This window comes from Thioalkalivibrio sp. HL-Eb18 (assembly GCF_000364985.1).
Taxonomy (GTDB): Bacteria; Pseudomonadota; Gammaproteobacteria; order Ectothiorhodospirales; family Ectothiorhodospiraceae; genus Thioalkalivibrio.
Genome location: NZ_KB822966.1, coordinates 1 through 55,729, shown reverse-complemented (window position 1 = coordinate 55,729; position 55,729 = coordinate 1). Strand labels below are relative to the sequence as shown.

Annotated in this window: 58 protein-coding genes and 1 tRNA gene (1 of these 59 cut by a window edge); 17 read left to right on the top strand and 42 right to left on the bottom strand. The window is 65.9% G+C overall.

Annotated features, from left to right (window positions below; translation table 11 throughout):
* The 20 genes from F813_RS0106815 to aceE form a co-directional block, all read right to left on the bottom strand.
* On the bottom strand, positions 1–862 hold the 5' portion of the coding sequence (locus tag F813_RS0106815; RefSeq protein ID WP_017926013.1) for an RNA polymerase factor sigma-54. The gene continues 632 nt to the left of window position 1, outside the view; 862 of the gene's 1,494 nt are visible here — the first part of the coding sequence; its start codon is at positions 860–862; the stop codon falls past the left edge of the window.
* A 73-nt stretch (positions 863–935) separates the two neighbouring features.
* The gene (gene lptB, locus F813_RS0106810; protein ID WP_051048352.1) at positions 936–1,664 is read right to left on the bottom strand and encodes an LPS export ABC transporter ATP-binding protein; all 729 of its coding nucleotides are present in this window, start codon (positions 1,662–1,664) and stop codon (positions 936–938) included.
* 50 nt (positions 1,665–1,714) lie between these two features.
* On the bottom strand, positions 1,715–2,239 hold the full coding sequence (gene lptA, locus F813_RS0106805; protein ID WP_017926011.1) for a lipopolysaccharide transport periplasmic protein LptA: 525 nt from the start codon (positions 2,237–2,239) through the stop codon (positions 1,715–1,717).
* Positions 2,232–2,819 carry an LPS export ABC transporter periplasmic protein LptC gene (gene lptC / locus F813_RS0106800; RefSeq protein ID WP_017926010.1) on the bottom strand — a complete coding sequence of 196 codons (588 nt, stop codon included), beginning with the start codon at positions 2,817–2,819 and terminating at the stop codon, positions 2,232–2,234. Before lptC ends, lptA begins: the two co-directional genes overlap by 8 nt.
* On the bottom strand, positions 2,816–3,355 hold the full coding sequence (gene kdsC / locus F813_RS0106795) for a 3-deoxy-manno-octulosonate-8-phosphatase KdsC (protein ID WP_017926009.1): 540 nt from the start codon (positions 3,353–3,355) through the stop codon (positions 2,816–2,818). Before kdsC ends, lptC begins: the two co-directional genes overlap by 4 nt.
* Positions 3,355–4,332 (bottom strand): KpsF/GutQ family sugar-phosphate isomerase, encoded by a 978-nt coding sequence (locus tag F813_RS0106790; RefSeq protein WP_017926008.1) that lies wholly within the window; start codon positions 4,330–4,332, stop codon positions 3,355–3,357. Before F813_RS0106790 ends, kdsC begins: the two co-directional genes overlap by 1 nt.
* The gene (locus F813_RS0106785; RefSeq protein WP_017926007.1) at positions 4,329–5,306 is read right to left on the bottom strand and encodes a calcium/sodium antiporter; all 978 of its coding nucleotides are present in this window, start codon (positions 5,304–5,306) and stop codon (positions 4,329–4,331) included. Before F813_RS0106785 ends, F813_RS0106790 begins: the two co-directional genes overlap by 4 nt.
* A 92-nt stretch (positions 5,307–5,398) precedes the next feature.
* Positions 5,399–6,346 (bottom strand): AEC family transporter, encoded by a 948-nt coding sequence (locus tag F813_RS0106780; RefSeq protein WP_017926006.1) that lies wholly within the window; start codon positions 6,344–6,346, stop codon positions 5,399–5,401.
* A gap of 43 nt (positions 6,347–6,389) precedes the next feature.
* Positions 6,390–6,773: a thioredoxin gene (trxA, locus tag F813_RS0106775; protein ID WP_017926005.1), complete on the bottom strand. Its 384-nt coding sequence runs from the start codon at positions 6,771–6,773 to the stop codon at positions 6,390–6,392.
* Between the two features lie 57 nt (positions 6,774–6,830).
* A complete protein-coding gene (locus tag F813_RS0106770; protein ID WP_017926004.1) occupies positions 6,831–7,439 on the bottom strand; it encodes an LON peptidase substrate-binding domain-containing protein in 609 nt (202 codons plus the stop codon).
* On the bottom strand, positions 7,436–8,074 hold the full coding sequence (locus tag F813_RS0106765) for a flavin prenyltransferase UbiX (RefSeq protein WP_017926003.1): 639 nt from the start codon (positions 8,072–8,074) through the stop codon (positions 7,436–7,438). Before F813_RS0106765 ends, F813_RS0106770 begins: the two co-directional genes overlap by 4 nt.
* Positions 8,071–9,474: a UDP-N-acetylmuramate:L-alanyl-gamma-D-glutamyl-meso-diaminopimelate ligase gene (gene mpl / locus F813_RS0106760; RefSeq protein ID WP_017926002.1), complete on the bottom strand. Its 1,404-nt coding sequence runs from the start codon at positions 9,472–9,474 to the stop codon at positions 8,071–8,073. The genes F813_RS0106765 and mpl overlap by 4 nt, the downstream gene beginning before the upstream one ends.
* Positions 9,474–9,983: a hypothetical protein gene (locus F813_RS0106755; RefSeq protein WP_026148176.1), complete on the bottom strand. Its 510-nt coding sequence runs from the start codon at positions 9,981–9,983 to the stop codon at positions 9,474–9,476. Before F813_RS0106755 ends, mpl begins: the two co-directional genes overlap by 1 nt.
* On the bottom strand, positions 9,980–10,765 hold the full coding sequence (locus tag F813_RS0106750; protein WP_038060035.1) for a VacJ family lipoprotein: 786 nt from the start codon (positions 10,763–10,765) through the stop codon (positions 9,980–9,982). The genes F813_RS0106755 and F813_RS0106750 overlap by 4 nt, the downstream gene beginning before the upstream one ends.
* A gap of 34 nt (positions 10,766–10,799) precedes the next feature.
* A complete protein-coding gene (locus F813_RS0106745) occupies positions 10,800–12,803 on the bottom strand; it encodes a diguanylate cyclase (RefSeq protein ID WP_017925999.1) in 2,004 nt (667 codons plus the stop codon).
* A 1-nt stretch (position 12,804) separates the two neighbouring features.
* Positions 12,805–14,028: an argininosuccinate synthase gene (locus F813_RS0106740; protein WP_017925998.1), complete on the bottom strand. Its 1,224-nt coding sequence runs from the start codon at positions 14,026–14,028 to the stop codon at positions 12,805–12,807.
* Positions 14,029–14,086: 58 nt separating this feature from the next.
* Positions 14,087–15,046, bottom strand: coding sequence for an OmpA family protein (locus F813_RS0106735; protein ID WP_026148174.1), 960 nt, complete (start codon positions 15,044–15,046; stop codon positions 14,087–14,089).
* Positions 15,047–15,058: 12 nt separating this feature from the next.
* Complete coding sequence (gene lpdA / locus F813_RS0106730) at positions 15,059–16,840, bottom strand: dihydrolipoyl dehydrogenase (RefSeq protein ID WP_017925996.1); 1,782 nt, start codon at positions 16,838–16,840, stop codon at positions 15,059–15,061.
* Between the two features lie 19 nt (positions 16,841–16,859).
* Complete coding sequence (gene aceF, locus F813_RS0106725) at positions 16,860–18,224, bottom strand: dihydrolipoyllysine-residue acetyltransferase (RefSeq protein WP_231289540.1); 1,365 nt, start codon at positions 18,222–18,224, stop codon at positions 16,860–16,862.
* Positions 18,196–20,859 (bottom strand): pyruvate dehydrogenase (acetyl-transferring), homodimeric type, encoded by a 2,664-nt coding sequence (gene aceE / locus F813_RS0106720; RefSeq protein ID WP_017925994.1) that lies wholly within the window; start codon positions 20,857–20,859, stop codon positions 18,196–18,198. Before aceE ends, aceF begins: the two co-directional genes overlap by 29 nt.
* A 274-nt stretch (positions 20,860–21,133) precedes the next feature.
* Between aceE and rnt the strand changes: the two genes are divergently transcribed.
* Positions 21,134–21,820 (top strand): ribonuclease T, encoded by a 687-nt coding sequence (rnt, locus tag F813_RS0106715; protein WP_012981763.1) that lies wholly within the window; start codon positions 21,134–21,136, stop codon positions 21,818–21,820.
* A 235-nt stretch (positions 21,821–22,055) separates the two neighbouring features.
* On the opposite strand, the gene grxD is transcribed toward rnt, so the two are convergent.
* The 9 genes from grxD to F813_RS0106670 all read right to left on the bottom strand — a co-directional run bounded on the left by grxD (position 22,056) and on the right by F813_RS0106670 (position 29,643).
* A complete protein-coding gene (gene grxD / locus F813_RS0106710; RefSeq protein WP_012981762.1) occupies positions 22,056–22,385 on the bottom strand; it encodes a Grx4 family monothiol glutaredoxin in 330 nt (109 codons plus the stop codon).
* Between the two features lie 81 nt (positions 22,386–22,466).
* On the bottom strand, positions 22,467–23,561 hold the full coding sequence (ychF, locus tag F813_RS0106705) for a redox-regulated ATPase YchF (RefSeq protein ID WP_012981761.1): 1,095 nt from the start codon (positions 23,559–23,561) through the stop codon (positions 22,467–22,469).
* Positions 23,558–24,169: an aminoacyl-tRNA hydrolase gene (pth, locus tag F813_RS0106700; protein ID WP_012981760.1), complete on the bottom strand. Its 612-nt coding sequence runs from the start codon at positions 24,167–24,169 to the stop codon at positions 23,558–23,560. Before pth ends, ychF begins: the two co-directional genes overlap by 4 nt.
* A 32-nt stretch (positions 24,170–24,201) precedes the next feature.
* The gene (locus tag F813_RS0106695; RefSeq protein WP_017925992.1) at positions 24,202–24,903 is read right to left on the bottom strand and encodes a 50S ribosomal protein L25/general stress protein Ctc; all 702 of its coding nucleotides are present in this window, start codon (positions 24,901–24,903) and stop codon (positions 24,202–24,204) included.
* A 114-nt stretch (positions 24,904–25,017) separates the two neighbouring features.
* On the bottom strand, positions 25,018–25,974 hold the full coding sequence (locus F813_RS0106690) for a ribose-phosphate diphosphokinase (RefSeq protein ID WP_026148173.1): 957 nt from the start codon (positions 25,972–25,974) through the stop codon (positions 25,018–25,020).
* Positions 25,975–26,104: 130 nt separating this feature from the next.
* Positions 26,105–26,179: transfer RNA gene (locus F813_RS0106685), tRNA-Gln, on the bottom strand.
* Between the two features lie 220 nt (positions 26,180–26,399).
* Positions 26,400–27,278: a 4-(cytidine 5'-diphospho)-2-C-methyl-D-erythritol kinase gene (gene ispE / locus F813_RS0106680; protein WP_017925990.1), complete on the bottom strand. Its 879-nt coding sequence runs from the start codon at positions 27,276–27,278 to the stop codon at positions 26,400–26,402.
* Positions 27,275–27,880: a lipoprotein insertase outer membrane protein LolB gene (lolB, locus tag F813_RS0106675; RefSeq protein ID WP_017925989.1), complete on the bottom strand. Its 606-nt coding sequence runs from the start codon at positions 27,878–27,880 to the stop codon at positions 27,275–27,277. The genes ispE and lolB overlap by 4 nt, the downstream gene beginning before the upstream one ends.
* 44 nt (positions 27,881–27,924) lie before the next feature.
* Positions 27,925–29,643, bottom strand: coding sequence for a tetratricopeptide repeat protein (locus F813_RS0106670; protein ID WP_017925988.1), 1,719 nt, complete (start codon positions 29,641–29,643; stop codon positions 27,925–27,927).
* 256 nt (positions 29,644–29,899) lie between these two features.
* Here F813_RS0106670 and hemA point away from each other — a divergent pair, with 256 nt between their 5' ends.
* Genes hemA through prmC form a run of 3 tightly spaced genes read left to right on the top strand, consistent with a single transcriptional unit; the run spans position 29,900 to position 33,138 of the window.
* Positions 29,900–31,198 carry a glutamyl-tRNA reductase gene (gene hemA / locus F813_RS0106665; protein ID WP_026148171.1) on the top strand — a complete coding sequence of 433 codons (1,299 nt, stop codon included), beginning with the start codon at positions 29,900–29,902 and terminating at the stop codon, positions 31,196–31,198.
* Positions 31,195–32,280, top strand: a complete 1,086-nt coding sequence (gene prfA / locus F813_RS0106660) for a peptide chain release factor 1 (protein ID WP_017925986.1) — start codon at positions 31,195–31,197, stop codon at positions 32,278–32,280. The genes hemA and prfA overlap by 4 nt, the downstream gene beginning before the upstream one ends.
* Before the next feature lie 6 nt (positions 32,281–32,286).
* Positions 32,287–33,138, top strand: coding sequence for a peptide chain release factor N(5)-glutamine methyltransferase (prmC, locus tag F813_RS0106655; protein ID WP_017925985.1), 852 nt, complete (start codon positions 32,287–32,289; stop codon positions 33,136–33,138).
* A 49-nt stretch (positions 33,139–33,187) separates the two neighbouring features.
* On the opposite strand, the gene F813_RS0106650 is transcribed toward prmC, so the two are convergent.
* Positions 33,188–33,547, bottom strand: a complete 360-nt coding sequence (locus F813_RS0106650) for a hypothetical protein (protein WP_012981751.1) — start codon at positions 33,545–33,547, stop codon at positions 33,188–33,190.
* A 163-nt stretch (positions 33,548–33,710) separates the two neighbouring features.
* Here F813_RS0106650 and F813_RS0106645 point away from each other — a divergent pair, with 163 nt between their 5' ends.
* A complete protein-coding gene (locus F813_RS0106645) occupies positions 33,711–34,460 on the top strand; it encodes a molybdopterin-synthase adenylyltransferase MoeB (protein ID WP_017925984.1) in 750 nt (249 codons plus the stop codon).
* A 1-nt stretch (position 34,461) separates the two neighbouring features.
* On the opposite strand, the gene F813_RS0106640 is transcribed toward F813_RS0106645, so the two are convergent.
* The 5 genes from F813_RS0106640 to gatC all read right to left on the bottom strand — a co-directional run bounded on the left by F813_RS0106640 (position 34,462) and on the right by gatC (position 39,137).
* On the bottom strand, positions 34,462–34,878 hold the full coding sequence (locus F813_RS0106640) for a hypothetical protein (protein ID WP_017925983.1): 417 nt from the start codon (positions 34,876–34,878) through the stop codon (positions 34,462–34,464).
* 93 nt (positions 34,879–34,971) lie between these two features.
* Positions 34,972–35,868: an Hsp33 family molecular chaperone HslO gene (gene hslO, locus F813_RS0106635; protein ID WP_017925982.1), complete on the bottom strand. Its 897-nt coding sequence runs from the start codon at positions 35,866–35,868 to the stop codon at positions 34,972–34,974.
* Positions 35,869–35,886: 18 nt separating this feature from the next.
* Entirely contained in the window at positions 35,887–37,320 is a 1,434-nt protein-coding gene (gatB, locus tag F813_RS0106630) for an Asp-tRNA(Asn)/Glu-tRNA(Gln) amidotransferase subunit GatB (protein ID WP_012981747.1), read from the bottom strand.
* Positions 37,321–37,330: 10 nt separating this feature from the next.
* Positions 37,331–38,782 carry an Asp-tRNA(Asn)/Glu-tRNA(Gln) amidotransferase subunit GatA gene (gene gatA, locus F813_RS0106625; RefSeq protein WP_012981746.1) on the bottom strand — a complete coding sequence of 484 codons (1,452 nt, stop codon included), beginning with the start codon at positions 38,780–38,782 and terminating at the stop codon, positions 37,331–37,333.
* A 67-nt stretch (positions 38,783–38,849) separates the two neighbouring features.
* On the bottom strand, positions 38,850–39,137 hold the full coding sequence (gene gatC / locus F813_RS0106620) for an Asp-tRNA(Asn)/Glu-tRNA(Gln) amidotransferase subunit GatC (protein WP_012981745.1): 288 nt from the start codon (positions 39,135–39,137) through the stop codon (positions 38,850–38,852).
* 142 nt (positions 39,138–39,279) lie between these two features.
* Here gatC and F813_RS0106615 point away from each other — a divergent pair, with 142 nt between their 5' ends.
* The 5 genes from F813_RS0106615 to rnd all read left to right on the top strand — a co-directional run bounded on the left by F813_RS0106615 (position 39,280) and on the right by rnd (position 43,446).
* Complete coding sequence (locus F813_RS0106615; protein WP_012981744.1) at positions 39,280–40,326, top strand: rod shape-determining protein; 1,047 nt, start codon at positions 39,280–39,282, stop codon at positions 40,324–40,326.
* 128 nt (positions 40,327–40,454) lie between these two features.
* Positions 40,455–41,387: a rod shape-determining protein MreC gene (gene mreC, locus F813_RS0106610; protein ID WP_155995116.1), complete on the top strand. Its 933-nt coding sequence runs from the start codon at positions 40,455–40,457 to the stop codon at positions 41,385–41,387.
* The gene (gene mreD / locus F813_RS0106605; protein WP_017925980.1) at positions 41,384–41,875 is read left to right on the top strand and encodes a rod shape-determining protein MreD; all 492 of its coding nucleotides are present in this window, start codon (positions 41,384–41,386) and stop codon (positions 41,873–41,875) included. Before mreC ends, mreD begins: the two co-directional genes overlap by 4 nt.
* Before the next feature lie 97 nt (positions 41,876–41,972).
* Positions 41,973–42,275 (top strand): DUF1244 domain-containing protein, encoded by a 303-nt coding sequence (locus tag F813_RS0106600; RefSeq protein ID WP_012981741.1) that lies wholly within the window; start codon positions 41,973–41,975, stop codon positions 42,273–42,275.
* Positions 42,268–43,446, top strand: coding sequence for a ribonuclease D (rnd, locus tag F813_RS0106595; RefSeq protein WP_017925979.1), 1,179 nt, complete (start codon positions 42,268–42,270; stop codon positions 43,444–43,446). Before F813_RS0106600 ends, rnd begins: the two co-directional genes overlap by 8 nt.
* Positions 43,447–43,476: 30 nt before the next feature.
* Here the strand turns inward: rnd and F813_RS0106590 are convergent, their stop codons facing one another.
* Positions 43,477–43,914: a hypothetical protein gene (locus F813_RS0106590; RefSeq protein ID WP_012981739.1), complete on the bottom strand. Its 438-nt coding sequence runs from the start codon at positions 43,912–43,914 to the stop codon at positions 43,477–43,479.
* Positions 43,915–43,942: 28 nt separating this feature from the next.
* Here F813_RS0106590 and F813_RS14015 point away from each other — a divergent pair, with 28 nt between their 5' ends.
* Positions 43,943–44,533: a SprT-like domain-containing protein gene (locus tag F813_RS14015; protein ID WP_081601292.1), complete on the top strand. Its 591-nt coding sequence runs from the start codon at positions 43,943–43,945 to the stop codon at positions 44,531–44,533.
* 27 nt (positions 44,534–44,560) lie between these two features.
* On the opposite strand, the gene F813_RS0106585 is transcribed toward F813_RS14015, so the two are convergent.
* From F813_RS0106585 to F813_RS0106575, 3 genes are read right to left on the bottom strand one after another with little or no spacing between them, the layout of a single operon-like run.
* A complete protein-coding gene (locus F813_RS0106585; protein ID WP_017925978.1) occupies positions 44,561–45,826 on the bottom strand; it encodes a 3-deoxy-D-manno-octulosonic acid transferase in 1,266 nt (421 codons plus the stop codon).
* A 13-nt stretch (positions 45,827–45,839) separates the two neighbouring features.
* Positions 45,840–46,385 (bottom strand): D-glycero-beta-D-manno-heptose 1,7-bisphosphate 7-phosphatase, encoded by a 546-nt coding sequence (locus F813_RS0106580; protein WP_017925977.1) that lies wholly within the window; start codon positions 46,383–46,385, stop codon positions 45,840–45,842.
* On the bottom strand, positions 46,382–46,981 hold the full coding sequence (locus F813_RS0106575) for a D-sedoheptulose 7-phosphate isomerase (protein ID WP_017925976.1): 600 nt from the start codon (positions 46,979–46,981) through the stop codon (positions 46,382–46,384). Before F813_RS0106575 ends, F813_RS0106580 begins: the two co-directional genes overlap by 4 nt.
* Before the next feature lie 280 nt (positions 46,982–47,261).
* On the opposite strand from F813_RS0106575, the gene waaF reads away from it, so the two are divergent.
* From waaF to F813_RS0106545, 6 genes are read left to right on the top strand one after another with little or no spacing between them, the layout of a single operon-like run.
* Positions 47,262–48,305 (top strand): lipopolysaccharide heptosyltransferase II, encoded by a 1,044-nt coding sequence (gene waaF, locus F813_RS0106570; protein ID WP_026148170.1) that lies wholly within the window; start codon positions 47,262–47,264, stop codon positions 48,303–48,305.
* Positions 48,305–49,441 carry a glycosyltransferase family 4 protein gene (locus tag F813_RS0106565; protein WP_017925974.1) on the top strand — a complete coding sequence of 379 codons (1,137 nt, stop codon included), beginning with the start codon at positions 48,305–48,307 and terminating at the stop codon, positions 49,439–49,441. Before waaF ends, F813_RS0106565 begins: the two co-directional genes overlap by 1 nt.
* Positions 49,438–50,301, top strand: coding sequence for a lipopolysaccharide core heptose(I) kinase RfaP (rfaP, locus tag F813_RS0106560; RefSeq protein ID WP_017925973.1), 864 nt, complete (start codon positions 49,438–49,440; stop codon positions 50,299–50,301). The genes F813_RS0106565 and rfaP overlap by 4 nt, the downstream gene beginning before the upstream one ends.
* Positions 50,298–51,134, top strand: a complete 837-nt coding sequence (locus tag F813_RS13565; RefSeq protein ID WP_017925972.1) for a lipopolysaccharide kinase InaA family protein — start codon at positions 50,298–50,300, stop codon at positions 51,132–51,134. The genes rfaP and F813_RS13565 overlap by 4 nt, the downstream gene beginning before the upstream one ends.
* The gene (locus F813_RS0106550; protein ID WP_196793822.1) at positions 51,135–51,953 is read left to right on the top strand and encodes a lipopolysaccharide kinase InaA family protein; all 819 of its coding nucleotides are present in this window, start codon (positions 51,135–51,137) and stop codon (positions 51,951–51,953) included.
* The gene (locus F813_RS0106545; RefSeq protein WP_017925970.1) at positions 51,950–52,960 is read left to right on the top strand and encodes a glycosyltransferase family 9 protein; all 1,011 of its coding nucleotides are present in this window, start codon (positions 51,950–51,952) and stop codon (positions 52,958–52,960) included. Before F813_RS0106550 ends, F813_RS0106545 begins: the two co-directional genes overlap by 4 nt.
* On the opposite strand, the gene F813_RS14625 is transcribed toward F813_RS0106545, so the two are convergent.
* The 3 genes from F813_RS14625 to F813_RS14305 all read right to left on the bottom strand — a co-directional run.
* Complete coding sequence (locus F813_RS14625) at positions 52,949–53,875, bottom strand: hypothetical protein (RefSeq protein WP_369759328.1); 927 nt, start codon at positions 53,873–53,875, stop codon at positions 52,949–52,951. The two genes, F813_RS0106545 and F813_RS14625, sit on opposite strands and share 12 nt — an antisense overlap.
* Before the next feature lie 80 nt (positions 53,876–53,955).
* Entirely contained in the window at positions 53,956–55,215 is a 1,260-nt protein-coding gene (locus tag F813_RS13560; protein ID WP_155995114.1) for a glycosyltransferase family 4 protein, read from the bottom strand.
* Between the two features lie 361 nt (positions 55,216–55,576).
* A partial coding sequence (locus F813_RS14305; RefSeq protein WP_017925968.1) for a transposase occupies positions 55,577–55,729 on the bottom strand: 153 nt, incomplete at its 5' end.

Below are 55,729 nucleotides of genomic sequence, written 5' to 3'. Positions count from 1 at the left end.
GGACATAGACATCCGGCACGACGTATTCCGAAGTGGACTCGCTGATCTGGGCACCGGGCCGCGGGTTCAGGGTGCGGATCAAGTCCAGCGCCCGCGCCAGCTCGTCCGGGTCGCGTACCCCGGACTGGCGCTGCAGGGCCCGGTAGTCCCGCTTGGCCAGGCTCTCCATGCCGTTTTCCAGGATGGCTCGGGCCGCATCGCGTGCCGGGGCATCCGGCGCCAGATGGCGCAGCTGGATCTCCAGGCACTCGCGCAGGTCCCGCGCACCGACGCCCAGCGGGTCGCACTGCTGAATCCAGTGCAGCACCGCCTCGACCTCGTCGACCCCCACTGGTTCGTCCTCGCCCTGGCTGATCATCTCTGCCAGCGCCTCGAGGTCGCCGTCCAGATAGCCGTCCGGGCTGATCGCGTCGATCAGCGCCGCGCCGATGCGCTGGTCGCGTGGAGTCAGGTGGCTCAGATGCAGCTGCCAGAGCAGGTGATCCTGCAGCCCCTCGTCCTCGCCGTCGGAGGTATTCTCGAGCGGATCGCGATCATCCAGGCCGCGCGGGCTCGGGGCGGGCTCGTAGATGTCGTCCCAGCGGCTGTCGGTACTCAACTCCTCGGGGATCACGTCATCGCCGGCCGTGTCGGACTGCATGCGATCCCCGTCGACCCGTTCACCCCCTTCCTCCGGGCGCTCGGGCGGGGCCTCCTCGCCCTCGTCCTCCACCTGCTCGAGCATGGGGTTGCTTTCCAGCGCCTGCTGGATCTCCGCCTGCAACTCCAGCGTGGAAAGCTGCAGCAGGCGGATCGCCTGCTGCAGCTGCGGGGTCATCGTTAGCGTCTGCCCCAGCTGCAGATTGAGCCCGGGCTTCAGCATCGCGGTTTGAGGTCCATCGTGACCATTAAGATCATCTTAAAAGGACTCGTCGAGACATGCCCAAAGGAAGTACTCACAGCCGAAAGTTTTCGCCGAGATACACCCGGCGCACCTGGGGATCATCCAGCAGTTCCTGCGGGGTCCCCACGCTCAGGATGCGGCCCTCACTAAGAATATAGGCTCTGTCGCAGATTCCGAGGGTCTCGCGCACGTTGTGGTCGGAAATCAGCACGCCGATCCCGCGCTGGGCCAGATGCCCAATCACCGCCTGGATATCGCCCACGGAAATCGGGTCCACGCCGGCGAACGGCTCGTCCAGGCAGATAAAGCGCGGGTCACCGGCCAGTGCCCGCGCGATCTCGGCACGGCGGCGCTCGCCCCCGGACAGGGCAATCCCCGGGCTGTGGCGCACCGTCTCCAGCTGAAATTCCTCGATCAGGGCATCGCCGATGCGGCGACGTTCGTGGCGATCAAGCTCCGGCCGCAGCTCCAGCACCGCCTGCAGATTGTCCCACACGCTCAGCCGCCGGAAGATCGAGGCCTCCTGCGGCAGGTAGCCCAGCCCGGCCCGGGCCCGTGAATGGATCGGGGCCCGGGTGATGTCCCGGTCACCCAGCGTGATACGGCCGCGATTGGGCCGGATCAGGCCGACCAGGCTGTAGAAACAGGTGGTCTTGCCTGCGCCGTTCGGGCCCAGCAGGCCCACGACCTCCCCTGGTGCCAGATCAACGTCGACACGATCCAGCACCGTACGCTTGCCATAGCGCTTGGTCAGCTCGCGTCCGGTCAGATAGCCGGCCATCGGCGGGGGGTCGCCACCGGCCACTGCGGGCGCGCTGGTGTCGAGCTCGGTCATTCGTCGTCTTCGCGGGGCTGAATCGTGATGCGTACACGCTCGTCATCGGTCTCGCCACGCTCGGCCTCGATCACGTCCGTCTCCAGGTCGTAGACGATGCGCTTGCCGCGCGCCTCCTCGGCGGCCGTGACCACATGCGCCTGGTCGGTCAGGATCACCCGGTCCTCGTTCAGCAGGTAATCGATGCGCAGCGCGGTGGCGATGCGCATCTCGCCTGTTTCCGGGTCCGGGGATTCCAGCCGCGCGGGCTCGCCGTGGGCCTCCATCTCGTAGGGGCGCCGGTCACGACTGCGCACATAGACCTTGTCCGCCTCCAGCGTCATGTCCCCGCGGATCACCACCACATCGCCGGTATAGGTACCCAGGCCCCGGCGCTCGTCCATCTCCGCGTGATCCGCGGTAATCTCCACCGGCAGGGACTGTTGCTGGGCGATAACCGGCACGGCCAGCAACAGCAAGACACTGCTCATCAGCACGGGCCACCCGGCCCGGGCGAGCGACGACCCACCACGTTCAGTCATTAGCGGCTTCCTCCTCGCCCGACTCGCTGTAGAGCGTGTACACGTCATGGAACAGCTCTATGGTATCCCCTCGCGAGTCCACGCGCAGACCCGTACCCCGCTGAAAAAGACCGGGTTGATCAAGCGTCGAGAGCGAATCGGAGGTGGCAATCATGGTATCGGTCGCCACCGTCACATCGGAGGACTCGATGACCGTGCGCACGCGCTCGTCACGCTCGGGCTGCACCCCCCGCGTGGGGCCGATCAGGTCCAGGATCTCGTCCATAGGCCGGTGCAGCGCCTCTGGCGCGGTCCAGTGCCATTCGATGCCGCCAGCGTCAAAGATATCCAGATCGGGATTGTCAATCAGTTGCGGCCCGTCGCGACCAAACTCGCGCAACCGCGTCCCGCGCAAGCGGTGGCTCAGCTCGCCGTCCTCGCCGGTCGCGTGCAGTGTGAAGCCCTCGATCTCCAGCGTCACCTCGCCCTCGGGTTCATGCTCGCTGGCGCCAGCGCCGGCCACCAGCGCCGCCATCGGCACCAGGATCAGCGCCGCCATCGGCACCAGGATCAGCGCCGCCAGTCCGGCCACCCACTTCATCCGTCGATGTACTCCGCGAACAGGGCCTCCAGCCGCCCCTGGGCCGCCAGCAGGCCCTCGCAGACCTCGCGTACCGCGCCGCGCCCGCCGGGGGCCTGCGTGACCCAGTGGGCATGCTGCAATACCAGCGGGTGGGAATCCGCCACGGCGATGCCCAGCCCCACACGGCGCATCGCCGGCAGATCGACGATGTCGTCGCCCACGAAGGCGGCCTCGTCGGGCGCATGCCCGGTCTGCTCCAGCAACTCGTGCAGTGCGGCGCCCTTGTCGCGCCGCCCCTGCACCAGATGCTGCACGCCCAGATCCCGCATGCGGTGCTCGACCACGCCGGAGGTGCGCCCGGTCAGGATCGCGACCTCCAGCCCCCCGTCCAGTGCCAGGCGGATGCCGTGCCCGTCGCGCGAATGAAAGGCCTTGTATTGCTCACCGGCATCCCCCATGAACAGGCTGCCATCGGTCAGCACCCCATCGACATCCAGGATCAGCAGACGCACTGCCGCCTGGCGGCTGTGCAGGGGCTCGTCGTAACGGTCCATCAAACCACCCCCGCGCGCAGCAGGTCGTGCATGTTCAGCACCCCGACCAGCCGCTGGTCGTCATCGACCACCGGAAGGGCATTGATCCGCTTGCTCTCCATTGTCTCCAGCGCCTCGACGGCCAGCCACTGGGGACGGGCCGCATGTCCGCCTTGCGTCATCACCTGGCCGATGGTCAGCGCCTCCAGGCTTTCACCACGGTCCAGGGTGCGCCGGAGGTCGCCATCGGTAAACACACCAAGCAGGTGCGCATCGGGATCGGCGACGATCACCAGCCCCAGCCCCTTGCGCGTAATCTCGAACAGGGCGTCCTTCAGCGGGGCCTCCGGACCCACGCGCGGGATCGCATCATTGGTGTGCATGATGTCCGCGACATGAACCAGCAGCCGCCGCCCCAGCCGGCCACCGGGATGCGAACGAGCAAAATCGTCGGCGGTAAACCCGCGCGCATCCAGCACCGCGATCGCCAGGGCATCACTCATGGCCAGCGCGGCCGTGGTGCTGGAGGTCGGGGCCAGGCCCAGCGGGCAGGCTTCGCGTTCGACCGAGACATCCAGATGCACGGTCGCATCCTGTCCCAGGCGCGAGCCGGGGTTACCGGTCAGCGCGATCAGCGGCACGTCCAGCCGCCGGATCAGCGGCAGGATGGTCAGCAGTTCGTCGGTCTCGCCGGAGTTGGACAGGGCAATTACCACGTCATCGCGAGTGATCATGCCGAGGTCGCCGTGGCTGGCCTCGCCGGGGTGGACGAAAAACGCCGGGGTGCCGGTAGAGGCGAGCGTGGCGGCCAGTTTGGAGCCGATGTGACCGGACTTGCCCATACCGGTCACCACGACACGTCCCCGGCATTCAAGGATGTGACGGCAGGCCTCGAGGAAGGCCTCGTCCACGCGTTCGGTCAACCGGCGCACGGCGTCCGCCTCGTTGTTCAGGACCGCCAGGGCCAGGTTGCGGGTGGTTTCGGGATTGAAATTCATGCAGTCGCCGTGATTCCGAGATAGACAAGGTAGCCCGCGAACACCGCGAGCAGAAGCGCTCCCTGCCAGCGCCGCAGCTCGGCGCCACGCGCCAGGGCAAAAACGAACAGCGCGGCGGTCATGCCCAGCATGACCGGATAGTCGCGTAGCAACACCTCGCGTTCGATCGCCAGCGGCGCGATCAGCGCGGGAACCGCCAGCACGGCCAGCAGGTTGAACAGATTGGAACCGATCACGTTGCCGATCGCCAGTCCCGCCTCGCGGCGAAAGGCTGCGACCACTGAAGTCGCCAGTTCCGGCAGACTGGTCCCGATCGCCACGATGGTCAGGCCGATCACCAGATCACTGATACCCAGCTGCTCCGCGATCCCGACCGCACCCCAGACCACCAGCTGGCTGCTGGCGATCAGCAGCACCAGACCAAGACCCAGCCAAGCGAGGGCGTGACCGGCAGAAGTGACCGCCGGGATGGCTTCAACCATGCCACGCACCTCTTCAGGCGCCTCGGCCGGGTCCAGTGCCTGCGCGCGCCGTGCAATGTGAATCACCCAGGCGGTCACTAGTAGCAACCCCGCTATCAGGATCCCGCCTTCCAGGCGGCCCAACTCGCCGTCGAGCAGCAGAAACAGGACCGCGAGCGTCACCCCCATCAGGATCGGCAGCTCGCGGCGCACCAGCCCACGCCCGATCGCAAGCGGCGCCACCAGCGCCGCTGCCGCCAGCACCAGTCCGATGTTCGCGATATTCGAACCGATCGCGTTACCCACCGCGAGGCCCGGGTTGCCCTGCAGGCTCGCCAGGATGGAGACGACGACCTCCGGGGCCGAGGTCCCGAAGGCCACGATCGTCAGCCCGACCAGCAGGGCACTCACCCCCACGCTGCGCGCGAATGCCGAGGCACCAAACACGAAGCGGTCGGCACTCCAGGTCAGCAGGATCAGACCGCCGATCACGGCGATGACGGGGAGCACCATGAGTGTTTCCCTAGCGAATGCCGGAAGTGGATTGAGCCGGATGTCTCACTCGCGGATTGTAACCGATTGCCGGTGGCGGCCCGCGCCCCGGATCAGCCGCCCGGGACCACCTGCCCGGCAAGGGCAAACCACAATGGCAGCGTCAGCAACGACAACGCGGTTGTCAGGGTCACCGCCGCCGCGTACAGCCCCGTATCCAGCCGGAAGCGATCGCAGAACACGAGCCCCAGGACCATCGCCGGCATGGCGGCCTCGAGCACCGAGCCCACCCCGGGCACGCCCTCCAGGCCCGTCCACAGCACCAGGGTCAGCGCAAAGGCGGGGGCGAGCACGAGCTGGATCACCGTCACCATCACCAGGGGGCGGGCATCCCGCCCGCGAAAGCGGTTGAACACCAGCGCAAGCCCCAGCGAGAACAGCATCAGCGGGGCCACCGAATTAGAGAGGAAGCCCAGAAAGGCGTCCAGCCAGTCGATCAGCGGTACCCCGGCCAGGTTCAGCCCAACCCCGACCAGTGCCGCCCAGATGGAGGGAACCGCTACCAGCCCCCTTAGCGGACTGGCGCCCCCGTACATACGTACGGCCTCGGGGTCGCCATAGCGCCGAGCCAGCAGCACCCCCAGGGTCAGCACCAGCGGCAGACAGGCGAACAGATCGTACTGGATGGCTACCGCGCGCCCGGGTTCGCCGAACAGGCTGTCGAGAACGGGGAGGCCGAGATAGGTGGCATTGGGCCAGGCCGCCGCCAGCAACATGGCGCCGATGGCCGCACGCTCGGCCATGCAGACTCGACAGGCGAGCAGCGTTGCGCCAACCATCGCAAGGACCGTAAGGCCCGCGACGAAGGCAATGCGCAGCGAGTCGAGCCCCAGGGGAGCGGTCCACAGCACCTGCAAAACGAGTGCGGGCAGCAGCAGATAGTAGACCAGGGTGGTGAGCACCCGGCGGGCGGTGTCGGCGTCCAGCCCGCCGGGGCGCAGCAGGCGCCAGACGACGCCCGCAACGATGAGCGCCCCCATCTGGGTCATGACCGTCAGCATGGGGGCGCTCGTTTAGGGCGACAGGTTTCGCGTCAGAAGGTCATCAGGCCTGACCGGCCTGCTGCTCCTGCTGCTGGCGTTCGATGTCGGCGCGCACCTGGTCCATATCCAGCTCGCGCACCTTGCCCAGCACCTCGTCCAGCTGCCCGGCGGACAGCACGCCCGGCTGGGAGAAGACGATGATCTGCTCGCGGAAGATCATCAGCGTCGGGATGGAACGGATCTGGAACGCCCCGGCGATCCCCTGCTCCTCGTCGGTATTCACCTTGGCAAAGACCACATCGGAATGCTGCTCGGAGGCCGCCTCGAAGGTCGGGGCGAACTGCTGGCACGGGCCGCACCAGGGGGCCCAGAAGTCCAGAATGACGATGTTGTTGCCGGTGATCGTGGATTCGAACGTATCCTGCGTGAGTTCCTGAACGGCCATGATGGCGAGCTCCAGTCAAAGTGTGTACCGAAACCTTAACAGCCCCGCCGCAGGGTTTCAGGATTTCGATGCCGCGAGCATGGCCGCTCGCAGGCGCTCCAGGCGCTCGATCGGGTCATCCGCCTCCAGCAGCTGCTGCTTGACCTCGAGATCGATCGGTAGCAACTCCGTCAGCCTCCCGACCACCCAGGAGGAATCGTCGAACCGCCGCTCCAGGTGCGACCAGGGCGTGCCGAGCTGGTCCAGCAGCCGCTCGAGCAGATCCGCCAGCGATGCATAATCCACCGGCAGGCTGACATCGGGGCGCTCCTGCAACGGCTCGACCTCCGCCAGCCAGAGCCCGTCCTCGGCCCGACGCGGATTGTGCAACTGGTGGCGGCGCTCGCCCTTGACCAGGATCCCGAGCAGGCCGTCCGGCCGCTGGTCCCAGTCGACGATCGCGACCTCGGTCCCGACCGGGTGGAAGCCGACCGAAGGGTCTGTCTCGGCGTCCGGGCGGGGCGCCCCGGACTCGGTATCGGGTTCGATGGCGACGATCACGAAGCGACCATCCTCGCGCAGGCAGCGGCGCACCATGTCGAGGTAGCGCGTCTCGAAGATCCGCAGCGGCAGCAGCCCCTCCGGGAACAGCACGGTATTCAGCGGGAACAGTGGCAGGGTCGTCATGCCGGGTCCTCCGGCGGCAACGACGCCTCGCCCCAGCGGGGGCCCAGGGCATGCTCGATGTCCAGATGGTCCAGCACTCGCGCTACCATGAAATCAACCAGATCGTCGATGGATTGCGGCCGATGATAAAAGGCCGGGTTGGCCGGCATGACCACCGCACCCATGCGCGCCAGGCGCAGCATGTTCTCCAGGTGGATCTCGGAGAACGGCGTCTCGCGCACCACCAGCACCAGCCTGCGCCGTTCCTTGAGCACCACATCCGCCGCGCGTTCGATCAACCCGCGCGAGGCCCCGGTCGCGATGGCCGATACGGTCGCGGTAGTGCAGGGGCAGACCACCATCGCCTCGGGCACAGCCGAGCCGCTGGCCACCGGTGCGGTCCACTGCTCCGGCCCATAGCAGCGGATCTGTCCATCGGCGGCCCCGTGGCGCGCGGCGAAAAAGCGCGCAATGTCGGCCGGCCGCCCGGGCACGTCGAGATCGGTCTCCAGCCCCAGCACCACCTGTGCCGGTTTCGACAGCATCAGATGTACCTGCACCCCCGCCTGCACCAGGCACTCCAGCAGGCGCAGCCCGTAGGGCGCGCCGGAGGCACCGGTCAGGGCCAGGGCGATCGAGCGCGGCTTTCCACTCATGCGGGGGTCCCCGAGGATTCACGGCGCTGCAGCCCGGCGATCAGGCGCTGATGCAGGCCATCGAAACCACCATTGCTCATGATGACCAGCGTATCGCCAGGGCGTGCCGTGGCAAGAATCCCCTGCAACAGGGATTCGATATCACGCGCCACGGCCAGCTGTCCGCCGAGCTGTCTCTCCAGGTCGTCGGTGGACCAATCGATATCCGGGGCATGATAGAGGTGCGCCGCGTCCGCGCGCTCCAGGGCCGCCCCCAGGGCCTCGGCATGGATCCCCATGCGCATGGTATTGGAGCGCGGCTCCAGTACGGCAATCAGCCGTCCACCGGGCACGACCCGGCCCCGCAGGCCTTCCAGGGTCAAACGAATCGCGGTCGGGTGATGGGCGAAGTCGTCGATCACGCGGATCCCGTCGATCTCGGCGCGCAGCTCCTGACGCCGGCGCACACCGCGGAAGGCCGGCAGGGCCGCGATCCCCGCGGCCAGCGGTACCCCGGCATGGCGGGCCGCCCCGAGCGCGGCCAGGGCATTGGACAGGTTGTGCTGCCCCGTCATCTCCCAGGCCACCCGGCCCTGGACGACCCCGTTGACCAACACCTCGAACTCCGAGGCATCTTCATTCAGAGGCCGTGCCGCCAGGGCCACCGTATCCCCGGTGTCCGGGTCGGTCGTGATGCGCTCCACCGGCGTCCAGCAGCCCATCTCCAGCACGCGCTCCAGCGCGGCATCGCACGCGGGCAGCAGGATCAGGCCCTGCCCGGGGATGGTTCGGACCAGGTGATGGAACTGACGCTCGATCGCGGCCAGGTCCGGATAGATGTCCGCGTGATCGAACTCGAGATTGTTCAGCACCAGGGTGCGCGGTCGGTAGTGGACGAATTTGGCTCGCTTGTCGAAGAAGGCAGAGTCGTATTCGTCCGCCTCGATCACGAAGAAGGGGGCCTCGCCCATCCGCGCGCTGACACCAAAGTTGCCGGGCACGCCCCCGATCAGGAATCCCGGGCTCAGCCCGGCATGATCCAGGATCCAGGCCAGCAGGCTCGCGGTGGTGGTCTTGCCGTGGGTACCAGCCACCGCCAGCACCCAGCGGTCATGCAGCACATGCTCGGCCAGCCACTGCGGACCGGAGGTGTAGGACAGCCCGCGATCCAGCAGGGCCTCGATGACCGGCATGCCGCGGGTCATCACGTTGCCGACCACGACCGGTCCTTGCTCCGGCAGGGTCGCCGGGTCATGCCCCTCGTGATAGGGGATACCGGCCTGCTCCAGCTGCTCGCTCATCGGCGGGTACAGCTTCTGGTCGGAACCGGTGACCTCATAGCCGCGCGCCCGGGCGAGCTGGGCCAGCCCGCCCATGAAGGTCCCGCCGATCCCGAGGATGTGCAGATGACCCGCACGCATTAGAGGGCCCCCAGGGCCACTTGGGTGATTACACTGGAGACCACCACATAGCCCAGTGCGATCAGCATGCCGACGAAACGGCTGCCCAGTTCCAGGGCCTGCTGCAGGATGTGCCCGAAGACCAGCAGCAACCAGCCCACCAGTGTCAGTAGCGCCAGCAGGGCCCCGGTGGAGACCTCCTCCGGGTCGGTCGGGGCATCAATCAGCATCAACAGGGCCATCAGCAGGCCCAGCAAGGCCCCGGTGCCGGCCATCGCGGTAAAGGTTTGCAGCCAGCGGTCGGGAACACCCCCCATGCGCAGTACCACGACAATGAACAGGTAGAGCACGACGAGATCGAGCACATTCAGGACCAGGGCCTGACCCGTGCCGTACATCGGGATCCCGACCGCCATACCCGTGACCAGGGCAACCCCGAGCCAGAAGATCAGCGTAGCGTTATCGGGGGGCAGGTCCTGCGGGCCACTGCGCAGGCGCAGGATGTCCAGCATCGTCCAGAGGCTGTTCAATCCATGCCCTCCTCGGCTTCCATCGCCTCCAGGGCCTCGAGTTCGTCAAGCTCGTCCAGCATCTCGGTTGCGCGCTCGTCCGACGCCCCTCGCACCAGAAAGTCGCGGCGCTGCAAATAGGCCTCGCGCATGGCGATGTAACGATCATCGGAGATCTGCGCCAGCATGCGCTCGGTCGGGATCAGTCCGGCGCGCATATCGACCACGTCCAGCGCGATCAGGCCCAACCACCAGCCGGTGTGATCGGTGCGCAGGTTTGTGTGGTAGAGGGGACTGGTGTAGCCATCCACCAGACGCGCCGGGGCATCCCGCGCGGTACTGGGGCCGAGCAGCGGCAGCTGCAGGTACGGGCCGCGCGCCACGCCCCAGGTCCCCAGCGTCTGGCCGAAGTCCTCGTTGTTCTTGTCAAGGCCCATGGGCGTCGCGACATCAATCAGGCCGAGCAGGCCGAAGGTCGTGTTGAACATGATGCGCCCGGTATCCGAGGCAGCGTTGTCCAGATTGCCCTGCAACAGGTTGTTGAACAGGACCGTGAAATCATTGAGGTTGGAGAAGAAATTGCCCACCCCGGTCTGGACTGGCTGCGGCAGCCGCCGGTACTGGACCGCGGCCGGGCGCAGCAGGGCCTGGTCGAAGTCGTCGTTGATCTCGAACACCACCCGGTTATACGACTCCCAGGGGTCGTCCGGATGACGATCTTCGCTGGGCACGGTCGCACAGCCGGAAAGCGCCAGCACCATCAGGGCCGCCAACCCCACGCGTAAACGGGAAACAACCGACATACGATTCCTTTTTCGCTGCGCCCGACGCTGGGCGTCAGGAACCGGTAATGGGGTGAATATCCGCCTTGCGGGCCACACCAACCTGGCCCCGCCCCTCGCTCTTGGCGGTGTAACAGGCGCGATCAGCAGCCACAAAGGCCGCGTCCACACTCGGCAGCGTCTCGCCCAGTTGCACCACACCCACCGAGGCCCCAATGGTGACGTCCCGCGCCTCGACCTGCAACGGCCGGTCGCCCAGGGCACTGCAGATGCGTTGGCCCAGGACCCGGGCCTGCTCGGCATCGGTCTCGTACGCGATCACCGCGAACTCGTCGCCCCCGATCCGGGACACGGCGTCACGCGATCGCGTCAGCTGCCGCAGGATCGTCGCCACGCGGCGCAGAAGCTCGTCGCCCACCCGATGGCCATGGCGATCGTTCACGGCCTTGAAGTAGTCCAGGTCCACCAGCAGCAGGCTCGCTACCGACGAGTATTCACGGGCATTGTCCATCGCGCGCTGCATCTCGCGCTCGAATGCGCGCCGGTTCAACAAACCGGTGAGCGGATCGTGACTCGCTTCATGCACCAGCCGATCCACCAGCTCGCGCTCCTCGGAGATATCGGCCAGCACCAGCAGGGTGCGCACCGAACTGCCCGCCACCGGGTCCAGCGCCGTGCGGTCGATACGCACGATCCGCTCCTGGCCGCTCGGGGTCACCAGCCGGGCCTCGGTATGCTCCCCCAGATTTGCGGCGAGTGGCTCGGATCGCTCTGCACCCAGCGGCCGATCCGTCCCCATCTCGCGCAGGTCCAGGACCTGCTCCAGGGTGCAACCCAGTGCCTGCAGGCGGACCAGCCCCGCCATCTGCTCGGCCGCAGGGTTCATGTAGACGATCCCGCCACGGGCGTCCAGCGTGATCACCGCGTTCGGGATCGCACACATCGCCCGGCGCAAGTTGTGCCCGGCGACGCGCATGCGGGCATGCACTCGCAGCACATACAGGAGAATCGCCGCGATGCCTGCCGCCAGGACAGCGAGCAGCACCGCCAGGTTGTCGCGCGCCCATCGCAGCACGGCGAACGGCTCGGGGGCGTAAAGCCCCACGCCCAGGTCGTACATCAGGCCCTGCACATCCTCGTAGGAACGCGGCGCGGACCAGCCCGCAATCCCGGCCGCCTGGCTCACCGGGTGCTCGGCATCCAGCGCCAAAATGGCGCGCAGCACGGCCTGCGCGATCTCGGCATCGAGATCGCCGCGCATTGCCAGCGGCCACTCCGGGTACAGGCGGGTGGAGGTTCGGTAGGGGAAGCGGGGCACGGCCCGCTCGCCGATCAGGCGCACTTGTTCGACCCGTGGGTCGCCCTGCTCACGCAGATCTTCGAGGATCCCGGTGCGAAAGGTCGCGGCATCCACCTCGCCCGCCAACAACAGATCCAGTCCCCGGGAGACCGGGAAGCCCGTGAATACCACGCGATCCAGATCGTCCTCGACATCCAGCCCGGCCGCCTGCAGTTCGCGCCAGGCCATCCACCAACCGCCGAAGGCGTCGGGGTGGACCGCGGAGATCCGCTGCCCGACCAGGTCACCGAGCTCGACCAGGTCCACACGGCCCTCGCGCGCGACGATCACGGCGCCAAAGCGGTCTTCCTCGCGTCCAACTTCGGCCGGGAGCATGGTCGCGATACGGGAGATACCATGACGCTGCTCCAGCATCACATAGGAGCCGGGGTTGGTCAGCACCAGATCGAAGCGGTCCTCGGCCGCCCCTGCTTGCAGGGCATCGTTGTCGACCGGCAACAGGCGGACCTGAATGCCCTCCAGCGTCTGCTCCAGGTACTCGGCGAAAGGCGTCCACTGCTCGCGCGCGGCATCCTCGCCCCGGTGCGCGAGCACCGCGAAGATCAACTCGCGCTCGGCCGCCTCGGCCTTCGCACCCGCAGGCGTTGCCAGCAGCGCGCCAAAGAACAGCCCCCACAGCAGAACGACACCCCCGAGACCGCCCCTGCCGAACCAGGACAGGCAGCCTGGCGATCGCCGGAAGTACGCACGCGGGCTCATCTCATATGGGCTTCCGATTGCGGCTGGCGGCGATGCGCAGACGCAGTGCGTTCAGGCGAATGAAGCCCTCGGCATCCTTCTGGTCGTAGGCGCCGGCATCGTCTTCGAAGGTGGCGATCGCGTTGTCGAACAGGGTGTCCTCGGAGCGGCGGCCGGCGACGATCACGTTGCCCTTGTACAGGCGCAGGCGCACCTCGCCGTTGACCACGCCCTGGGTGTCATCGATCGCGGCCTGCAGCATGCGCCGCTCCGGGCTCCACCAGTAGCCGTTGTAGATCAGGCTGGCGTAGCGCGGCATCAGCTCGTCCTTTAGGTGCGCGGCCTCGCGGTCCAGGGTGATCGACTCCAGCGCGCGGCGCGCCTTGAGCAGGATGGTGCCGCCCGGGGTCTCGTAGCAGCCGCGCGACTTCATGCCGACATAGCGGTTCTCGACGATATCCAGACGGCCGACACCGTGGGCCCCGCCACGCTCGTTCAGCTTGGCGAGCAGTTCCGCGGCGCTCAGGCGCTGGCCGTTGATCGAGACCGGATCGCCCTTCTCGAAACCGATGGTCAGCGTCTCGGATTCATCCGGTGCGGCCTCCGGGGAGACCGACCAGCGCCACATGTCCTCCTCGGCCTCGGTCCACGGGTCTTCCAGCGGGCCGCCCTCGTAGGAGATGTGCAGCAGGTTGGCATCCATCGAGTACGGCGACTTGGTGCCCTGCTTCTTGTAGTCCACCGGGATATTGTGCTGTTCGGCGTAGGCCATCAGGCGCTCGCGCGAGTTCAGGTCCCATTCGCGCCAGGGGGCGATCACCCGGATCCCCGGCTTGAGCGCGTAGGCGCCCAGCTCGAAGCGCACCTGGTCGTTGCCCTTTCCGGTCGCGCCATGGGCGATGGCGTCGGCCCCGGTTTCCTCGGCGATCTCCACCATGCGGCGCGCGATCAGCGGCCGCGCAATCGATGTGCCCAGCAGGTATTCGCCCTCGTAGATGGTGTTCGCGCGGAACATCGGGAACACGTAGTCGCGCACGAAGGTCTCGCGCAGATCCTCGATGTAGATCTGCTTGACCCCCAGGGCCTCGGCCTTGGCTCGGGCCGGCTCGACCTCCTCGCCCTGGCCCAGGTCGGCGGTGAAGGTGATCACCTCGCAGCCGTACTGATCCTCCAGCCACTTGAGGATCACGGAGGTATCCAGGCCACCGGAATAGGCCAGCACGACGCGGGAAATCTTCGAACTCATGGGAATACCAATCCTTCTTTCTTCGTAAGAGTTATAGCCAATTCTGTGACGGGCTTCACTACCAGCCCGCAGAGGGCGGGGCATCCGGGGCCGACTCCGGCACTGCCAGCGGTTCGGCCGGGGCCGGCGCGCGGCTTGGGCGCGAGGCGCCGGAGGATGGCTCCGCCGCGGCGTCCACACCCCCCATCCACCAGATATCCACGCGGCGCGAACCCTCGCGCTCGCCATCGGCCTCCGGATCGACACCACCGGCCTCGACCGTCAATCCATCGCCCGGGACCCCGGACTCGATCAGGGCCGCGCGGACCGCCTCCGCGCGCTGACGGCTCAGGCGTTCGTTCAGCTCGCGCGGGCCCTCGGCATCGGTCAGCCCGACCAGGCGCACCCGTGGGCGTTCCACCGTGCGCAGGGTCTCGGCCGCACGGGCCACCGTCTCGCGGCCCCTGGAATCCAGATCGCGTCCACCGGTCGCAAAATACACCGACCAGCGATCCAGGGCCCCGACATCGGGCCCTTCGGCCCCGGTGTAGCAGGCCTCGAAGCCCGCGGCGCGCTGGGCGAACCGAATGCCGCGAAAATGCACCGCATCCTCGGCGCCGGGGAAGTCGATGCGCACGTCATGGCCCACCAGCAGGCGGGCCTTGAGCGCCTGAACCTGTGCGTCCGGAACCCGGAAGCGATCCGGCCTTTCGGCGCGCATTTCGAGATCCAGGGGCGACTTCGGACTCGCCCCCAGCCACTCCGGGGCACCGGTGCGCAGTCGCGCGGTAGCGCCTTCAGGCATCGCATAGGGGGCTCGCCAGAAGGCGCGAATAGCCAGTCCTGGCTGTGTCTCGAAACGCAGCGTACCGCCATGGCGCACGCCCTGCTCGATACGGCAGGCATCGTCCAGCTCGATCACCTGCCAGTCACTGCGCTCGAGCGATTCGCGGTGCGGCACGACCCCCGCCTGAGCAATCCCGTGCGCCAGCCACACCCCCCCGGCGAGCAGGAGAGAAAGTTGGCGAAGCACGGACACGAACGCCCCGTGCTAACGCTTTTTGGGCGGCAGGATATCGGTGATCGAGCCGTGCGCGACTTCGGCAGCAAACGCCACGGTCTCGCTGAGGGTCGGGTGCGGGTGCACGGTCAGACCGATGTCTTCCATCTCGGCGCCCATCTCCAGCGCCAGCATGGCCTCGCCGATCAGGTCGCCGGCGGACGGGCCCACGATGCCGGCCCCGATCACGCGCCCATCGGCATCGAACAGCAGCTTGGTCATGCCGTCCTCGGCGCCCAGCGCGATCGCGCGGCCGGAGGCGGCCCAGGGGAACACACCCTTGGTGTACTCGATGCCGTCGGCCTTGGCCTGCTCCTCGGTCACGCCCATCCAGGCGACTTCCGGGTGGGTGTAGGCCACCGACGGGATCGCGCGGGCGTCGAAGTGCACCTTGTGCCCGGCGATCACCTCGGCCGCCACCTTGCCCTCGTGGGTCGCCTTGTGCGCCAGCATCGGCTGGCCGACCACGTCACCGATGGCGAAGATGTGCTCGACGTTGGTGCGCTGCTGGCTGTCGACCTCGATGAAGCCGCGCTCGCTCACCTGCACGCCGGCCGCCTCGGCCTTGATCTTCGCCCCGTTCGGGCTGCGCCCCACGGCGACCAGCACGCGGTCGAAAGTATCCTCTTCCGGCAGGCCCTTGGCCTCGCCCTCGAACTGGCAGACGATCCCGGTCTTGGTGGCCTTGGCGCCGGATACCTTGCTTTTGAGGAAGATGTTCTCGAAGCGCTTCTTCGCGCGCTTCTCGAACGGGCGCACGATGTCGCGGTCCGCGCCCGGCATCAGGGTGTCGGACAGCTCCACCACCGTGACCTTCGAGCCCAGCGCCTCGTACACGCAGGCCATCTCCAGGCCGATGATGCCGCCGCCGACCACCAGCATGCGCTCCGGAATCTCGGCCAGGTCCAGGGCATCGGTGGAGTCCATCACCCGTTCGTCGTCCCAGGGGAAGCCGGGCAGCTTGATCGCCTGCGAACCGACCGCAATGATCGCGTGCTCGAAGCCGATCACCTCACGACCGTCATCGCCCTCGACCGCGATGCTGTTGGCACCGGTGAACTCGCCCGTGCCCTGTACCACGCGGACCTTGCGCTGCTTGCACAGCTGCTTCAGGCCGCCGGTCAGCTTCTTGACCGCGTTGCCCTTGTAGCCGCGCAGCCCGTCCAGGTCGATCTCCGGCTCGCCGAACTTGATGCCCAGCGCGGCGAAACGCTCGGCCTCGTGCAGCACCTCGCCGGCATGCAGCAGTGCCTTGGATGGGATACAGCCAACGTTCAGGCAGACCCCACCGATCTGCGGGTAGCGCTCGACCATCACCACGTCCAGCCCAAGGTCCGCCGCGCGAAAGGCGGCGGTGTAACCGCCGGGGCCGGAGCCCAACACCAGCACCTGGCACTGGCTGTCGGTGTTCGGGTCGGCGGCCGCCTTGGGTGCGGCCTTCTGCGACGCACTCCCGGCCGTGGATTCGGCTTTGTCGGACTCGGTCTTGTCGCCACCGGCTGCGGGGGCGTCATCGCTGCCCGCGGCCGCACCGCTGGCTTCAAGATCCAGGAGTTTGCTGCCCTGGGAGACCTTGTCGCCGACCTTCACATGCAGCTTCTTCACCGTGCCGGCCTCGGGGGCAGGCACGTCGATGGTCGCCTTGTCGGACTCCAGCGTAATCAGCGGGTCTTCCGGCGCGATCTCGCTGCCCGGCTGTACCAGGACCTCGATGATCTCGACGTCCTTGAAATCCCCGATATCCGGGACCTCGATGGTCTTCGTCTGGCTCATCCAGTCACTCCGGTTGCGATTACAAAAGCATGCGGCGCATGTCGGACAGCAATGCGCTCAGCGTGGTGGCGAAGCGGGCGCCCAGGGCACCGTCAATCACCCGGTGATCGTACGACAGCGCCAGCGGCAGGATCAGGCGCGGCTCGAACTCCTGGCCATTCCAGACCGGCTTCATGCTGGAGCGCGACACGCCGAGGATCGCGACCTCGGGGGCGTTCACGATCGGGGTGAACTGGGTGCCACCGATCCCGCCGAGGCTGGAGATGGTCAGGCAGCCGCCCTGCATGTCCGCGGGCTTGAGCTTCTTGTCGCGGGCGCGCTGGGACAGGTCCATCAGCTCGGAGGCGATGTCCACCAGGCTCTTGCGGTCGACGTCGCGCACCACCGGGACGACCAGACCGTCCGGCGTATCCACGGCGATGCCGAGGTTGTAGTACTGCTTGATGATCAGGTTCTCGCCGGTGGCATCCAGCGAGGCGTTGAAGCGCGGATACTGCTTGAGCGCGGAGACCACGGCCTTCATCAGGAACGGCAGGAAGGTGACCTTCACGCCCTTCTTTTCGTACTCGGCCTTCAGCGACTTGCGGAAATCCTCGAGTTCGGTGATGTCAGCCTCGTCGAACTGCGTCACGTGCGGGACAGTGACCCAGTTGCGGTGCAGGTTCTTGCCGGTGAGCTTGTTAATCTTCGACAACGGCTGGGTCTCGACCGGGCCGAACTCGGAGAAGTCGATCTCCGGCATCGGCTCCACGCCCAGGCCACCGCCGGCGCCCTGGCTCAACGCACGCTTGACGAAGCCCTGCACGTCCTCGCGCAGGATGCGCCCCTTGCGTCCGGAACCCTCGACCTTGGCCAGGTCCACGCCCAGCTCGCGCGCGAACTTGCGCACCACCGGCGAGGCATGCGCCTTGCGGAAGGCCGACTCGTCACGGATGTGCTCGGTGGGCGACGGCCGCGGGTCGGCCCGGTCGGCGGCTTTCGGCGCCTCGGACGGTTTCTGCTCCTCGGCCTCGGGGGCCGGTTCGGCCGGCGCTTCCTCCTTCGGCGCTTCCTCCTTGCCGGAGGCCTCCTCGGCGGCGCCCTCGTCGGAGGGCTCCAGTTCCAGGATCGGGTCGCCCTCGTTAACGCGGTCGCCAGCCTTCACCTTCAGCGCCTTCACCGTGCCGCCCTGCGGGGCGGGGATCTCGATGGAGGCCTTGTCGGATTCCAGCGTGATCAGCGGGTCCTCGGGGGAAACGGTGTCCCCCGGGCTGACGATGACCTCGATGATCTCGACGTCCTTGAAGTCGCCGATATCCGGGACGTGCACAGTAGTCGTGTTGCTCATGTCTGCTCCTGCCTCGGGTCCGGCGGCCTCAGGCCTGCAAGGGGTTGGGCCGTTCAACGTCGATCTTGTACTTCTTGATCGCGTCGGACACGGTCTTGACCTCGACGGTCCCGTTATCAGCCAGGGCCTTCAGCGCCGTGACCGCGATGTGGTAGCGATCCACCTCGAAGTGCCGGCGCAGCGCGGCGCGGGTATCCGAGCGACCGAAGCCGTCAGTCCCCAGCACGCGGTACTCGGCTGGCACGAAGGCTCGGATCTGATCGGCATAGGCCTGCACGTAGTCGGTCGCGGCGATCACCGGATCCTCCGAGCCACCCAGGCACTCCTCCACCCAGGATGTGCGCGGCTCGGCCTCCGGATGCAGGCGCGCATGGCGCTCGGCATCGCGGCCGTCGCGGGCCAGTTCGTTGAAGCTGGTCGCGCTCCAGACCTCGGCGGCCACGCCGAAATCCTGGTCCAGCAGTTCGGCGGCGGCCATGGCCTCGCGCAGGATGGTGCCGGAACCCAGCAGGCGCACCTTCTTTTTCTTGCGCCCGCCCGCCTGCAGCCGATACAGGCCGCGACGGATGCCTTCCTCGGCGCCCTTCGGCATGGCCGGCTGCGGGTAGTTCTCGTTCATCACGGTGATGTAGTAGAAGACGCTTTGCTGCTCCGCGTACATACGGCGCATGCCGTCCTGCACGATCACCGCCAGCTCATAGGCGAAGGTCGGGTCGTAGGCGATACAGTTGGGCACGTTGGCGGCCATCATCAGGCTGTGGCCGTCGTCGTGCTGCAGGCCCTCGCCGGCCAGCGTGGTACGCCCGGCCGTCGCCCCCATCAGGAAGCCGCGGGCACGCATGTCGCCGGCGGCCCAGATCAGGTCGCCGATACGCTGGAAACCGAACATCGAATAGAAGATGTAGAACGGCACCATCGCCACGCCATGCGTGGAATAGGACGTGGCCGCCGCGATCCAGGAAGACATGGAGCCGGCCTCGTTGATCCCCTCTTCCAGGATCTGGCCCTTCTTGTCCTCCTTGTAATACATCACCTGGTCCTTGTCCTGCGGCTCGTAGAGCTGGCCGACCGAGGAGTAGATCCCCAGCTGGCGGAACAGCCCTTCCATGCCGAAGGTACGCGCCTCGTCGGGCACGATCGGGACGATGTTCTTGCCGATCTTCTTGTCGCGCGCGAGCAGGGTCAGCAGGCGCACGAAGGCCATGGTGGTGGACATCTCGCGCTCGCCGGAGGCCTCCAGCAGACCGTTGAAGGCGTCCAGCCCCGGGATCTCCAGCGGGGTGGCCAGCGGGCGACGCACCGGCAGGTAGCCACCGAGGTCCTTGCGCCGCTCGTGCATGTACTTCATTTCTTCGGAGTCGGGGTCCGGCTTGATGTACTCGGCCTTCTCCACCTGCTCGTCGGAGAGCGGGATGTTGAAGCGGTCGCGGAACTGCTTCATGTCGTCCGCGTCCATCTTCTTCTGGCTGTGGGTGCGGTTCTGCGCCTCGCCCGCCGATCCCATGCCGTAGCCCTTCACGGTGTGCGCGAGGATCACGGTCGGCTGGCCCTTGTGCTCGGCCGCCGCCTTGTAGGCCGCATAGACCTTGACCGGGTCATGGCCGCCGCGGTTGAGGCGCCAAATGTCCTCGTCGGACATATTGGCGACCATGCGCTTGAGCTCGGGGTACTTGCCGAAGAAGTGCTCGCGCACGTAGGCGCCGTCGCGCGACTTGTAGTTCTGGTAGTCGCCGTCGACCGCCTCCATCATGCGTTTCTGCAGCAGGCCATCGGTGTCCTTGGCCAGCAGCGGGTCCCAGTAGCGCCCCCACAGCACCTTGACCACGTTCCAGCCGGCGCCGCGGAAGATCGCCTCCAGCTCCTGGACGATCTTGCCGTTGCCGCGCACCGGACCGTCCAGACGCTGCAGGTTGCAGTTCACCACCCAGGTCAGGTTGTCCAGCTTCTCGCGCGAGGCCAGCGTGATCGCGCCCAGGGTCTCCGGCTCGTCCACCTCGCCGTCGCCGACAAAGCTCCAGACGCGACGGTTCTCGGTCTGCGCCAGGCCGCGATCCTGCAGATAGCGCATGAAGCGCGCCTGGTAGATGCTCATGATCGGGCCCAGGCCCATGGACACGGTCGGGAACTGCCAGAAGTCCGGCATCAGCCACGGGTGCGGATAGGACGAAAGCCCCTTGCCATCCACCTCGCGGCGGAAGTGGTCCAGCTGCTCCTCGGTCAGGCGACCTTCCATGAACGCGCGGGCGTAGATCCCCGGCGAGGAGTGCCCCTGGGCAAACAGCAGGTCGCCACCATGATCGTGCGACGGGGCATGCCAGAAGTGGTTGAAGCCGACGTCATAGAGCGTCGCGGCGGATGCAAAGGTCGCGATATGCCCGCCCAGCTCGGCCGAGACGCGGTTGGCCTTGACCACCATCGCCATCGCGTTCCAGCGGATATAGGAACGGATGCGGTGCTCCACCGCGCCGTCGCCCGGATACTCGGGCTCCAGGTGCGTGGGGATGGTGTTCACGTAGGCGGTATTGGCCGAATACGGGAGGTAGGCCCCGCTGCGGCGCGCCTTGTCGACCAGACGTTCCAGCAGGGCGTGCGCCCGTTCGGGGCCGTCGGTCTCCAGCACGGAGGCCAGGGCGTCAATCCACTCCTGGGTCTCCTGCGGGTCGATATCGTGTTCGGTCGCGTTCGGGTCCATGCGTCTACCCCTGAAAACGGGTTGGGAATCAGGATGCCATCACGGCTCCAGGCCACCGGGCGGGCGGGCATTTGCTACCATGCGCCGGTGTTGGGCGGGCATAAAAGGCGCAAGTATCCCGACTGTGCCGCCAACAGGTCAAGCGAAAGCCGCCTATGGCGCCGATCTTCGGGGAAATCTGCGGGAAAAGCCGCAAACATCAAGAAAGCCCGCCCTTGTGCCGCCAATACCCGCGAATACCGCCCGCCGCCCCCATTCAGGACCGAGTACACCGATGGCCGAACCCGTCCAGCTGGACCCGCAACACCGCCCCATGGCAAACCGATTTCGCGGCTTTCTGCCCGTCGTCGTGGATGTCGAGACCGGGGGCTTCGATTGCCGCCGCCACGCCCTGTTGCAGGTGGCGGCCGTATTCCTGCGCCGCGACGAAAACGACCACCTGGTGCGCGACCGCACCGTCAGCCTGCATGTGCGTCCCTATGAAGGGTCGGAGATGGATCCGAAGTCGCTGGAGGTGAACGGGATCGACCCCTACCACCCGCTGCGCGCGGCCTACCCCGAAGATCAGGCCATGGGCCGGCTGTTCAGCGAGGTCCGGCGGGAGGTAAAGATCAACCACTGCAAGCGGGCGATCCTGGTCGGGCACAATGCCCACTTCGATCTCGGCTTCGTGCATACCGCCGCCGAGCGCTGCGGGATCAAGCGCAACCCGTTCCACCCATTTTCCAGCCTGGACACCGTGTCCCTGGCCGCATTGGCGTTCGGCCAGACGGTCCTGGCACGGGCGGCCGATGCCGCAGGGCTCGGATGGGATGCGGAGGCCGCCCACAGCGCGGCCTTCGATGCGGAAAAGACGGCGGACATCTTCTGCCAGATCGCGAACCGCTGGCAGGACGGGGTCGGAGTGCCGCAGAACGCCCTGCGCCTGCCCGACCCGGAAGAGCTGCCGCCGGGGAGCTGACGGAAACACTCGCCCCGCGACCATCCCTGAAGATCGCCACGGCGCTGCGCACCTCGCGATGACACAGCCCCAACCCCGTCATTGCGAATCCCGAACGGGGCGAAGCAATCTCGCAACGCTGGCACGACAGCGGGATCCGGTGGTTGCATCAGGGGGTCGCAACGGCCCCTTGCGGGGCCTCGCGATGACGGTTTTAGGGTGTGTGGCAGCCCTTCGGGCTGCCACACCGCGTGCTTTAACTCGCGGCGCGCTTGGCGTGGGCCTCGTCGACCGCCTTTTTCAGTTCGCCGCTTTCGAACATCTCGAGGGTGATGTCGCAGCCACCGATCAGTTCGCCATCCACATAGACCTGCGGGAAAGTCGGCCAGTCGGCGAAGCGCGGCAGGTTCTGCATGACTTCCTGATCCGCGATCACGTTCACGTAGGCAAACTCCTGCTCGCAGCGCTTGAGCGCTTCGACCGCGCGGCTGGAGAACCCGCACATCGGGAACTGCGGCGTGCCCTTCATGAAGATCACCACCGGATTGTCTTCCACCTGCTGGCGGATGCGGTCCATTACGTCCATCGAAGTACTCCCAAAGATTCGGTGCAAAACAGGGCGGGCACCAGCGGCACCGCGCCCGATCATCAATTCGCAGTGTAATGCTCAGACATTGAAGCGGAAATGTACCACGTCACCTTCGTGCATTAGGTATTCCTTACCCTCCAGGCGCCATTTCCCGGCGTCCTTCGCACCCTGCTCGCCATTGTTCGCGACGAAGTCGTCATAGCCCACCACTTCGGCTCGGATGAAGCCGCGCTCGAAATCGGTGTGGATGACGCCCGCGGCCTGCGGCGCGGTGGAACCCCGACGTACGGTCCAGGCGCGGACCTCTTTCTCGCCGGCGGTAAAGAAGGTCTGCAGGTCCAGCAGCCGGTAAGCGGTACGGATTACCCGATCCAATCCTGGCTCCTCAAGCCCCAGATCGGCCAGGAATTCGACCCGTTCCTCTGGGTCCAGCACGGCGATCTCCGCCTCGATGGCTGCACAGACGCTGACCACCTCGGCGCCCTCCTCGGCCGCCTTGGCCTGCACCGCCTCGACCATCGCGTTGCCGCCGGCCAGCGAAGCCTCGTCGACGTTGGCGATATACATTAACGGCTTGATCGTCAGCAGGTGCAGATCATAGAGCAGGCGCCGCTCGTCCTCGTCCAGATCCTGGGCCCGCGCCGGGACCCCCTGATCCAGGCCGGCCGCGACCTTCTCGGCTGCCTTCAGCTGCGCGATGGCCGTCTTGTCCTGCGACTTCGCCGCGCGCGCCAGGCGGGTCAGCGCCTTGTTGGCGGTTTCGAGGTCCGCCAGCATCAACTCGGTGCTGATGGTCTCGATATCGGCCAGCGGATCGACCTTGCCGGCCACATGCACGATGTCGTCGTCCTCGAAACAGCGCACCACCTGGGCGATCGCATCCGTCTCGCGGATATGGGCCAGGAACTGGTTACCCAGCCCCTCGCCCTGCGCGGCACCGGCCACCAGACCGGCGATGTCGACGAACTCCACCGTCGTGGCCAGCGTACGCTCGGGCTTCACGATCTCGGTGAGTCGCGCCAGGCGCGGATCCGGCACCTCCACCACTCCCACGTTCGGGTCGATGGTGCAGAACGGGTAGTTCTCCGCGGCGATCTCGGCGCGGGTCAGGGCATTGAACAGGGTCGACTTGCCGACATTCGGCAGGCCGACGATCCCGCACTTCAGGCTCATCGGGTTTCCTCGGATGTTGCGTGGGCCGCCTTCGACCCGCCGCCATGCAGATTGCGTACAGCCTCGTCCCAGCGCCCGGCAATCAGCGCCGGCACCTGGTCCAGCGCGGCATCGATGGCATCCTCGATCGCACGCGCATCGTCCCGACCGGGACGGTCCAGCACGAACGGGACGACGTCGTCGCGGTGCCCGGGGTGACCGATACCCAGACGCAGACGCGCATAGTTTGGCCCGCCCATATGGCGATGCAGGTCGCGCAGACCATTGTGACCGCCATGCCCGCCGCCCATCTTCAGGCGCGCGACACCGGGGTCCAGGTCGAGCTCGTCATGCACCACGAGAATCTCTTCCGGCGCAATACGATAGAAATCCGCGCACTTGCGCACCGGGAGACCACTCTTGTTCATGAAGCTCATGGGCTTGAGCAGCCAGCAGTCGCCCTCGGGCAGGGTCAGCCGCGCCCCTTCGCCATCGAAGCGGCTCTCGCTACGGAACTCGGTGGAATAGCGCCGAGCCAGGGCATCCACAAACCAGAAGCCCGCGTTATGCCGGGTCTCGGCATAACGCGGGCCCGGATTGCCCAGCCCGACGATCAGGCGAATCGCCATGGGTCAGAAGGGCTCAGGAATGGCCGTGAGGCTTATTCCTTGTCCTCGGACTCGCCTTCGTCGCCGGAGGCTGCCTCTTCGCCACCCTCGGCCTCGGTACCCTCGGCCTCGGCGGCTTCGACTTCCTCGCCGTCTTCCTCTTCGGCCTTCGCGGCACGCGGGAGCAGGACACTGACCACGGCGTAGTCGTAGTCATCGCCATGCATCAGGGCCACGCTCTCCACACCCTTCGGCAGTTTCAGCTCGGAGATGTGGATGGTGTCACCGACGTCCATCTCGGCCACATCGATGTCGATGGACTCGGGCAGGTCGCCCGGCAGGCACTCGACTTCGATGTCGTTCAGCATACGGCTGACCATGCCACCACCCAGCTTCACGCCCTTGCACTCTTCCTCGTTGTGGAAGTGCAGCGGCACATGCACGCGGATCGGCTGGTTCGCGGACACACGCAGCAGGTCAACGTGATAGATGGTCGGCTTGAACGGGTGACGCTGCACATCGCGCAGGATCGCCTTCTCGGTCTTGCCATCCAGCTTGACACTCAGGATGTGCGAGTAGAACGCATCATGCTTCAGGTTGTGCACCATCGCGTTGTGGTCGAGGGTGATCGGCTGCGCGTCATTCTCGCCACCGTACAGGATGGCGGGCAGCTTGCCGGCGCGACGCAGGCGGCGGCTCGCACTCGATCCCTGCTCGTCCCGCTTCTCGGCTTCAATGGTAAAACTCATGCTCATCGTTGCTTTCTCCAAATGAACACGCCTCATCCGCGACCAGATGAGGCGTGAGGTTGGGGGACAATCCCCCGAAATCGTGACGCCGGAACGCCCTGCGCGTCAGTCTACAACGCGTCAATCTACAAACAGCGAACTGACCGACTCCTCGCGATTGATCCGGCGAATGGTCTCGGCCAGCATCTCCGCGACCGACAGCTGCCGGATCTTCGCACAAGCCTGGGCATTCGGCTGCAGGGCCAGGGTGTCGGTCACCACCAGCTCGTCCAGCGCCGAACCGTTAATGTTATCAATTGCCGCACCAGAAAGCACGGGGTGCGTGGCATAGGCGCTCACCGACGCTGCACCGTGCGCCTTCAGGGCCTTGGCCGCCTGACACAGCGTGCCGGCAGTATCCACCAGGTCGTCGATGATGATGCAGGACTTGTCGCGCACATCACCGATGATATGCATCACCTCGGACTCGTTCGCACGCGGACGGCGCTTGTCGATGATCGCCAGATCGGCGTCATCCAGACGCTTGGCAATCGCGCGGGCACGCACGACACCGCCAACGTCCGGCGAAACCACGGTCAAATTGCCGGAGACATGCCGCCAGACATCGCCCAGCAGCACCGGTGAGGCGTAGATGTTATCCACCGGGACGTTGAAGAAACCCTGCACCTGATCCGCGTGCACATCGATAGTCAACACGCGGTCCGCGCCGACCGCCTCGATCATGTTCGCGACCACCTTGGCCGAGATCGGCACCCGCGCCGAGCGCACCCGGCGGTCCTGGCGGGCATAGCCGAAATACGGGATCACGGTGGTAATGCGGCCAGCCGAGGCGCGTCGCAGCGCGTCCACCATGATGACCAGCTCCATGATGTTCTCGTTGGTCGGTTGCCCGGTCGGCTGGATCAGGAACACGTCGCGACCGCGCACGTTCTCCAGGATCTCGACCTGCACCTCGCCGTCACTGAAGCGGCCCACAATCGCCTTGCCCATCGGCAGGCCCAGGTGCTCGGCAACGCTCTGTGCCAGGCGGGGGTTCGCGTTCCCCGCGAAGACCATCATTCGGCTCTTGTCGACCACGGTTTTTTCCGGTCTGGGTGGTGCGGAGCGGGTGAACTGGCCACCTGGCTCCAAAATAGACCCCGGCGTGGTGCCGGGACCTGTGGTGTATGGCGCGGTGGCGATATCCAGCATCACCACCCGCGTTGTATGGCTGGGCCGGCAGGATTCGAACCTGCGCATGACGGGATCAAAACCCGTTGCCTTACCGCTTGGCTACGGCCCAATTGCTCGTTGTTGCCTGCCTCGACCCTGCCCGGGTCCCGCTTCCGGAACCCATGGCGGATCGGCTGCCGCCGATCCGGGCCGGCAGGATGATGGCGCTGCCCGCCACCCTTCGGGCGCCACCTGCGGTGGCGTGCTCTCGCGGCTGCGCCGCTCGGGTCGAACCTGCGCATGACGGGATCAAAACCCGTTGCCTTACCGCTTGGCTACGGCCCAATGACTCATTGCTCGGCACCATCACCCTCGGCGGCGCTGCCCGGGAGCCACTGCCGCAGGGGTGACACGTTCGTCAGCGGCGCCACCCAGCTCCGCCACGGTCTGGGCTGTGCGGCCTGCGCCTGGCGGGCGGCGGCCTCGTTCGGGAACATCCCGAAAATACAGCCCCCGGTGCCGCTCAGCCGCGCGCGCTCCGTTTGCCCGCCCATCCAGTCCAGCGCCTCGCCAATGGCGGGGTACTGCCGGCGAACCAGCGGCTCGAAGACATTGCGAAAGCGCGCGGTATCGATTTCGGGCGAAATTGTCTCGGCGGGACAGTCGCGTGTCAATTCCGCCGCGCCAAACATGGGGCCAGTGGCCACCGAAACCCCGGGGTCCAGCAGCAGCAGCCAGGCCAGATCCGGCTCCACCGGCACCAGGCGATCCCCGACACCTTCGGCCCAGGCCGCCCGTCCACGCACAAACACCGGCACATCGGCCCCCAGTCCCAATCCGATCGCGGCCAGCTCATCCTCCGACCGCCCGAGGTCGAACAGATGGTTCAGTGCCACCAGCGTGGTCGCGGCATCGGAGCTGCCCCCACCCAGGCCGCCCCCGATCGGGATGCATTTATCGAGGTGCACCCGCACGCCAAACGGTGAACCGGCGGCATCCGCCAGCGCCCGCGCGGCACGGAGGCACAGGTTGTTGTCCCCGTCGACTCCCTCGGTCGACATTTCGAATCGCCCCCGCTCCAGCGGTTCGAAACGCAGCGAATCCGCCAGCCCGACGAACTGAAACACGCTCTGCAGCTCATGGTAACCATCGGGACGGCGCCCCGTGATATGCAGAAATCGGTTGATCTTGGCCGGCGCAGGGAAGGCCACATCGAAATCGCCGTTCATCGCGTCGCCATGTGCCAGTTGGCGATTCGCACGCGCAGTTCCACGCCCTCGCGCTCGAGGTCCATGCGCACCGGCAGCGCCATGCCGTCAACCTCATCGAACTCGCCGAACTCGATCACCCAGCCGGACTGCTCGATGCGCCGGGGCAAGCCGTCCTCGTCCGTCTCGAGATCGTAATCGGCGCCCGGCGCGAGCAGACCTCGCACCCAGTAGCGCATGCCGGACACCGGTATCGACTCGTTCGTCAGGTAGGCGACCAGGGCATCCGGGTCCTCGGCCTGATACTGCTCGCCGGCCCGTGTCACCAGCACCGCGGGTTGATCCGGGGCCAGCGTCAGGCGGCCACCCCCGCGCCCCATCGGGCCGGACAGGTCGAGGACATGGCGCTCCTGCTGCACGCGCCAGTTCAGCTGCGCGGACCAGTACTCCGTCTCGGTGGAGAGCCCCAGACGGGCCGCCAGGCGCCACTCGTCAAAGGCTTTCACGACCTCGGCGCGCTCGTCGAAGGCCTGCCGTGCAGCGGGATCTTCAGTACGGGGCATTGGGGCCGCACAACCGATCAGCACCAGCGCCACGACGACACCCGACACCCAGCGGGTCACTCCCGCCCACGAGGGCGCACGGGACTCTGGGGATCCAGACAACATCACTCGAGGAGTTCGTCACGCACCCGCAGCAGGCGCTCGTGATCCGGCTCGCGCTCCAGCGCCGCCTCCAGAATGGAGCGTGCCTCGTCGCGTTCGCCCCGCTCCCAGAGCACCACAGCGAGGTTGCTCGCGATCTCGCCGTCGTCGGAGAGATCGTAGGCGCGACGCAGGAAGTCCTCGGCCTCGTCCAGCCGCCCGAGGCGATAGAGGACCCAGCCGTAGCTGTCGATGATCGCTGCGTCGTCGGGCTCCTGCGCGTAGGCCCGTTCGATCAGGTCCAGCGCTTCCTCGTAGCGGTCGGTGCGGTCCGCCAGCGTATAGCCCAGCGCATTCAGCGCGGCGACGTTCTCCGGATCGTTGTCCAGGATCGCGCGAAAATCCGCCTCGGCGGCCTCGATGTCATCCTGGCGCTCGTGCACCAGGCCGCGCATGTACAGCAACCGGGTATCGCCGGGGAACTGCACCAGTCCCCGATTCAGGCGTTCGCGCGCCGCCGTGTACTCGCCCTTTTCACGCAGCAGGTTCGCCTCGCCAACATAGGCACGTCGGGCAAGCTCGGTATCCGGACCCTGCTGCATCTGCTCGAAGCGCTCGCGCGCGGCCGACTCGCCCTCGATCTCCAGCGTCATGCGCGCCGCGCGCAGGCGGGCATCATCGGCGTGGCCGCCACCCCCGACCCGCTCGTAGGCCTGGCGCGCGCCTTCCGGGTCGTCTTCCATCTCGTGCAGCCGCCCCAGGTAGTAGGCAATGTCGTCCTCGCGCTCGCCCAGGGCGTCCAGACGCTCCAGATAGGTCCGGGCCGGCCCCAGTTGTTCGGCCTCGAGGTTCATCAGTGCCAGGGCCAGCAGCAGCTGCACATCCTCCGGGTCCTGCTCGACCAGGCGGTCCATCTCCTCACGCGCCATCTCGCGATCATCGTGCTCCGCCAGCATACGGGCATAGCCAAAACGGGCCTCGCGGCTCTCCGGGTGGTTGGCCACCGTCGCGCGCAGCTCCTCCAGCGCCTCGTCGGACTGCCCCGCCTCGTCCAGGGCGCGGGCGCGCAGCAGCCGCAAAGACACGGATTCCGGGAAGCGCTCCACACCCCGCGCGGTCGCCTCCAGTGCCGGATCGCCGGGCGCGAAGCGCAGTGCCGCCTCGGCAAATACGCGATGCACACCAACGTCGTCCTGACGCTGATCCGTCAGCTTTTCCAGGGCCTCCAGCGCGGCCTCGCGGTTGTGTGTCTGCCCGACAACCGCGCCAAGCGCCGCGTAGGGGTCTCCACCCTGCACGGCCTGCAGGTCGATCACCGTTCCCATTTGCTCGGCAGCCGGATCCGGCTGCCCGAGGTCCAGACGCAGCACCGTGGACAACTGCAGGGCATCCAGGCTCTCCGGTGCCAGCTGGCGCCAGCGCTCGGAAGACTGCAGGGCCTGGTTGCGATCCCGGGCGAACAGCGCAATGCGGGTGGCCCGTTCGGCGATGGCCGGGTCGTCGCTGAGCAGGGCCGCGGCGCCGTAGTAGCGCGCGGCCTCTTCGTACTGCCCGGAGCGCACGGCGATCTCGCCGACCAGCACCCCCAGCATCAGGGCCGCTTCCGGGTCCTGCGCCGGCATGATCGGGAGGATCACGGGGCGATCCGTCTCCAGGGCCTCGCCCTCCGAGGCGCCCAGGGGCATGTGGGCGCAGCCCACCAGCACGAGCGCGGCCAGTGCCACAAAAAGGGGTCGAATCATTTCGGGTCCGATCGGATTACTCCGTTGCATTCAGGGGAGACTCGGATAAGTGCATCACTTAGTTGCATCACTAATGGGACGCCCATCCCGTGCCACGGTTCCAAACTGGCAACCGAGCGGCACACCGGCTGGACACTGTAACGGACGGCACGGGCCAGTACACTACGCACCCACCACCGAGGGAATGCACTTCTCCCTCGGCGACTTGTATGTTTCGGGGGCCTTTTCCGGGCATTTGCGGCACAATAGCGTCAGCATGCTGTTCACTCTTGGTATCAATCACAAGACCGCCCCGGTCGCGATCCGCGAACGGCTGTCGGTAAACGAAAACCAGCTCGGCGAGGCCCTGCACTCGCTGCGCTCGGGTGTGCTGTTGCCGGAAACCGCGATCCTGTCGACCTGCAACCGCACCGAGGTGTACTTCCGCGAGGGCGGCAAGCAGTCGGAACACCGCGTACTCGACTGGCTGGGCGGCTACCACGGCATCGACCGCGACGAGCTCAGACCCTACCTGTACCTGCACCACGACGGCTCCGCGGTACGCCACACCCTGCGCGTGGCGAGCGGACTGGATTCATTGGTCCTCGGCGAGCCCCAGATTCTCGGGCAGATGAAAACGGCTTACCAGCATGCCCACGACGCCGGCACGCTGGGCCGCTCGCTGGAGCGCCTGTTCCAGCATGCCTTTGCCACCGCGAAAGACGTGCGCACGCAGACCGCGATCGGCCAGAGCGCCGTCTCCGTGGCCTTTGCCGCGGTCTCGCTGGCGCGCCAGATCTTCGGCGACCTGAAGCCGCTTACCGCACTGGTGATCGGGGCCGGGGAGACGATCGAACTGGCGCTGCAGCACCTGTCCGGCCACGGGATCGGCCAGGTGATCGTGGCCAACCGCACCGAGGAGCGCGCCCAGGCCGTAGCCGAACGCTTCGACGGCGAGGCGATCAGCCTGAACCAGCTGCCGGATCGCCTGGCCGAGGCCGACATCGTGATCTCGTCGACCGCCGCGCCGCTGCCGATCCTCGGCAAGGGGGCGGTGGAACGCGCCCTGCGCAAGCGCCGGCACAAACCGATCTTCATGGTCGACATCGCCGTCCCGCGGGACATCGAACCCGAGGTCGGCCAGCTCGAGGACGTCTACCTCTATACGGTGGACGACCTCCAGGAGGTGATCGACGAGAACATGGCCTCGCGCCAGGCCGCCGCCGCACAGGCCGAGGAGATCATTACCCAGCGCGCCAGCGAATTCATGCGCTGGCTGCGCGCCCGCGACTCCGTGGACAGCATCCGCCAGCTGCGTCAGCGCGCCGAGGCCGTGAAGGCCGAATCCCTGGCCAGGGCCGAGGCGATGCTGCGCGCCGGCAAGTCGCCGGAGGAGGCCATGCAACTGCTGGCCCACAGCCTGACCAACAAACTGATGCACGCCCCCTGCAAGTCGCTGAACACCGCCGCCCACGAGGGCGACGCGCGCCTGCTCGATGCCGCCCACCGGCTGTTCCAGCTGCCCAGCCCGGAAGACGACCCCGGCCACGACCCCGAATCCGGCTCCCGTTCGTGAAGGCCTCGTTCCGCACCAAGCTCGAGGGCCTGGCCGAGCGTCATGCCGAGATCGCACAACTGCTGGCCACCCCGGACGCCGCCGAAGACGCCGATCAACTGCGCCGGCTGTCACAGGAATACAGCCAGCTCGAGCCCGTCGCCGAAGCCTGGAAGGCCTGGCACGACAACCAGGCCGCGCTGGAAGAGGCCCGCGCGATGCTCGCGGAGGATGACCCCGAGCTGCGCGCAATGGCCGAGGCCGAGATCGAATCCCTGACCGAGCAGACCGAGGCCCTGGAGGCCGAACTCTACCGCCACCTGATCCCGAAGGATCCACACGACAAGGCCAACGTGTTCCTCGAGATCCGCGCCGGCACCGGCGGCGACGAGGCCGCGATCTTCGCTGGCGATCTGCTGCGCATGTACACCCGCTACGCCGAGCAGCAGAACTGGAAGCTGGAGATCCTCAGCGCCAGCGAGGGCGAACACGGCGGCTACCGCGAGGTGATCGCGCGCCTGGCGGGCCAGGGCGCGTACTCGCGGCTCAAGTTCGAATCCGGCGCCCATCGCGTGCAGCGCGTCCCCGAGACCGAATCCCAGGGCCGCATCCACACCTCGGCCGCCACCGTGGCCATCCTGCCGGAGCTGGACGAGGTCGAGATGCCGGATATCAACCCGGCCGACCTGCGCGTGGACACCTTCCGCGCCTCCGGGGCCGGTGGCCAGCATGTCAACAAGACCGACTCCGCGGTCCGCCTGACTCACCTGCCGACCGGCATCGTGGTCGAGTGTCAGGAAGAACGCTCGCAGCACAAGAACCGCGCCAAGGCGATGACCTACCTCGCCGCCCGTCTGTTCGAGGCCGAGCGCGAGGCCCAGGCCGCCGCGCAGAGCGCCGAGCGCAAGAGCCTGGTCGGCAGCGGCGACCGCTCCGAGCGCATCCGCACCTACAACTTCCCACAGGGCCGCGTGACCGACCACCGCATCAACCTGACCCTCTACAAGCTCGAACAGGTGATGGCCGGCGACCTCGACCCGGTGATCGACCCGCTGATCCACGAATACCAGGCCGAGCAGCTCGCCACCCTGTCCGAGGGCTGATCCGGAGTGACCACCACGCTGGACGCCCTGCTGCGCGAGTTGCGCGACCGTCTGCAGGCAGCCGGATCGGAAGAACCGGGGCTCGAGGCCCGCCTGCTGCTTGGCGCGGCGACCGGCCTCGACACCAGCGCCCTGATCGCCCGCGGACTTGAGGCACCCACCGCGTCGCAGCGCGAACGCGCCGACGCCCTGTGCAGACGCCGTGAGACGGGCGAGCCGATCGCCCACATCCTCGGCCGTCGCGCCTTCTGGACCCTCGATCTCGGGATCTCCCCCGCCTGCCTGATCCCGCGCCCGGAGACCGAACTGCTGGTGGAACGGGCAATCGCGGCCATTGACGCCTGCGAGCGAGCGCATCCCCGGGTACTGGATCTGGGCACCGGCAGCGGCGCGATCATCCTTGCGCTGAAGGCGGAACGCCCGGCCATTGAGGCCGTCGCCACCGACCGCAGCCCGGACGCCCTGCGCCAGGCCCGCGCCAACGCCGACGCCCTGGGACTGGACGTGGCCTTCCTGCAGGGGACGTGGCTCGACCCGTTCAAGCCCAGCGACGCCTTCGACGTGATCGTCAGCAACCCGCCCTACATCGCGCCGGACGACCCCCACCTGACCCGCGGCGACCTGCGCTTCGAGCCGCGGGAGGCGCTGGCCGCGCCGGAAGCCGGGCTTGGCGACCTGTACACCATCATCGATACCGCACTCACCCACCTGCTCCCGGGCGCCCCGCTGCTGCTGGAGCACGGGTTCGATCAGGCCCGCGACGTTCGGGTCCGCATGGAGCAGGAGGGCTATCGCGAGGTGCAGAGTTTGCGTGACCCCGCCGGACACGAGCGCATCACGATTGGGGTACACGCATAAAAAAGCCCCGGCGCGAACGCCGGGGCCAACCGTGTGATGCGGGCAATGCCTAGAACGGCAGATGCAGGTGCAGGTTCATCGAGCCGCTGGGCGAGCGGTGCCGCGGGCGGCTGTGATAGTGGTGATGATGGTGCTCCTGGTAGCTGTAATAGTGCCCCCGCTTATGGCCCCGCCCACGGTTATGCGAGCGTTTGGAATACTTGTGGCCGCGATAGCCAGGGTGGCTGCGGGCATGCGGCGGGCCACCATAGTGGCCCGGACGATGATGCACATGCTGCAGGGCATCAGGGTCGAACGCTGCGGCACCGGTGTGCACAAAGCCGGAGACCGGCTGGGCCGCATGCGCCGGGGCCGTCAGGGCAAACGCCAGCAACGCCGCCGGCGCCAGGGCGATCATCATGCGTTTCATCGTGTACCTCCTTGAACTGCGCAACTGGCAGAATTGCCACGGTCCAGATTACGGACGCTTCCTGAACGGTTCCTAACCGAGCCACCCGAGGAGCGTGACCCCGGTTACACTTTTCCGGACTACATGACCAAGCCTTGACCCGATTCACACTGGAGAACGCCCCGTGGATGACCCGGAACTGCTGCGCTACAGCCGCCAGATCATGCTGCCCGGTGTCGGGGTCGAGGGGCAGCAGCGCCTGCAGGAGGCACATGCGGTCATCATGGGCCTGGGCGGGCTGGGTTCGCCGGTCGCGGCCTATCTCGCGGCCGCCGGGGTCGGACGGCTCACACTCGTCGACCCGGACCATGTCGAGGTCACGAACCTGCAGCGGCAGATCCTGCACACCGACGCGGACATCGGCCACGACAAGGTGGAGTCCGCGAAGCGGCGCCTGGCGGCGATGAATCCGAACTGCCGGGTCGAGACCCGCGCCGAACGCCTGGATGTGGCGGCCATGACCACCCTGTTCGCGCAGGCCGATGTCGTGCTGGACGGCACCGACAACTTCGCCAGTCGGGGCGCCATCAACCGCGCCGCCATTGCCAGCGGTACACCGCTGGTCTCCGGCGCGGTGATCCGCTTCGAGGGACAGCTCACCACCTTCGATTACCGCGACCCCGAGGCCGCCTGCTACCACTGCCTGTATGGCGAGGGCGGCGGGGACGAGGACACCTGCGCGGCCAATGGGGTGCTGGCCAGCCTCCCGGGCGTCATTGGCAGCCTGCAGGCCACCGAGGCATTGAAGCTGCTGATCGGGCTCCCGACCCTGAGTGGTCGGCTACTGATCGTCGATGCGACCAACATGCAGTTTCGCGAGATTCGTCTGCGCCGCGACCCGGACTGCCCGGTCTGCGGCCAGCGTCCGGCCTGAGTCAGGCGCTGGAACGGGATCGGAAGGCGATCACCTGGCCACGGGGGATACGCTGATCCTCCTGGGCCAGGGCAACGGTCAGACGGTCGGCCATGCAGGCCAGGGCGCGATTGGTGACCATGGTCGCCATGGAATGATAAAGGCGCAGCTCGCAGGCCACCGGGCGATGCAGGTTATGACGGCGGGCGGCGCGAAAGGCCGTCCAGGCTACCACCGGCATGTCGTTGAGCACACGATCCACGACAACCCAGGCATCCGGCTGCAGGATCAGATCCAGGTGTTTCAGGATCGGCAAGGGCAGTCGGATCTCGGGGCCCAGCCGCCGCAGGGCCAGGGCCGCCTGATTGTAATAGCGGGCCTCGACCTGCCATCCGGGCCGGGTATCCAGGGTGGGAATCTCGGTATGCCGGGAATACATGACCAGCCCCCGCCAGTGCCATAGCCTATCTATCTCTATAGCAAAGACCGCCACTCGGCGGGAAGATTCCGCTCCCGATTGTTTCGCGAGCGGTTACTGGCGCGTATCGGGCGTCGGCGGCTGGAATGTCTGGGTAGCGCAGAGGGCCTCGGCATCCACCGGGTCATAGTGATACTGCGCGTTGCAGAACTCGCAGGTCACCTCGATCCGGCCCTGCTCCTCGATGATGCCGCGGATCTCGTCCTGCCCGAGACCACGCAGCGTCTCGGACACCCGTTCGCGCGAGCAGGGGCAGTGGAACTGGACCGGGGTCCCGTCGAACAGACGTACACGCTCCTCGGCGAACAGCCGGCCGAGCAGCGTGCCGGCATCCAGCTCCAGCATCTCCTCGGGGGTGGTCGTCTCCGCCAGGATGTTCGCGCGGTTCCAAGCCTCGGAATCGCGCGTGACCGCATGGCCACCCTCGCCGGGCACGGCCTGCAGGAGCATCCCCGCGGCCGACTGGTCATTGGCGGCCAGCCACAACCGGGTAGGCAGCTGCTCGGAACGCTCGAAGTAGACATTCATCGCATCCGCCAGGGTCTCGCCTTCGAGCTCGACCACACCCTGATAGCGCTCACCACCATCGCCCGGATCCAGCGTCAGCATCAACCGGGCGTTGTCGCCGGCACATTCAGCCAGCGTAGCGTCCTCCGGCGGGGTTTCGCGAAAGCGGGCCAGTCCGCGCAGCCGTCCTTGCCCATCGGCCTGGGCCACGATCATGTGCACCGGACCGGTGCCGGTCACCTGCAAGATCAGCGAGCCATCAAACTTGAGTGTGGCGGCGGTCAGCGCCACGGCCGCGTAGGCCTGACCCAGCAGGTCGCGCACCACTGGCGGATACTCGTGGCGCTCCAGCAGGGCCTGCCAGGCGGCGTCCAGGTGCACCCATTCGCCACGCACCCCGGCCTCCTCCAGCATGAAGCGGTGCAGAGTGTCGGGTTCACGCATGGAATCCGCAGCCCTGCATCAGCCGTCCAGCTTGGCCTTCAGGCGCTCGTTCACCTGGGCCGGGTTGGCCTTGCCCTGGGTGGCCTTCATCACCTGGCCGACAAAAAAGCCGAACAGCTTGTCCTTGCCGCCGCGGTACTGTTCCAGCTGCTGCGGATTATTGGCCATCACCTCGTCGATGATCGCATCGATCGCCGCGGTATCGGTGATCTGCTTGAGCCCCTTGGCCTCGATCACGGTGTCAGCATCACCCTCGCCGTTCCACATCGCCTCGAAGACCTCCTTGGCGATCTTGCCGGAGATGGTCTCGTCCTGGATGCGGGCCAGCAGCCCGGCCAGGCCTTCTGCGTTCACCGGGGCGTCGGCCAGCTCAACCTCGGAGCGGTTCATCGCCGCGGAGAACTCGCCCATTACCCAGTTGGCGGCGAGCTTGGGCGCGCCGCAGCCGGCGGCCACGGCCTCGTAGAAGTCGCCCATCTCGCGTGCAGCGGTCAGCACACCGGCATCGTAGTCGGACAGACCGTACTGCTCGACAAAGCGGGCGCGCTTGGCACCCGGCAGCTCCGGCAACCGCTCGCGCATCTGGTTTACGAACGCGGCATCCACCACCACCGGCAGCAGGTCCGGATCGGGGAAATAGCGATAGTCGTTGGCCTCTTCCTTGGTGCGCATGGAGCGCGTCTCGTCGCGATCCGGATCGTACAGGCGGGTCTCCTGGACCACGCTGCCGCCACCCTCGATCACGTCGATCTGACGCTCGACCTCGTGATTGATCGCGCGCTCGACGAAGCGGAAGGAGTTCAGGTTCTTCAGCTCCGCGCGGGTGCCGAACTCGGTCTGGCCCTTGGGCCGGATCGAGACGTTCGCATCACAGCGGAAGCTGCCCTCCTGCATATTGCCATCGCAGATATCGAGATAGCGCACCAGCGAGTGCAGCTTCTTCATGTAGGCAACGGCCTCTTTCGCCGAACGCAGTTCCGGCTCGGAGACGATCTCGATCAGCGGGGTACCGGCACGGTTGAGGTCGATTCCGGTCATCGACTCGAAGCCCTCGTGCAGGCTCTTTCCGGCATCTTCCTCCAGATGCGCTCGGGTCACGCCGATGCGCTTGGTCGTGCCGTCTTCCAGCTCGATGTCCAGATGCCCCAACCCCACGATCGGCAGCTCGTACTGCGAGATCTGGTAGCCCTTGGGCAGATCCGGGTAGAAGTAGTTTTTACGCGCGAACACCGAGCGGGGGGTGATCTCGGCGTCGATCGCCAGCCCCAGCATCACGGCCTTCTCCACCGCGCCCTGATTCAGCACCGGCAGCACGCCAGGCATACCCAGGTCCACCGCGCAGGCCTGGCGGTTGGGCTCGGCGCCGTAGGCGGTCGGCGCCCCGGAGAAGATCTTGGAGACGGTGTTGAGCTGGGCATGAATCTCCAGCCCGATGACGGTTTCCCATTCCATGCGGCGATCCTCAGGCGAAGGCCGCCGGCACACGGGTGTGCCAGTCGGTTTCTTGCTGGTACTGGTGGGCGACGCCGAGCAGGCGCGCCTCGTCGAAATAGTTGCCAATCAGCTGCAGCCCCACCGGCAGGCCGTCGATCTCGCCGGCCGGCAGCGACATCGCTGGCAGGCCCGCGAGGTTCGCGGCAATGGTGTAGATGTCCGACAGGTACATGCTGACCGGGTCGGCCTTGGCGCCCAGCGCGAATGGCAGCTCCGGCGTAGTCGGGCCGAGCAGGACGTCGACGTCCTCGAAGGCGCTGCGGAAGTCGTCGGCGATGATGCGCCGGACCTTCTGTGCCTTCAGGTAGTAGGCGTCGTAGTAGCCGGCGGACAGCACGTAGGTGCCGACCATGATGCGGCGCTTCACCTCGTCGCCGAACCCCTCCCCGCGCGAACGGGTATAGAGGTCCATCAGATCCTCGGGGTTGTCGCAGCGGTGGCCGTAGCGCACGCCGTCGAAGCGGGCGAGGTTCGAGGAACACTCGGCCGGGGCGACCACGTAGTAGGCCGGCACCGACAGGTGGCTGTAGGGCAGGCTGACCTCGCGGATCTCGGCACCGCGGCCCTTGAGCACCTCGACGGCCGCGTCGATCACGCCACGCACCTTCTCGTCCAGGCCCTCGCCGAAGAACTCCTTGGGCAGGCCGATACGCAAACCCGTGAGGTCCTGGTTCAGACCGGCGGTGAAGTCCTCGGCCGGGCGCTCGACGCTGGTGGAGTCGCGCTCGTCGAAACCGGCCATGGCGTTCAGCATCAGACCGCAGTCCTCGGCGGTCACGGCCATCGGCCCACCCTGGTCGAGACTGGAGGCAAAGGCGATCATGCCGTAGCGCGACACGCGCCCGTAGGTCGGCTTGAGCCCGGTAATGCCGCAGAACGCGGCCGGCTGGCGGATCGAGCCGCCGGTATCGGTCCCGGTCGCCCCCGGCACCAGACGCGCGCCCACCGCCGCGGCGGAACCGCCGGAGGAGCCGCCCGGGACACGCTCGGTATCCCAGGGGTTACGCACCGGGCCGTAGAAACTGGTCTCGTTGGACGAACCCATCGCGAACTCGTCCATGTTGGTCTTGCCCAGCATCACCGCCCCGGCGGCGTTCATGCGCTCGACGACGGTAGCGTTGTAGGGCGAGATGAACGGATCGAGCATGCGCGAGCCGCAGGAGGTACGCACGCCCTCGGTGCAGAAGATGTCTTTCTGCGCGACCGGCACGCCGAGCAGCGGCGTCTGCTCGCCATTGGCCAGACGTGCATCGGCGGCATCAGCCTGCGCCAGCGCGGACTCGGCGGTCACGGTAATAAAGCTGTTGAGCTGGGGATCGAGGCGCTCGATCCGCTCCAGATACAGCTGAGTCAGCTCGCGCGAGCTGATCTCGCGGGCCTGAAGCTTGCGCACCCAGCCGGACAGGGTTTCCTGGGACATGGTTTCGGGAACTCTTGTCGAATAAAGCGTGATGAAATCGGCGAAATCGGCCAGCGGTGCCCGCGGCTTACTCGATCACGCGCGGCACCAGATAAAGCCCGCCCTCGACGGCCGGCGCAATCGCCTGAAAACCCTCGCGATTGTCGGGTTCAGTAACCGCGTCCGAACGCAGACGCTGTTCGGCATCCAGCGGATGGGCCATGGGTTCCACGCCCTCGATCGGGGCACCGTCGAGCTGCTCGACGAAGGCGAAAATATCGCTCAGACCGCCGGCAAACTCGCGGGCCTGCTCGTCGCTCATGGCCAGACGAGCGAGATGCGCGATGCGCTGAACTTCGGAAGCTTCTACAGACATGATCGGCAAGGATCCTGTATCAGTCGATGATGATGCGGAATGCGGCCGGCAAACTTACCACAAAGCCGTTATTGCCCAAACCCCGGGCAGTTGCTAGAGTCTCGGGCTTTCCCGCCCGACCATCAACGCAGGTTTCCTCTTCATGTTCAAACGCCTCCTGGGGTTGTTCTCCAACGACATCTCCATCGACCTCGGTACTGCCAACACCCTTATTTACATGCGCGGCCAGGGGATCGTCCTGAACGAACCGTCCGTGGTCGCGATCCGGCAGGACCGGGGGCCGGGTGGCCCACGCTCCATCGAAGCCGTAGGCATCGAGGCGAAGAAGATGCTCGGGCGCACGCCAGAGCACGTGGTGACGATCCGCCCGATGAAGGACGGCGTGATCGCCGACTTCACCACCACCGAGAAGATGCTGCAGTACTTCATCAAGAAGGTGCACGAGCGGCGGATCTTCCGCCCCAGCCCACGGGTGCTGGTCTGCGTGCCCTGCGGCGCGACCCAGGTGGAACGCCGCGCGATCCGCGAATCGGCGTTCGGCGCCGGCGCGCGCAAGGTGTACCTGCTGCAGGAACCGGTGGCGGCCGCGATCGGTGCCGGCATCCCGCTGGACGAGGCGGTCGGCTCCATGGTGCTGGACATCGGCGGCGGGACTTCCGAGGTCGCGGTGCTGTCGATGAACGGCATCGTCTACTCGGAGTCCGTGCGCATCGGCGGCGACACCTTCGACGAGGCGATCATGTCGTATGTGCGCCGCAACTACGGCGTGCTGATCGGCGAGGCCACTGCCGAGCGCATCAAGCATGCGGTGGGCTCCGCCTATCCGGGCAAGGAGCTGCTGGAGATCGAGGTCAAGGGCCGCAACCTGGCCGAGGGCGTGCCGCGTTCGTTCACGCTGAACTCCAACGAGATCCTCGAGGCCCTGCAGGACCCGCTGTACGGGATCGTCTCCGCCGTGCGCACCGCACTGGAACAGACCCCGCCGGAACTGGGCTCCGATGTCGCCGAGCGCGGCATCGTGCTGACCGGCGGCGGCGCGCTGCTGCAGCAGATCGATCGCCTGCTGATGGAAGAGACGGGCATCCCGGTAGTCATCGCCGACGATCCGCTGACCTGTGTGGCGCGTGGCGGCGGGCGTGTGCTGGAGATGCTCGACGAGAAGCAGGTGGACTTCCTGTCCATGGAGTAGACTCCGGGCTGGATCGGGGGATGGGGCGTCGCCCCGCATCCTGGAAGTTTGGTGGGGCCCTTCCCATCGCACCTGCCAACCGTGGCGCGCCCCTGACCCAATCACGACCCGCAACCGGAGGTTAAGCCATCAGCAAGCCGCTGTTCAGACTGGGTGTATCGCCCACTCTGCGCCTGCTCGCGGTGATCCTGCTGGGTGTGGCGCTGATGGCGCTGGATCACCGACTGAACGAGCTGCAGACGGTGCGCAACGCACTGTCCACGGTGGCCTACCCCCTGCAGGTTGCGGTCGATGCGCCGATCCGGGCAGGCAGCCGGCTGCTCGAATCCTTCACCAGCCGCGAAGACCTGATTACCGAGAACCGCATCCTGCGCGAAGAAAACGCGGAGCTGCGGGCCCGCCAGCTGCGCTTCGATGCACTGCAGATGGAAAACGACCGCCTGCGCGCACTCCTGAATACTGCCGAACGCGCACAAGAGCGCGTCGAGATCGCCAAGCTCCTGGCCGTGGACCTGGACCCCTTCCGCCAGCAGATCGTACTCAGCAAGGGCAACCGACACGGTGTCTACCCGGGGCAGCCGGTCATCCACCCCGATGGCGTGATCGGACAGGTCCTGTCCACCCAAATGACCAGCTCCACCGCGTTGCTGATCTCCGACCCCGGCCATGCCCTGCCTGTGCTCAGTGCCCGTACCGGTCTGCGTGGCATTGTCGTTGGCACCGGCAACCCGCGGCGCCTCGAAATGCGACACGTCCCGCCCCAGGAGGACATCGAGGAGGGCGATCTCCTGCTGACCTCCGGGCTCGGTGGACGTTTCCCGCCGGACTACCCGGTCGCCCGGGTGATCTCGGTCGAACGCCAGCCGGGGCAACCGTTTCTTGATATCCAGGCCGAGCCTCTGGCGGCCCTGGACCGCTCGCGCGAGGTCCTGCTGCTGTGGACCAGCGAGCGTCCGGACGCGGACGCCGATGCCCGCCCGGAAGAAGAAGGGGAAACGACCGAGCGCGAAGCAGAACCGGAGAGCGAGGCCGATATGCCGGAGGCGGCTGACAACCCATGAACCGCGCGCTGGGCATCCCCTGGCTGATCGCCCTGACCCTGGTCGTCGCGCTGGCCCTGTCCATCGTGCCGATACCCGATGCACTGCCCCCGGCCCGACCTGAATGGCTCCTGCTGGCGCTGGTGTACTGGATCATGGCCTTCCCCCAGCGCTTCGGGGTACTGACGGCCTTTATCATGGGTCTGCTACTGGACGCCCTGTACGGCCAGTTGCTCGGGCAGAACGCCATCGCCCTGGCGGTGGTGGCGTACATCGTGCTGCAGATTCATCCACGCCTGCGTGTTTACCCCGTATGGCAGCAGGCCATCGTGGTGGCCGCCCTCACCGCGTTTTACAAGCTTCTGGCCCTGTGGCCCCAGGGCGCGATCGGACTGCCACCCGGCAGCGCCTGGTACTGGGCGCCAGTGGCGACCAGCGCACTGGTCTGGCCCCTGATCTTCGTGCTCCTAAGGGACATGCGTCGGCGCTGGCTGCTCCACCTGAGCTGAACACGGGCCACCCGTTCTGGTCGAACGCCCCCAAAAGCCACGCGTGCGCGAACATGTACATTGATCAGTAGTTCACTAAAGAATGGAGAGACACACCATGGACCCGAAGACCCGTACCGAAATCGAGGCCGCCGTATTCCAGCGGCTGCTGCAGCATCTTGATGAGCGCAAGGATGTGCAGAACATCGACCTGATGAATCTCGCCGGCTTCTGCCGCAACTGTCTGTCCAAGTGGTACGTCGCGGCGGCCGAGGAACGCGGTGAGTCGATCGACTACGAGGGGGCCCGCGAGATTGTCTACGGCATGCCCTACAGCGAATGGAAGGAGCGCTACCAGAAGGAAGCAACCGCCGAGCAGAAGGCGGCTTTCGAGGCGAGCCAGAAATCGAGCCATGCATGACCACGGGCTGATCGAGACGCCCGAGGCCCTGCAGGCGTTCCTCGATGCCATCGCCGGGACGGACTGGATCGCGCTGGACACCGAGTTCCTGCGCGAGAAGACCTACTACCCGCAGCTCTGTCTGATGCAGGCCGCCACGCTGGATCAGCTTGCCTGCATCGACCCGTTGCAACTCGATATCCAGCAACTGGCCCCTTTGTTCCGGGACCCGGGCATTACCAAGGTCTTCCACGCCGCCTCGCAGGACATGGAGTTGCTGTATCGCGAGCTGGGGTTTGTGCCCAGCCCTGTGTTCGACACCCAGATTGCGGCCAGCATGCTCGGCTACGGCGAGCAGGTCGGCTATGCCAACCTGGTCAAGAACGTGCTCGATCGCGATCTCGACAAGAGCCAGACCCGGACCGACTGGTCCCGGCGCCCGCTGAGCGCAGACCAGATCCGTTATGCCGCGGACGACGTCCGCCACCTCGCAACGCTGTTCAACCGCCTGTTGCACGAGCTGGACACCCACGATCGCATGCACTGGCTGCGCCCGGAGATGGAGGCCCTCAGCAATCCGGCCCTGTACGAACCGGACCCGGAACAAAGCTGGCAGCGCGTATCGGGCGTCAAGCGACTGAAACCCAAAGAGCGCGGCGTACTCAAATGCGTCGCGGCCTGGCGCGAGCGCACCGCGCAAAGCAGCAATCGCCCGCGGCGCTGGGTCCTGTCCGACGACCTCCTGCTGGATATCGCGCGCCGCACACCGGCTGATGCCCAGGGCTTGCGCGAACTGCGCCAGTTCCCCGGCGGGATGAAGCCGGAACACACCGAATCGCTTCTGGCCGCCATCCGGGAAGGCCAGGCCCTGCCGCGCGAACAATGGCCACAGCTGCCGGAGAAGCCGCGCCTGGATGAGCGCGACGAGGTACTGGTCGATATCGGCATGGCGCTGCTGCGCGAATGTGCACGCGAGCACCAAATCAGCGCCGCGGCAATCGCGCAACGGAAGGATGTGATCGAACTACTGAAGAGCGACGGCAAGAGTGGCCGCCTGGCGAGTGGCTGGCGCCGGGAGATTGCGGGTCAGACCATCCAGCACTGGTTTAGCGGCGAGAGTCGCCTGGCGTGCAAGCCCAGTGGCGAGCTTGATATGGAACCCGTTAGCGAAACGATCGCGGCGTCTCCCTAGACGCCGCGATCGTCGCCAGCTGCAACCCGCTTATGCCGCGGACTTGTACACACCGCGGCGCGGGGATTTCAGTCGGCCCTGGCGTTTCAGGTAAGCGAGCGTCTGCGAGATGTTCTTGGTATCCAGGCCGGCCTTCTCGGCACGCTCCTTGATCTCCTTGGTGGCCATCTCGGACTTCTCCGCCACGATCTCGACCAGCTGCTGACTGACCGAGCTGCCGCCCCGGCCACTACGCCGGCCACCGCCAGCACGACCCACACGGCCGCCCAGCTCACGGATCTGGCGCTCAAGCTCGTTGAGTTCCTTGCGATGACGCGCGATCATCTCCTTGCGCTTTTCCATCAGCTTTTCGCGCTTCTTGCGGCGCTCGGCTTCCTGGCGCTCGGCTTCTTCCTTTTCCCGCTGCCGGGCCAGTGCATACAGCTCTTCGGCGGAAAGTTCGGAGGCCTTCTTGCTATCCAGACTCATTACTCGTCTCCTTGTTCGGAACTTCTCAATGACCAGAACGGCTTCCAACCCTTCGCACGCCCTGGACGGCACATATCGCACGGGTGAATATGATAAAAATGGAAGTAAATTACAAGAGCCGAGAAATATATTAACACCTGAAGAGGAAGCGAAAATCCGACAAAAGGTGTGCGCGTTTTACATCAAGGCATGCCCCGAACAGCCGAACACGACTCCAGAAGTTCTTTTTAACCTGAAGGGAAAAGCCGCCGGGCAATGGCGACTGCGCAACGGGCACGAGCAGCTTCGGTTCAACCCCGAGGCCTTCCTCCAGGACTGGGATGCGCACTTCCCGGAGACCGTCGCCCACGAGGTGGCGCACTCACTCGTATACCGGACGTTCGGGTTACGCCGCGTACGCCCGCACGGTCCGGAATGGCGGTCCTGGATGGAAGCGTTCGAGTGCGAACCGCGCGTTACGCACAGCACCCCCCTGAAAGGCAGAAGCGTCAGGACCTATACTTACCGTTGCGCTTGCCAGACCCACGCGCTGAGTGCGCGGCGGCATTATCTGATTCAGCGGCGCCGATACCGCTATGAATGCCTCGAATGCGGGCAGCGGCTACGGCGGGAGAAATAAAGATCCATACAAAGCCTGGCGGGGCGGTCAACGCAGATCATGCAACCGGTTTTCCAACTCGGCCAGGACGCGCTCCACTGCACCACGCCCCTCGTCGATCACCGTGCGCGCCGCATCACCCATGGTTTTCCGACACTCGGAATCTCCCAGTAACTCCGCGACGGCGCGGCCCAGCGACTCGGCATCCTGCACACGCCACAACGCACCTCGATCCTCAAGGCGCTCGACGGCAAATGTAAAGTGCTCGGTACTGGGCCCTACAAGCACCGGCAGTCCGAGCGCGGCGGGCTCGAGTACATTTTGCCCCCCCAGGGGAACCAGGCTGCCGCCTACAAAAGCAGCATCCGCAGCACCCAGATAGGCTCCGATCTCGCCGATCGTATCGCCCACCAGCACATCCAGCGGCGGCCCCGGACATTGCGTGCGCCTCCCGACAGACAACCCCGCTGCCCGGGCCGCCGCGAACGCCACATCAAAGCGATCGCGGTGGCGTGGCACCCAGAGCAATACAGCGTCGGGATGGGATTCGCGCACCACAAGATGCGCCTCGAGCACGGCCCCTTCTTCACCTTCACGCGTACTGACCGCCACCCAGACCGGCGCCCTCTCGGGCGCAACCGACACACGCAGCCCCCCCGCCTCTTCATGCCCAGGCGGCAATGCGCGATCGAATTTCAGATTCCCCATCACCTGAACGCGCGCGTTCGGTGCCCCCAGCTCGCGAAATCCCCGGGCGGCCGACTCGTCCTGGGCCAGGATCTTCTCGGCACGCGCAAGGGTTTCCCGCACGAGCGGCTGCAGACGCCGGTACCGCTTGAGTGAGCGTGGCGACAGCCGTGCACTCACCACCCAGAGCGGAACACCGGCCTGTTCGCAGGCACGGTAGAGATTGGGCCAGAGTTCGGTCTCGACGATCAGAGCGACGGCCGGGCGCGTCCGCCGCAAGAATCGGCGAACGGCCCCGGGCAGGTCCAGCGGCAGATAAGCGTGCTGGACATCGCTTCCGAGAGCCGCTTCCACCCGGGCCGCCCCCTCCGGTGTCGTGGTCGTCATCAGGAGCGCACGCTCCGGATAGCGGCTGCACAGGGCACGTGCGAGCGGTACCGCCGCCTCCACCTCGCCCACCGAGGCGGCATGGACCCAGATGGAGCCGGGTGTTAGCGGCTCCCCGGCTCCCAGCCATTCACGCCAGCGGGCCACCGGTACCGCGTTCGCCCGCGCGCGGCGCACCAGCCGCGCCAGCAAGGCCGGAGCAGCCAGTCGCAGCAGGGCGGTGTACACAATGTGGCGCATCGCGGCTAGCGGCTCAGTCGAGCCACGCAATGGCCTCGGGCAAGGCGCGGATACGGATGGCGCCGTCTTCAGCGGGTAGCGGTTCCGTGCCCAAGGGGTCAAACAGCAACCGGGCGCCGACCCCGGCGCGCCGCGCGGCCTCGAGGTCGGAAGCGCGGTCCCCAACGAGCACCGAACCGGGGAGATCCAGATCCAGATCATCCCGCGCCCGCAACAGCATGCCCGGCTCCGGCTTGCGATCCGGACAGGCACGACGATAGTCGGGCTGCGCATCATGGGGATGATGGGGGCAGTGGTAGACGGCCTCGATGCGGCCGCCGCGCTCGGCAAAGCGCTCGCGCATCCAGTCCGTCAGCTGCCGGAACTCGCGGTCACCGTAATAGCCGCGGCCAATGCCGGACTGGTTGGTAACGATCACCACCGGCCACTGACGGGCGGTCGCAGCCGCCACCAACTCGAAGATGCCGGAGACGAACTCGACCTGATCGGGCCGGTGCACATAGCCATGGTCGACATTGATTACCCCGTCGCGGTCGAGAAACAGGGCACGCGCACTCACACCGACCCCGAACGGTCCTGATCGGCCACCAGCGCATCCTCGACGATCCCGCACAACAGATGCCCGATCAGCCCGTGCACCTCCTGAACCCGCGCGGTCGCGGCATCGGGCACCCGCAGCACATGATCTGCGGTATGCGTCTCGGGCAGCCCCTTCTCGCCGGTCAGGGCAACGGCAACGAGCCCACGCTGACGCGCCATCTCGAAGGCCTCGAGTACATTCGGCGAACGCCCAGAGGTGGTAATCCCGACGAATACATCCCCCGGCTGCCCCAGCGCCTCGACCTGACGCGCGAACACATGCTCGTAGCCAAAATCATTCCCGATCGCCGTCAGCACCGAGGTGTCGGTCGTCAACGCGATCGCCGCCGCACCCGGCCGCACCGCCCGATAACGACAGACAATCTCCGCCGCAATATGCTGCGCATCCGCCGCGCTGCCGCCATTGCCCGCCAGCAGCACCTTGCCGCCGTCACGGATGCACTGCAGCCAGCGCTGCCCAACCGTCTCGACCTCGGCGACAAACGCCCGGTCCTCTGCCAGCCGCCCGAACAGCCGGCTGGCCGCCGTGAGCTCCTCGATAATTCCTTCCCGCACTTGCGCTCTCCGCCAGGGAAACACTGAACAATGTAAATGGTCAGCAGGACACACCCGCCGTTGCCGGGCAAAGTACACCGCGTATCCTCGAGGCCACAAGCCACCGCACGTCGCGGTATCACAGCGCCATGTACAATTTGGGAATGTTTCTCAGCGCCAGTTCGAGTTTCGTGCCAGCTGCAAGCCATATGCCGGGCAGCTTTGTCCCATGTTCCGCGGCCCCTGCCGCCCAGCAAGCCCCGGGCGCGACCGGGTGTGCTTTCGTGCTGGCCGGGGGATCGTGTTGAGTTCAAGCGGCGCCCACACCCCGGCTGTCCTGGTCGTCGGCCCGGCCTGGGTTGGCGACATGGTGATGGCACAGAGCCTGTTCATGACGCTCAAGCAACGTGAGCCCGCACCCGCTGTGGATGTGATTGCGCCCGCGTGGAGCCTGCCGATTCTCGAGCGCATGCCCGAGGTGCGCCGCCCCATTCCGCTGCCCGTGGGCCACGGGGAGCTTGCACTCGGCCGGCGCTGGCATCTAGGACGGTCACTACGGTACGCGCACTATCAACAGGCGATCGTACTGCCGCGTTCAGCAAAGGCGGCCGTACCGGCCTTCGCCAGCGGGATACCCCGACGGACCGGTTACCGCGGCGAGCTCCGCTACGGTCTGCTCAATGACATCCGCCCACTGGATCGTCAGCGCCTGTATCGCACGGTCGATCGGTTCGTCGCGCTCGGGCACGCCCCGGATGCACCACAACCGCCCCCGATTCCGGAACCCAGGCTGGAGATCTCCGAACGTGGACGGGACGAGGCACGCATTGCACTGGGACTGGGCAACCAGGACGCACCCGTTCTGGCACTCTGCCCCGGCGCGGAGTACGGCCCCTCCAAGCGCTGGCCTGCCGAACACTATGCAGAAGTTGCTCGGGCCCGCCTGACAGCAGGCTGGCAGGTCTGGCTGTTCGGTTCGCAGAAGGACCGCCCAGTGACCCAGGCGATTGCCGAGGCCGCCCCGGGCTGCGCAGACCTGGCCGGGCGCACGCAGCTGGGCCAGGCGATAGACTTGCTTGCCTGCGCAGACCTGGTCATCACCAATGACTCGGGGCTCATGCACATTGCGGCCGCCACCGGCCGCCCGGTGATCGCTGTCTACGGGTCCTCCGACCCTGGCTACACGCCGCCGCTCACCTCCCACCGGCGCATCCTGCATCTAGGCCTGGAATGCAGCCCCTGCTTTCAGCGCGAGTGCCCCCTGGGACACCTGAACTGCCTGCGCAAGCTGGCGCCCGAGCAGGTACTGGAGGCCGCCGATGCCCTGCATGGGGAGAGGCGCTGATGCATCTGGCATTCGTGTTGTTCAAGTACTTCCCGCATGGCGGGCTGCAGCGCAACTTCCGCCGCATCACCGAGCTCGCGCTGGAGCGCGGCCATCAGATCGACGTATTCACACTCGCATGGGAGGGCTGGACCCCGGAGCACCCGCAGCTGAAGCTGCATGTACTGCGGGTGCCTGGCTGGCGCAACCACACACGCTATCGCCATTTCGCCCGCCGCGTTCAATCGGAGGTCCAGGCCCTACAGCCCGATCGCGTCGTCGGGTTCAACAAGCTGCCCGGGCTGGATGTCTACTACAACGCAGACCCCTGCTTCATCGAACGGGCGCAGGCTCGCAGCCGGTTCTATCGCCTCTCCGGGCGCTACCGCGTACATGCGGCCCTTGAGCGGGCGGTCTTTCGCACTGAGGCGAACAACCGCATCCTGCTGCTTTCCGAGGCCGAGAAGCCCCTGTTCCAGCGCTGGTACGCGACTCCCGAGGATCGCTTCCACCTGATGCCACCGTATGTCTCGGCTGACCGCTTCGCCAATGCCGACACCCCGCAACGAAGGCGCGCTCTTCGCAAAGAGCTTGGCCTGGGGGACGACTCGCTCATGCTCCTGATGGTCGGGTCGGACTTCCGACGCAAGGGTGTCGACCGCAGCATCCGGGCACTGGCCGCCCTGCCGGACGGCTTGCGCGAACGCGCCTCGCTGTACGTACTGGGCAAGGGGCGTGCGGCCCCGCTGATGCGGCTGGCGCGCCGTCTCGGTGTCGCCGGACAGGTGCATTTCCTGCAGGGGCGGGACGACGTGGCCAACTTCCTGTTTGCGGCCGACCTGTTGCTGCACCCCGCGTATCAGGAGAACACCGGGACCGCGATCGTCGAGGCCATCGCCGCCGGTCTGCCTGCCCTCGTTACAGCCAATTGCGGATACGCTTTCCACGTCGAGCGCGCTGGCTGTGGCGAGGTGCTGACCACGCCGTTCGAGCAGCCCATGATGGACGCCGCCCTGGCCCGCATGCTGAGCCAGCCCAAGCTGCAGGCCTGGCGTGATGCGGCCCTGTGCTACAGCGAACGCACCGAGCTTGGCGCACGCGCCGAGCACGCGCTGCGGGTCATCGAAGCCCCCCGCTATGGCGAGACGGCGGCATGAGCGTGCTCCGGCGCAACGAACTGGTGATGGACGATGCCTTCCGCGCGGCGCTGACCGCACGCTGCGGCCCGGGAGACCCCTTCGAGCAGGCCATGGCGCTGGATGGCGAGATCGTCCGCAACGTCGACGGGCGGCGCACATTCCGTTTCGAACTGGGCGGGCAGCGCTACTTCGCCAAGGTGCACAACGGCATGCCCTGGCGGCGCATCCTGCGCAAGCTGAGCCAGTTCCGTATCCCGGTGCTGGGCGCCGAGCCTGAATGGCGCGCGATCCACCGCCTGCAGGAACTCGGCATCCCGACCACGCCTCCCGTCGCATTCGGCATCCGGCGCGGACTGAACCCGGCACGGGAACGCTCGTTCGTGATCACCCGCGACCTGGGCCGCACCCGCACCCTCGAGCAGGAATGCCTGAGCTGGCCCGAACAGCCACCGGCATTCGCCTTTCGCCTGCAGTTGATCCGAGAGGTCGCCCGCATTGCCCGCACCCTGCACGGGAGCGGCATGAACCACCGCGACTTCTACCTGTGCCACTTCCGACTCGACCTGAACACGAACGAGGACGCCACCCGGTCGGGCCGCATCCCGCCGTGCCTGTATCTGATGGACCTGCACCGCGTGCAGTGCCATACCCGCCTCCCAGAACGTGCACGCATCAAAGACCTGGGCGGGCTGTACTTTTCCGCACTGGACATTGGCCTTGGCCACCGCGACCTGCTGCGCTTCATCCGCGAGTACCGCCACAGTTCCATCCGTGTCACCCTCAACTCCGACTCCACCCTGTGGCAGCGCGTCACACAACGCGCCCGCTGGCAGTATCAACGCGAACACGGCCGCGTGCCCGAGGGGTTACCGCGATGATCCGTCACCGTATCTTCAAGTCGCTGGGATTCGCCCCACGCTACCTCGCCGCCACCAACCGCTGCCCGGAGCTCGCCGCCGTGGCGAACGCGATCGCGTGTAGTCGGCAATTCGACGGCTGGCGGGTACTGAGCAGCTCCGCTCAAACCAGAGTGGCCAAAGGCGAGTGGAACGAGCGGCCGGTCTTCCTAAAGTTATTCATCCCCAGAAGCCGGTCAGAGCCTGTCAAGGCACTGGTGCGGGGGAGCCGTGGTGTACGAGCAGTGGATCAATCCATTCGGATGAACGAATCTGGCTTTGCCACACCCACTTCCCTGTGCCACGGCTGGATCCGAGGCTCAATCGAGTATGTTGCAACCGACGCCCTCCCGCATCCCACGGTGAATGACCTGGCAACCCATGAGGGCGGCGCCATCGCGCTGGGCACGAGGGAACGGTGGCAGCTCCTGAACCTGGTCGGCGCCGAGATCGCCCGCCTGCATACCGCTGGGTGGATACATGGCGATCTCCGCCTGGGCAACATCCTGTGCGAATGGCATGGCCCTGATGGCGCACCCAAGTTCTGGTACCTGGACAACGAGGGCAATCGGCGCTCGCGACGGACCAGCGACCGCATGCGAAACCTCGTCCAGCTTCTAATGACCCCTCGCAACCTACTCAGCCGTTTCGATCAGTACCGGCTGCTGCAAGGCTACGCCAAGGCCCAGAAATTGAGCCGCGAGCAATCCCGTACATTGGCTCGGGCCGTCGAACATGCGCGAGCCCGACGCTTGAAGCGCCGCCTCGCACGAGGAGGCCCCAAGGCGCGTTACTCGTCCCAGGCCTCCGATTAGATGGACCGGCTCGTCCGTATTTCCGGTAACCGCAAGGCCCATGACCTTCCGGGGTCCACCGTGGCAACACGCCTGTCTACTGGCGACTGGCCTCCTGCGGATCACGAACTGCGAGTGATCAAGCGCAATCGAAAAGTGGTTAGCGGCTTCCTTCAACCCTCACAACAGAATCTGCCGAGCTTGTTTTTCAAGCACTACTTGACCCGCCCCAGTCTGTTCTCTCGCCGAGCGGCCAAACGCACCTGGAAAATCAACTGGTCCCTTCATACCCATGGGGTACCGGTTCCACTCCCCCACGCTCTCATTACTGGAAACTCGGGTGTATGGTTCATCACCGAGGCCATAGAAGGCGCAGCGGCATTAACCGAGCGCCTGGCAGATAACGCCCTGACACCAGGCCAAATGCAAACGGTCACGACTGAGGCCGCCCGAGCCATTGCATACATGCACTCCCTGGGCGTCATCCATGGCGACCTGAAGTGGGGGAATATACTGGTCACCGAGGAGCTGACGCCCGTACTGGTGGACTTGGACAGCGCCAGACAGCGCTGGCGCGTGAGTGCGCGCGCAGGGGCCAAAGATCTGGCGCGTTTCATAGTCGGTGGCCTGGAGCAGGGACTGAACACCACCTGGGCGGCCCGAATCTGCAGCGTGTACTGCGAAACCCGTGCTCTCTCGGAGACCACCATCTACGAAACCATGCGCCCGGTCGTTCGACGCATCAGTCTCCGCCACCAGCGGCGCTACGGTCGGCGGCCCGTGTCCTTGGATACCGATCCGGAGTATCCGCCGAACGATAACGTACCGAACAGCAAATGAAGACCAACAACCAATCCGCCGTCCTCGTAATGCTGGACCGCCACCTGGGCAACTTCCTGGTTGCCAGCCCGGTGCTTCGGCACCTGGCCCGCCAGTTCCAGACGGCGCAGCTGATACTGCACAGCCCCCATGCCGCATTGGCTCAGAGAATCCCCGGGTTACCCAAGCCACACCTCATTTCCGCCTCTAGAGATAACCTCTGGTCTCGGGCGCGACTCTTTCACCAAACATTATCGGCCATACGCCAGCATCGCCCGCAGATGGTCATCGACTTCGGCGGCAGCAAGACCGCAGCCCTTGCCGGCGGACTGTCGCGAGCGACGTGGCGCATCTGCCACCAGGGAGCACCTCACGCTCGACTATATAACCGCCACGCCGACCCTGAGGCACTCGGCCATCACCGGATCGATACATACGGCGCCCTGGCCGCCGCCGCAGGTCACGGCTCCGGCTGGGGACACCCCAGCCTTCAGGCCACCGAGGAGGACCACGCAGACCTGGCAAGCCGGGGCTTGGGCGATCCGGGTGACATCGTCTGTCTCCACGTCGCAGGGGGCAAGGGCTACAAGCACTGGCCGCTGGAAAAATACGCTCGGATCATCGACTGGCTAGCGAACCAAGGCCTGCGCCCCGCGCTGATCGGCGCCGCACCCGATCGCATGGCCGCAAATCAGGTACTCGAACACTGTCAGCACCGCCCGCTGGACCTCGTGGAACAGCTACCGATCGGCACCTTGATCGCGTTGCTCAGCCAGTGTCGCCTTTTCGTTGGTAACGATAGCGGCCCTATGCATCTTGCCGCTGCAGCAGGCAGTCCCATCGTGGCCCTGTTCGGCCCGACTGACCCCTTGCGCTGGGGCCCTTTGACCGACCGAGCTCTTATCGTCCGCGGGATCCAGCCCATCCCCCCAGGCCAAGGCAAAAAAAGCCACCCTGATGGGCAAACAATGGACAGTATCGAGTTGAATGCTGTAATAGATGCCATCTGCCAGCAGCTACCCAGCTGAGACCGGTGTTCCCCGGGATCTTGATCTTGCCCCAAAATCCAATAGCTGTTGCAACATAGATCTTATTTCCGCAGCCACTTCTGGCCTGGCCATATCCATCGACTGCACACACGCCATCCGAACCTTCGGGTCATCAATAAAATTCGCCATTTTCCGACATATCGCCTCCCCTTCCTCCTTCTTGCAATCTAAGTATCCCCAGTCCCTTGGCCCGAGTCTAACCAACCCCTTTCTCAACTCGCAGTTCGCCACTAGTGCAATCGGATTGAACTGATCATAGTGTCGAAACCGATACCGTACGTTGGCAGCTATACGTCCTTCCAGACACATCGACAGTGAACTTCGCCTCATCGGATAAGGGGCGTGCCCCAGTTGAAGATGACTCCGGCCCCTGAGCCAGTGCTTCTCACTGAAGAAACCCACAAGCCCATCGACATACCATCTACGCCCCCAACGCTTCTGAACCCGCCTAAGCTTCTTCTTCAGACGGTAGACCGCAGGGTTTCCGGGCCAGAGCAAACCTCGCCACACTGCCAGTGGACTACAAAAGAAGTCGCATGGAACAACTGGCTTCAGCAGAAAGAAATCATCATTGAAATACAGGAACTCTTCACTAAGCCCAGGAATACGGTGTAGAACGGTTTCGATAGACAAGGAGTTAAACGTGGGGAGCACCTCCTCATACCCTCGAAAAATCTCCCGATGGTCTATGACGGCCACACCTAATCTGTCTTGCTCCCTAGAGGTGAGAAAGTCGGGCCGCTGGCGATCTGTAACCAGATACACTCTCCTGATCCAAGGTGCGTTCTGCCTTAACAGGTGCAGACAGTAATAGATTTCCCCTTGCGATCGGAAGCGTGTCGCATCCGCCGCCTCCCGCTCCAATTCTTGCGCACGCCCATCCAGAAACCGCATCCGCTCGCGACAAAGCTCCGCATCGTCGCCATCCACCCAGGTCACCACCGCGTCTACCATGCAAGCCTTCTCTGAAACATTCAATCCATCATCAGGGGGGAGGACGCGCCGCGCAAAGCCCGTATCTCATCGCCCAGCGCCTCAATATAGGCGTCAAAACGATAAGCGCTCCGGGCATAATCCATAGCCTGTTGGCTCATTGCCTGAAACCCGGAGCTATCGTCCACAAGCCCTGACACCGCCCTAGCCAGCGCTCCTGGATCCAGCACCTTGGGGATCCGCAGCGAATCTGAGACCGGGTCATATACCCGATCAGGAATGCGCTCGCAGGTACCGCCCAGCTCCTGAAGGGAAGTCAAGGGTTCAGTCGGCGGCACCAAAATCCCAGAGCAGCCTTCACTCATTGTCTCCGGAAGACCGTCCACTGCGGCCGCGACCACAATGCACCCATGCGCTGCCGCCTCCACGCTAACGAGGCCAAACGGCTCCCTGACGGAAGGTACCAAAAGGATATCTATGTCCCGAAAGAAGCCCCCCATGTGACTGACATGCCCGCGAGCATGGACCCGCCGCGCCAACCCCAGCGAGGTCGCCAACTTCAGAAACCGTGGAAGCTCCGGCCCCGTCCCTGCGACCTGCAACTCCGCGTCATATCCCCCATCAATCAGCGCCTTCAATGCATGAAGTACCACCGTGTATCCCTTCAGTGGAACATGTCGGCCCGCAATCCCCAGCTGAAACGGCCGATGCCTCTGTACACACTTCGCGTGCGATATCCCAACGTCCGCTAGTACTCTAGGCCGCAGGGGCACGCGGACAACATTGTCCGCGACAACCCCAAAACGTTCCTCAATCACCCTCTTTGCGGCATAGGAATTACAAACCACGCGATCACACTCCTGGAGGAATGCGCGTGTCTTCACTGGATCCGAATCCCACGATGCACCATGCTCTAAATATACTAACGACGCGCCAGGCGACTCCCGTTTCATCAGAACAGCCTCGCGACGCCCTGGATTGTTCCATGCAGCTATCACCATAGGCGAAACGCGCCGGGCCAATGCCCGCGCCCGATGTTCCCTCAACCACCGAGGACGTCGTGGAAGGTAGACCCCAAAACGCGCCTTCTTCAAACAGACTAGCGTTTCGGCGGTATCCTTTAACCGACCGCTGAACTCGTCATGGACTGACGTACCACTGACCACATGTTGAGTGAACCCGTCACCCAGCCCCCCTGATTCAATGAAGTCGCAAAATAGAGACTCCACACCTCCAACCACGCTCAGATTGACAACATGAAGGGTCTCTATACAACGGCCTATAGAGGTCTTCTGGATCATCGAAGATCACAACCCTTTCGATCACCTGAACACTCGATACCTAAATCCTTGCTTTTCACTTCAAGACCCGCCAAGAACGCAACAGGAAGCCACAAACCTGCCCATAAGAAAGGGTGAATCCTCGTCACGATTTCATGACTATCGAAACTGATTATCACCAACCCTCCGGCAAGAAGAGACGCTCCCATTATCGCCCCAGGAAGGCCCCGTTCTAGGGAAACGCTGATCAATGGGCCTGCATCCGGCTCCGTGCCCCGCCGAAGCGTTTTTGGAAGGGCACTGGGGCCATTACGGCCGGCCTGGGCCCCTGTAACCGCCGTTTTTGGCGGTTACAGGGGCGATTTCCGGTCCTGCGGACACACTACCCCTGCGGCAGCAGCCCCCATTGTCGCGCACGGTACAGGTTCGCCAGGGCGAACAGGCTGTGCAGCTGCGCGGTGTTCTTCTTGAGGCCGCGGTAGCGCACCTTGCGATATCCGAACAGGTTCTTCACCACATGGAACGGATGCTCCAC

Excerpts from the sequence above, each read along its gene's own strand:
- grxD (WP_012981762.1), bottom strand. The coding sequence starts at position 22,385 with ATGGACGTAATGGACCGCATCCGCCAGCAGGTGGAAGACAATCCGGTG.
- F813_RS0106745 (WP_017925999.1), bottom strand. The coding sequence starts at position 12,803 with ATGAGCCCGCGTGCGTACTTCCGGCGATCGCCAGGCTGCCTGTCCTGG.
- F813_RS0106600 (WP_012981741.1), top strand. The coding sequence starts at position 41,973 with ATGGACCCGAAGACCCGTACCGAAATCGAGGCCGCCGTATTCCAGCGG.
- F813_RS0106640 (WP_017925983.1), bottom strand. The coding sequence starts at position 34,878 with ATGTATTCCCGGCATACCGAGATTCCCACCCTGGATACCCGGCCCGGA.
- mreD (WP_017925980.1), top strand. The coding sequence starts at position 41,384 with ATGAACCGCGCGCTGGGCATCCCCTGGCTGATCGCCCTGACCCTGGTC.
- gatB (WP_012981747.1), bottom strand. The coding sequence starts at position 37,320 with ATGGAATGGGAAACCGTCATCGGGCTGGAGATTCATGCCCAGCTCAAC.
- F813_RS14015 (WP_081601292.1), top strand. The coding sequence starts at position 43,943 with ATGACCAGAACGGCTTCCAACCCTTCGCACGCCCTGGACGGCACATAT.
- F813_RS0106550 (WP_196793822.1), top strand. The coding sequence starts at position 51,135 with ATGGACCGGCTCGTCCGTATTTCCGGTAACCGCAAGGCCCATGACCTT.
- F813_RS0106670 (WP_017925988.1), bottom strand. The coding sequence starts at position 29,643 with ATGATTCGACCCCTTTTTGTGGCACTGGCCGCGCTCGTGCTGGTGGGC.
- F813_RS0106695 (WP_017925992.1), bottom strand. The coding sequence starts at position 24,903 with ATGAGCATGAGTTTTACCATTGAAGCCGAGAAGCGGGACGAGCAGGGA.
- F813_RS0106790 (WP_017926008.1), bottom strand. The coding sequence starts at position 4,332 with ATGAATTTCAATCCCGAAACCACCCGCAACCTGGCCCTGGCGGTCCTG.
- gatA (WP_012981746.1), bottom strand. The coding sequence starts at position 38,782 with ATGTCCCAGGAAACCCTGTCCGGCTGGGTGCGCAAGCTTCAGGCCCGC.
- F813_RS0106545 (WP_017925970.1), top strand. The coding sequence starts at position 51,950 with ATGAAGACCAACAACCAATCCGCCGTCCTCGTAATGCTGGACCGCCAC.
- hemA (WP_026148171.1), top strand. The coding sequence starts at position 29,900 with ATGCTGTTCACTCTTGGTATCAATCACAAGACCGCCCCGGTCGCGATC.
- F813_RS0106770 (WP_017926004.1), bottom strand. The coding sequence starts at position 7,439 with ATGACGACCCTGCCACTGTTCCCGCTGAATACCGTGCTGTTCCCGGAG.
- F813_RS0106780 (WP_017926006.1), bottom strand. The coding sequence starts at position 6,346 with ATGCTGACGGTCATGACCCAGATGGGGGCGCTCATCGTTGCGGGCGTC.
- F813_RS0106615 (WP_012981744.1), top strand. The coding sequence starts at position 39,280 with ATGTTCAAACGCCTCCTGGGGTTGTTCTCCAACGACATCTCCATCGAC.
- trxA (WP_017926005.1), bottom strand. The coding sequence starts at position 6,773 with ATGGCCGTTCAGGAACTCACGCAGGATACGTTCGAATCCACGATCACC.
- hslO (WP_017925982.1), bottom strand. The coding sequence starts at position 35,868 with ATGCGTGAACCCGACACTCTGCACCGCTTCATGCTGGAGGAGGCCGGG.
- rnd (WP_017925979.1), top strand. The coding sequence starts at position 42,268 with ATGCATGACCACGGGCTGATCGAGACGCCCGAGGCCCTGCAGGCGTTC.
- rfaP (WP_017925973.1), top strand. The coding sequence starts at position 49,438 with ATGAGCGTGCTCCGGCGCAACGAACTGGTGATGGACGATGCCTTCCGC.
- lptB (WP_051048352.1), bottom strand. The coding sequence starts at position 1,664 with ATGGCCGGCTATCTGACCGGACGCGAGCTGACCAAGCGCTATGGCAAG.
- lptA (WP_017926011.1), bottom strand. The coding sequence starts at position 2,239 with ATGACTGAACGTGGTGGGTCGTCGCTCGCCCGGGCCGGGTGGCCCGTG.
- gatC (WP_012981745.1), bottom strand. The coding sequence starts at position 39,137 with ATGTCTGTAGAAGCTTCCGAAGTTCAGCGCATCGCGCATCTCGCTCGT.
- F813_RS0106740 (WP_017925998.1), bottom strand. The coding sequence starts at position 14,028 with ATGAGTTCGAAGATTTCCCGCGTCGTGCTGGCCTATTCCGGTGGCCTG.
- rnt (WP_012981763.1), top strand. The coding sequence starts at position 21,134 with ATGGCCGAACCCGTCCAGCTGGACCCGCAACACCGCCCCATGGCAAAC.
- F813_RS13565 (WP_017925972.1), top strand. The coding sequence starts at position 50,298 with ATGATCCGTCACCGTATCTTCAAGTCGCTGGGATTCGCCCCACGCTAC.
- pth (WP_012981760.1), bottom strand. The coding sequence starts at position 24,169 with ATGGCGATTCGCCTGATCGTCGGGCTGGGCAATCCGGGCCCGCGTTAT.
- F813_RS0106585 (WP_017925978.1), bottom strand. The coding sequence starts at position 45,826 with ATGCGCCACATTGTGTACACCGCCCTGCTGCGACTGGCTGCTCCGGCC.
- F813_RS0106785 (WP_017926007.1), bottom strand. The coding sequence starts at position 5,306 with ATGGTGCTCCCCGTCATCGCCGTGATCGGCGGTCTGATCCTGCTGACC.
- F813_RS0106590 (WP_012981739.1), bottom strand. The coding sequence starts at position 43,914 with ATGAGTCTGGATAGCAAGAAGGCCTCCGAACTTTCCGCCGAAGAGCTG.
- F813_RS0106765 (WP_017926003.1), bottom strand. The coding sequence starts at position 8,074 with ATGAGTGGAAAGCCGCGCTCGATCGCCCTGGCCCTGACCGGTGCCTCC.
- kdsC (WP_017926009.1), bottom strand. The coding sequence starts at position 3,355 with ATGGACCGTTACGACGAGCCCCTGCACAGCCGCCAGGCGGCAGTGCGT.
- F813_RS0106750 (WP_038060035.1), bottom strand. The coding sequence starts at position 10,765 with ATGTCGGTTGTTTCCCGTTTACGCGTGGGGTTGGCGGCCCTGATGGTG.
- ychF (WP_012981761.1), bottom strand. The coding sequence starts at position 23,561 with ATGAGCCTGAAGTGCGGGATCGTCGGCCTGCCGAATGTCGGCAAGTCG.
- lptC (WP_017926010.1), bottom strand. The coding sequence starts at position 2,819 with ATGAAGTGGGTGGCCGGACTGGCGGCGCTGATCCTGGTGCCGATGGCG.
- F813_RS14625 (WP_369759328.1), bottom strand. The coding sequence starts at position 53,875 with ATGCGGTTTCTGGATGGGCGTGCGCAAGAATTGGAGCGGGAGGCGGCG.
- aceE (WP_017925994.1), bottom strand. The coding sequence starts at position 20,859 with ATGGACCCGAACGCGACCGAACACGATATCGACCCGCAGGAGACCCAG.
- F813_RS0106650 (WP_012981751.1), bottom strand. The coding sequence starts at position 33,547 with ATGAAACGCATGATGATCGCCCTGGCGCCGGCGGCGTTGCTGGCGTTT.
- mpl (WP_017926002.1), bottom strand. The coding sequence starts at position 9,474 with ATGCGTGCGGGTCATCTGCACATCCTCGGGATCGGCGGGACCTTCATG.
- F813_RS0106565 (WP_017925974.1), top strand. The coding sequence starts at position 48,305 with ATGCATCTGGCATTCGTGTTGTTCAAGTACTTCCCGCATGGCGGGCTG.
- ispE (WP_017925990.1), bottom strand. The coding sequence starts at position 27,278 with ATGAACGGCGATTTCGATGTGGCCTTCCCTGCGCCGGCCAAGATCAAC.
- lpdA (WP_017925996.1), bottom strand. The coding sequence starts at position 16,840 with ATGAGCCAGACGAAGACCATCGAGGTCCCGGATATCGGGGATTTCAAG.
- F813_RS13560 (WP_155995114.1), bottom strand. The coding sequence starts at position 55,215 with ATGATCCAGAAGACCTCTATAGGCCGTTGTATAGAGACCCTTCATGTT.